The following is a 55,489-nucleotide window of genomic DNA, read 5'->3' on the forward strand; positions in this document are numbered from 1 at the left end:
GGGGCTTGCGGCGTCTGCGCGGTGGGCGCAGGCGCTGCACCGCCCGCAGCGGGCGTGCCCTCGCTGGCGGGCTTGCAGGCGGTCAGCAGCAACAGCGGCAACAGCAGCGCACAGGCGCCGCGCACGAGGCGCACGGTCATGAGGGGTCTCCGGGAAGGTGGGTGTAGAGGTCGCCGACCGGTTGCGCCAGCACGCTGCGCAAGGGTTGACGCAGTTGTTCCAGCGCAGCGGACGCGGCCTGGCCGTAGGCATCGTCGCGGCACGGCAGCGGGCGGTCTTCGATCGGCACGCGCAGCTGGCAGTTTTCGTAGAGTTCGGCCAGCGGCACCACGTCCAGATCGCGCGCCAGCAGCCATTGGCCGCGCTCGTCGCGGCGCAGCAGGCGGATGCGTTTGAGTTCGCACAGCAACTCCTGCATCAGCGTGTCGGTGAGCATCGGCTCCAGCGCCAGGATGCGGTCTTCGTCCAGCCCGTTGCCATGGATGCGTGCCTGGCGGAAACGACCAAGCAGGCGCAGCAGGCCATAGATCTCAAAGCCAGGCGGCAACCGCATCGCTTCGGGCTGGTAGCGAAACGCGGACATCGACGAGGCCAGCGAAGCGCCCAGCAGCACCGACACCCAGCTCAGATAGATCCACAGCAGCAGGATCGGCAGCGCCGACAGTGCGCCGTAGATGCGCTGATAGGTCTGGAAGTTGCCCAGATAGAAGCCGAAGCCCCATTTGACGATCTCCATCAGGATCACCGCCAGCAATGCGCCCGGCAGCGCGTGCCGCAGGCGCACCGCATGCTGCGGCACCACGCGGTAGATCAGCACGATGCAGACGAACTCCACCGCCATCGGCGCCAGCCGCCAGGCGAATTCGGCCAGCCACTGGCCTTCGGTGGTACGGAACAGCGGCAATGCGAACACGTAGGCGGCCATCGCCATCGAAGCCGCCGCCAGCATCGTGCCCAGGGTCAGCACCGTCCAGTAGATCAGGAAGCGGGTCACCTTCGGCCGTGCGGCGGCCACCCGCCAGATGCTGTTGAAGGTCTGCTCGATGCTGTGCAGGGTGATCAGCAGCGAGGCCACCAGCGCGACCATACCGGCCACGGTGAACTTGCCCAGATCTTCCAGCGAACGGTTGAGGTAGTTCTGCACCGAACGCGCCGCGCCGGGCACGAAGTTGTTGAAGATGAAGTCGGTCAGCGCGTCCTTCCATTCGTTGAAGGCCGGAAACGCCGACAACACGCCGAACACCACGATCGCCAGCGGCACCAGCGCGAACACCGTGGTGTAGGCGAGCGAGGCGGCCGCCTGGAACAGGCGGTCATCGAGAAAGCGGCGCCACAGGAAGCGCCCGAAGCTCACGGTCCGCGCGCGGTCGCGCAGCCGTTCCTTCCATTGGTGGAGTTTGTTCACGCGCGACATCGCGCAAGGGTACCCGATGCGCCGTCATCGCGGCCTTGCCGCAGCCGCAGCGTGCAGCGAGGTGGTGGCTTGGCCGATACTGCGGCAACTTACACAGGCGGTGGATGCGCGATGGCGGAGATTCTGGTGCTGTATTACAGCCGTGGCGGTTCGGTGGCGCGGCTGGCGCGGCAGATCGCGCGCGGCATCGGCGAAGTGCCCGGCATGAGCGCGCGGCTGCGCACGGTGCCGCCGGTGGCGGCAGTGACCCAGGCCAGCGCCCCGCCGGTGCCGGACGAGGGCGCGCCGTACGTGGACAAAGCCGATCTGGCCGAGTGCAGCGGGCTGCTGCTGGGCAGCCCGACCCGCTTCGGCAACATGGCCGCGCCGATGAAGCATTTCCTCGATAGCCTGGGCGCCGAATGGGCCAGCGGCACCCTGGCCGGCAAGCCGGCAGGCGTGTTCACCTCCACCGCCGCGATGCACGGCGGCCAGGAATCCACCTTGCTGTCGATGCACCTGCCGCTGCTGCACCACGGCTGCCTGATCGTCGGCATCCCGTTCACCGAGCCGGCGCTCAGCCACACCACCAGCGGCGGCACGCCCTATGGCGCCAGCCATGTCTCCGGCGCCGGCGGCGACCCGCAACCGAGCGAGGACGAAGCCGTGCTGGCGCGTGCGCTGGGCCGGCGGGTGGCCGACATCGCGCGGCGCCTGGCCAGCCCGTGAGCCTGCGCGCCACGCATGGGTTGCTGACCGCCGCGCTGATCGCGCTGACGGTGTTGTTCGTGACCTGGTTTCACGACGACCGCCACCGCGCCGCAGCGCTGCTGGTGTTTGCACTGCCGCCGGCGCTGATGGCCGCGCTGGCGCTGCGCAGCGCGCGCGCGCGTTTCTGGGCCGGCGTGTTCGCGCTGGGCTGGTTCAGTCACGGCGTGATGGCCGCCTGGAGCCAGCCGCAGGCGCGTGCACTGGCGTGGCTGGAAGTGCTGCTGGCCCTGCTTGTGGTGGCACTAGTGGGTGGCCCCGGGATGGCGGCGCGCTTCGGCCGCCCTCGCCCTCCGCGTTGACCCGGCTTGGGCAGCGCACGCGCCGGGGTCGTATCATGACGGCCCTCGCGCGGCCTGCACCGCGCCCGTTTGAAGGACCGGCAGCAATGGAAGACCTCCTGATCGTCACCACCGGTGGCACGATCGACAAGATCTACTTCGACGACAAATCGGACTACCAGATCGGCGACCCGCAGATCGGCCAGATCCTCAAGGAACTGGGCGTGACCTTCCGCTTCTCGGTGATCCCGATCATCCGCAAGGATTCGCTGCACATCACCGATGCCGACCGCGAACTGGTGCGCGCCACCATCGCCGCCCAGCCGACGCGCCACGTGCTGATCACCCACGGCACCGATTCGATGGTGGAAACCGGCAAGGTGCTGCAGTCGATCGCCGACAAGACCATCGTGATGACCGGCGCGCTCAATCCGGCGCGCTTCCGCGGCTCGGATGCCGAGTTCAATATCGGCTGCGCGGTCGGCGCGGTGCAGTCGCTGCCGGCCGGCGTGTACATCGCCATGAACGGGCGCATCTGGAATCCGGAAAAGGTGCGCAAGAACGTCGCCGCCAACCGCTTCGAGTCGCTCTGACGCCATGAGCAAGGCCACCCGCGCGACCAGGGCCCTGGATGCCGCTGGCGTGGCCTATGTGTTGCACCCCTACGTGTACCAGGCCGATGCGGACGCCAAGGGCGTGCAGGCGGCAACCGCCCTCGGGCTGGCGCCGCACACGGTGCTGAAGACACTGATGGCCTGGGTCGACGACCAGGCCGTATGCGTGGTGATCCCGTGCGATCGCCGGGTGTCGTTGAAGAAACTGGCCAGTGCCTGCCACGGCAAGTCGGCGCGCATGATGGAGGTGGCCGATGCCGAGCGTCGCACCGGCTACAAGGTCGGCGGCATCAGCCCGCTCGGGCAACAACGCCAGGCGCCGGTGCTGATCGAAGCCAGCGCACTGGATGCCCCGTCGCTGTGGATCAACGCCGGGCAACGCGGTTTGCTGCTGGAATTGCCGGGCGACGGCATCGTCGCCGCATTGCAGGCGCGGCCCTGCAGTGTCTGCGACTAGACGCGGCGATCCCCGTGCCGCGTGCATGTCGGCTGGCGCCGGCCAGCACCTGGGACATGCAAAAAGTGCCTCCTGCTTGCGGCAGCGATCACGCACGTGCCAGGAAACGTGAGTGGTGCGCCGGTGCCACGTGCCCGACGCGCGATCACGCGCATAGGCCGGGCGCAGCCCTGCACCCACCGGCGCAGGGCCGCGCGCACGTTCAGTACGTGGCCACCAGCGTGACCGCCGAAAATGCCAGCGTGGCCTTGAGCCGCACGTAATACACCCCTGCCGCAGGCGCGGTCAGCGTGCAGCTGTCGGCGTTGCCCACCACCGCGGTACGGCAGCCGTAGGCGGTATCGCTGGGCAATGCGCCGGCGCGCAGCGACAGATCGGCATTGCCGCTGCCTCCGCTGAGCGCCACCCGCAGGCTGCGCGTGCCCGCGGGCACATTGACCTGGTAATACAGCGAACCACCGGTCGCCGCGGCCAGGCCGCTGCGCGCTGCATTGCTGGTCAGGGTGGTCGAGGCGATCACCGCAGCCACCGCACCATCGGCATTGACCAGCCCTGCCCCGCACCCCTGCGGACATGCCACCGGCAATGCACGCGCAGTGCTCTTGAGCATGGCTTCGACGCTGGCCGCACTGAGCGGATTGAGCGCCACCGACTGCATCAACGCCACCACGCCGGCCACGTGCGGCGCCGCCATTGAGGTGCCGCTGTAGACCGCGTAACTGGGATTGCCCGCAGCGGTGGTGCCGCTGTTGAGCGTGGACAGAATCGCCTGGCCGGGAGCGGCGATATCCACGCCCTGGCCGAAGTTGGAAAAACTGGCCTTGGCCCCGGACGACGTGGTCGCGGCCACCGCGATCACGTTCGGGCAATTGGCCGGCACACTGTTGGAGACATCGACATTGCTGTTGCCGGCGGCCACCACCACGCTGGTGCCGCGTGACACCGCGCTGGCGATCGCATTGCTCAAGGTGGTCGAACAGGTGCCGATGCCACCCAGCGACAGGTTGATCACCTTGGCCGGGGTCGGATTGGCCGGCACACCGGACACCGTGCCGCCGGAGGCCCACACGATCGCATCGGCGATATCGGACAGATAGCCGCCGCAACGGCCCAGCACGCGCACCGGCAGCACCTTGGCATTGAATGCCACGCCTGCCGTGCCGGCGCCATTGTTGGCGGCGGCCGCGACGATGCCGGCCACATGGGTGCCATGCCAGCTGGAGCTGGACGCGCTGGCACCGCTGCCGCAGTCGTTGGCCGCGGCCCAGTCGCCCACATCGGCGGCGCTGGTGTCGCGTGCGTTGCCGTCGCGGGCGATGAAGGCGTCGCTGATGAAGTCGTAGCCAGCCAGCACATTGGCCGACAGCTCCGGATGCGTGGTGACGCCGGTATCGATCACGGCCACCACCGCGCCCTTGCCGGTCGCCTTGTCCCAGGCCGGCCGCACGTTGATGCCGGCGGTCGTGGTGCCCAGCGCCCATTGCTCGGACAGGCGGGTGTCATTCGGCACCAGCATCGGACGCATCAGCATGTCCACTTCCACGCGCTTGACCGACGGGTCGGCCGCCAGACGCCGCATCAGCGTTTCCGCATCCACCCGGTCCAGCGCACGGTCGGCCACCAGCAATTGCGGCCCGACGCCTAGCCAGCGCGACGACGACAGGCCGAGCGCGCGCCCGCGCCGCGCCGGCACTGCGCGGGCGATCTCGCGCAGCGAGCCGCTCAGACGCCCGCCACGGTTGCCGGCGCTGCTGTCCTTATAGCTGACGATGAAACGCTGATGGGCCGACGCCGACCCCAGCCCCTGCAGGCTGACATCGCCGGCGAACGCGGGCGCAGTGCCGCACAGTAGTGCACAGGCCAGCGCGACATGGCGTAACCCTTTGAACGATAGATGGTGCATGGATCGACCCCTCCCCAAGATGTCGTGGTGCAAACGCGGGCACAGGTGTGCCGCTTCGCATCGTGGTGAGGCGCGCCGACTGGCGTCGCTGCCCACCTGCCCACGCTATCGACCCGGTACGAGCGGACCTGAGCCGGGATCGCCGGCCAGACGTGGCGAACCATGGGGTCTGTTAAGGCGGCCGATTGAAGGGCAGATGCCGGCGGCGACCGGAACTGCGCCGACCTGCCCTCCCCGTACACCCCAAAAACGCCATTGCCCCGCGTTTTGGCGGGGCAATGGGGATACCAAGCGTGCTGCAGCCACGCTGCATCACGCAGACCGACGCGGTGCCAACGGTCCGGCCGCTGGCACCGCGCGTGGCTTACGGGGTCTGGCTGACGGCACCGGCCGCGTTGACGATGCCGGCACCGCAGCCACCCGAGCAGGCGCCCGGCAGCGGACGGGCGGTGTTCTTCAACAGGGTTTCCACCGCCGCCGGGGTCAGCGGACGGCTGGCCGCCGACTGCACCAGCGCCACCACGCCGGCCACGTGCGGGGCCGCCATCGAGGTCCCGTTGTAGGAAGCGTAGCTGGCGCTGCCCGGGGTGGTGGTGCCGCTGTTGAGCGTGGACAGGATCGCCGAGCCGGGGCCGGAGATGTCGATGGTGCTGCCGAAGTTGGAGAAGCTCGAACGCGCCCCGGCCGAGGTGATCGACGCCACCGAGATCACGTTGGCGCAGCTGGCCGGGGTGAAGTTGGCCACGTTGGCATTGCTGTTGCCGGCCGCCACCACCACCGTGGTGCCGCGCGACACCGCGCCGTTGATGGCGTTCTGGTAGGTGCTGGAGCAGGTGCCGTTGCCGCCCAGCGACATGTTGATCACCTCGGCCGGGTTGGCGTTGGCCGGCACCCCGGACACGGTACCGCCGGACGCCCAGACGATCGCATCGGCGATGTCGGAGGTGGTGCCGCCGCACAGGCCCAGCGCACGCACCGGCACGATGCGCGCATTGAACGCGGTGCCGGCCACGCCGGTGCTGTTGTTGGTGACCGCGGCGATGGTGCCGGCCACGTGGGTGCCATGCCAGCTGGAGTTGGCCGCTGCCACGCCGGAGCCGCATTGGTTGGCAGCGCGCCAGTCGCCCTGGTCGGCCGGATTGCTGTCGCGACCGTTGTTGTCGCGCGCACGTGCCGCGTCGCTGATGAAGTCGTAGCCCGGCAGCACGTTGGCATTGAGGTCCGGATGGCTGGTGATGCCGGTGTCGATCACCGCCACCACCACGCCGGTGCCGGTGGCCGTATCCCAGGCCGGACGCACGTTGATGCTCGAGGCGGTGGTACCGAAGCCCCACTGCTCGGACAGACGGGTGTCGTTGGGGGTCAGCGTCGGATACATGATCTGGTCGACTTCCACGTACTCCACGCTCGGGTCGGCGGCGATCCGGCGCATCAGCGTCTCGGCCTCGGCGCGGTCCAGGCCACGGTCGGTCTTGAGCACTTCCGAGCCCAGCGCGGTGCGACGCACGTGATTCAGGCCCAGCGCACGGCCGGCGCGTGCGGGCACGGCGGTGGCGACCGACTTGAGCGATGCACGCATCGAGGTCGGGCTCACCGCGGCGCTGGAACCGTCCCTGTACTTGACGATGAAGCGATCCAGGGTGGGCTGCGAATCCAGGCCGGAAAGATTGACCTGACCGGCAAACGCCGGCACCGCCAGCAGCGAGGTCAGCGCGGACACACCCAGGACCACCAGCGCGCGCGTGGGCGCACGACGTTGCGACACATTGGACATCGATCGTTCCTTATTTGAGAGGGTGCCGCAGGTGCGGCGAGATGGCCGAACCATCCCCGCGTGCTGCGGATCGGGTCGGGCAGTGCACGGGCGCGTGCGCCCGGCGAGACGACTGACCGATGTCCATTCCGGTCGAGCGGCAACACATCACCGGCGCCTGCCGATGCGGCAGACGTGGGCGATACGTCGCTGATGGGGTAAAGCCGCTCTGCGGCACCGGATCGGCACTGCCCGGCCATGGCCAGGCAGTGCCGACGTGCCTCAGTAGCTGGCGCGCAAGGTCACGCCGGAGAACGTGCTGTATGCCTTGACCCGCACGTAGTACGTGCCCGACGGCGCGCTGATGCTGCAGGTCTCGGCATTGCCGCTGCGGTACGGGCGGCAGGTGTAGGTGGTGTCGGTCGGCGCACTGCCGGCACGCACGTACAGGTCTGCGTCGCCGCTGCCGCCGCTGATCGCCACGGTCAGCGTGCCGCTACCGGCCGGCACCGCGATGGTGTAGTTCAGTTCCGCACCCGTGGCCGCACCCAGTCCGGTGACCGGCGTGCCGTTGGTCAGGGTGTTGCCGGTGCCGCCACCGCCGCCACCGTTGCTGCCACTGATGGCGGCGGTCACCGCCGCATCGGCATTGACGATGCCGGCACCGCAGCCGCCCGAGCAGGCGCCCGGCAGCGCACGCGCGGTGTTCTTCAACAGGGTTTCTACGGCGGCCGGCGTGAGTGCACTCGGCGCGACCGACTGCACCAGCGCGACCACGCCGGCCACGTGCGGCGCCGCCATCGAGGTGCCGTTGTAGGAGGCGTAGCTGGCGCTGCCCGGCGTGGTGGTGCCGCTGTTGAGCGTGGACAGGATCGCCGAGCCCGGCGCCGACACGTCGATCCCGGTGCCGAAGTTGGAATAGCTGGCCTTGGCGCCGGCCGAGGTGGTGGCTGCCACTGCGATCACGTTGGCGCAGTTGGCCGGCAGCGAACCGGACACGTTGACGGAATCGTTGCCCGCCGCCACCACCACCGTGGTGCCGCGCGAGACCGCACCGCTGATCGCGTTCTGCATGGTGGCCGAGCAGGTGCCGCCGCCGCCCAGCGACATGTTGATCACTTCGGCCGGGTTGGCATTGGCCGGCACGCCGCTGACGCTGCCGCCGGACGACCAGACGATGGCGTCGGCGATATCCGACAGCGAACCGCCGCACTTGCCGAGCACGCGCACCGGCACCACCTTGGCGTTGTAGGCAGTGCCCGCCACGCCGGTGGTGTTGTTGGTCACCGCGGCCACTGTGCCGGCCACATGGGTGCCATGCCAGCTGGAAGTGGCGGCGGGAATGCCGGTGCCGCACTCGTTGGCGGCGTACCAGTCGCCTTCGTCGGCGGGATTGCTGTCGCGTCCATTGCCGTCGCGCGCGGTGGTGGCATCGCTGATGAAGTCGTAGCCCGGCAGGATGTTGGCGTTGAGATCGGCATGGGTGGTGATGCCGGTATCGATCACGGCCACCACCACATTGGCGCCGGTGGCCTTGTCCCAGGCCGGGCGGATATTGAGGCCGGCGTTGGTGGTGCCGAAGGCCCACTGCTCGGACAGGCGGGTGTCGTTCGGGGTCAGCGTGGCGTGCAGGATCTGATCCACCTCCACGCTCTGCACGTTGGGGTCGGATGCCAGCTGGCGCATCAGGGTTTCGGCTTCGGCGCGGTCGAGTGCGCGGTCGGTCCTGACCAGCTCCGGTCCCAGCGCCAGGCGGCGCACCGAGTTCAGGCCCAGCGCCTTGCCGGCCTTGGCCGGAACAGCGCGCGCGGCGGTGCGCAGCGACGTGCTCAACGCGGTGGGACTGGCCAGCGCGGTGCTGCCGTCCTTGTAGGTCACGATGAATTTCTGGTGGGTCTGGGCGGTGGCCAGGCCATCCAGATAGACCTCACCGGCAAAGGCCGGGGTCGCCAGCAGCAATGAGGTCAGCGCAGCCGCGCTCAGGATGGTGAGTGCGCGGGGGCACTTGCGGAAAGACTCGTTCGACATCGAATTCCCTTCTAGATCAAAGAGCACCGCCGTGGCGGTGGTAGCCGGTGCCGCCTTCCATAGGTCAGCACCGAGGTCCCGGATCGACCCCCTGTTATCGATCCGTTCAGCGAACCTACCGCACTACAACCAGACTGGACAATAAGAAGTTAGCACTTTCTACAAATCAAATATCAGATTTGTGACACCGTACGGCACCGTTCAGTCAGTTGAAGACATGTTCGGACATGCATAGCCACGCCCCTGCTGCGCTGCGCCCAAAAAAAAGGCCCCTGCGCGACTGCGCAGAGGCCTTTTTTGACGCGATGCGTTGGCTCAGGACAGACGCACCAACCAACCGTGGCGATCCGGGACGCGCCCATATTGGATATCGGTCAGCTCCTGGCGCAGCGACATGGTCACCTCGCCAGCCGGGGCGGACAGATCGCCGACGGCAAAGCCATCGCCCTTCAGCTCGCCGATCGGGGTGACCACGGCGGCGGTGCCGCAGGCGAACACCTCGGTGATCTCGCCCGACGCCACGCCCTGCTTCCACTCGTCGATGGCGACCTTGCGCTCGATCACCTGCATGCCGCGGTCGCGGGCCAGTTGCAGGATGCTGTCGCGGGTGATGCCTTCCAGGATGCTGCCGGACAATTCCGGCGTCACCAGCGTGCCGTCCTTGTAGACCAGGAACACGTTCATGCCGCCCAGCTCTTCGATGTACCTGCCTTCGACCGGGTCCAGGAACAGCACCTGCGAGCAGCCCTGTGCATAGGCCTTCTGCTGCGGCAGCAGCGAGGCGGCGTAGTTGCCGCCGCACTTGGCCGCACCGGTGCCGCCCTTGGCCGCACGTGCGTATTCGGTGGACAACCAGATCGACACCGGCGCCACGCCCTTGGCGAAATACGGACCGGCGGGGCTTGCGATGACGTAGTAAGAGGCCTTGTGCGCGGCACGCACGCCCAGGAATGCCTCGTCGGCGATCATGAACGGGCGGAAATACAGGCTGGTTTCCGGGGCCGACGGGACCCAAACGGCATCCACCGCCACCAGCTGGCGCAGCGATTCGACAAACAGGTCGACCGGCAGTTCCGGCAACGCCAGCCGGCGCGCCGAGCGCTGCAGGCGCTCGCCATTGGCCTGCGGGCGGAAGGTCCAGATCGAACCGTCGGCATGCCGGTAGGCCTTGATGCCTTCGAAGATCTCCTGGCCGTAATGCAGCACCGAGGCGGCCGGATCCAGCTGCAGCGGGCCATAGGCGCGCACCTGCGCGTCATGCCAACCGAGCTCGTTGGTCCAGGAAATGGCGACCATATGGTCGGTGAAATGCAGCCCGAAGCCGGGCGCGGCCAGGATCACGGACAGCTCGTCGGCACTGCGCGGCGACGGGGAACGGGTGGAAGCGAAGGACACGGACACCGGAAGATTCCTGTATGGCGGGCGAAAGGACGCGGCGCCACCTCTTGGACATGGCGCCTGATGATCAGAGCATGCCGGTCTCGAGACGGGCTGCTTCGGACATCATATGCCGGCCCCACGGCGGGTCGAAGACCAGCTCGACGTCGGCTTCGGCAATGGTCGGGATCATCTCCACCTTGCTGCGCACGTCGTCGACCAGGATCTCGCCCATGCCGCAACCGGGGGCGGTGAGGGTCATCTTGACGTCCACCCGGCGCTGATCGTCTTCCTCGCGATGGCTGACCACCGCCTCGTAGACCAGGCCCAGATCGACGATGTTGAACGGGATCTCCGGGTCGAAGCAGGTGCGCAGCTGCTGCCACACCAGCGCCTCCACCTCTTCGTCGCTGGCATCGGCGGGCAGTTCCAGCCCCGGCGGGGCCTCCTTGCCGATCGCATCGCCATCCTTGCCGGCAATGCGGAACAGGTTGCCTTCGACAAAGACGGTATAGCTGCCACCCAGCGCCTGGGTGATATAGCCGTAACTGCCTGCGGGCAGGGTCACCGAATCGCCCTGCGGCACCATGACGGCATCGCAATCGCGTTCGAACTGGACGGGTTCGCTGCTACGGGAATACATGGGCTGGATATGGGGCCGCGGCGGGTGCGCGCAAGTCCGCCATTCTAGCCGACCACGGCAAGGCCGCTGCCGGTTGCCGGATGGAGCCAGCGACGACGCTGCATTCCATCGGCGCGCCCATCACCGCGCAAAGCACGTCGCGCGCCGTATCATGTGCGCACTGTCAGGAGCTCCAATGCCGCCCACCACCGCGTCCGCCAGAACCGCCCACTGGCTCTGGCCCCCGCTCCTGCTGCTGGGATGCGTCACCGCCCTGATCGCCTGGATGCTGATTGCGCTTGCCGCCGGCAACCAGGCCGGCTGGATGGCGGTACTGACGGCCCTGGAAATCGTCTGGATGCTGCGCCTGGGTACGCTGGGCGCCGGCCCGCTGCGCACCGGCGTTGCGGTCGCGGCGACCGCGCTGATCATCGTCGGTGCCAACTGGGGTATCGCTTCGGCGCACCTGGGTGGTGCACTGGGCCTGGATCCGTGGACCTCGGCGCAGAAGATGGGCACCGGGCTGGCCTGGACCCTGCTGCAGCTGGCCAACAACGGTTTCGACCTGCTTTGCTATGCCGCCGCACTGGTCCTGGCGTGGTGGACGGCGCGCTGAGCCAGGCGCGTTTTGTTGCAATCGCCGGCGCACAGATGCGTTGAAGCGGCGGCCGCGCAGCTTCGGGTAACGCTACTGCTACTGGGTGCTATGCGCTTTGTTGCGCTGACGCAGCGATGCCTGGAGAACTGTGCGACTTGGCTACAGGGCCCTTTACCTGGCTGCGGAGCTCTTTACCTGGCTGTGGGGCCCTTGCCCGCCCACCATCGCGGGACACGCCGCAAGTACGTCCCTGTAGGCTCCGGCGCGGCATCCATGCCGCTCAGGGTCCCGCGACGGTGAGCGGGCAAGGACCAGTCGAGATGGTCGGTGTGCATGGCAAGAGCGGTGCTGGATGCGTCCAGTTCGATCATGAAGCATCGGTTGCACGTCTGATGCACACCGCACTACAGACAGCTTTTCAAACAAGGGCCGGCCAACTGCCTGGTGCGGTGTGCTTGCCGGTTGCCGGACCGTATGACGGCATGGATGCCGCCACCGAGCCCCCCATGGATGTGTTCACGTCGTGTCCCGCGAGCGGTGAGGGCGCCGCGCCCTCACTAGCCAGGCTTTTGACTATCTGCAAAAACACCGCTGCGACTTGAGAGCCCGGTGTTTTTCTGAAAGTTCCGCGTCCTGCTCGGGACTGGCTGGACACGGCGAAGAGTTCGACTTGGCCCGGCTGTCCTGCAGCTCCGCTACACGGGCCCAGGTGCTGAGGACGGCGCCGCTTCCACGCATGACGTCACAGACGCATTCACCTGATCCGTCGCACGAGGCCTCAGTGCCCGCCCCCGTCCAGCGCCTTCAGCTCGCTGACCAGCGCACCGGCCGCTTCCGCGCCATCGCCGTACAGCATGCGGGTGTTGTCGGCGTAGAACAGCGCGTTTTCGATGCCGGCAAAGCCGGTGCCCTTGCCGCGCTTGATCACCACCGTGTTCCTCGAATTGACCACGTCCAGGATCGGCATGCCATAGATCGGACTGGCCGGGTCGGTCCTGGCCACCGGGTTGACCACGTCGTTGGCGCCGATCACCAGCGACACATCGGTGCTGGCGAACTCGGGGTTGATGTCGTCCATGTCGGCGATCAGGTCGTAGGGCACGCCGGCTTCGGCCAGCAGCACGTTCATGTGCCCGGGCATGCGCCCGGCGACCGGGTGGATCGCGAACTTCACCTTGACCCCGCGCGCGATCAACCGCTGCGCCAGCTCCCAGATCTTGTGCTGCGCCTGCGCCACCGCCATGCCGTAGCCGGGCACGATCACCACCCGCTCGGCGAACGCCATCATCGCCGCCACGTCGCCGGCCTCGATCGGCTTCTGAGCACCGCCGATCTCCTGCGCCTGGCCGCCGCCACCGAAGTTGGAAAACAGCACGCCGCTGATCGGCCGGTTCATCGCCTTGGCCATCAAGCGGGTCAGCAGGATACCGGCCGCGCCGACCATCATGCCGGCGATGATCAGCGCCTCGTTGCCCAGCACGTAGCCCTCGAACGCCACCGCCAGGCCGGTGAAGGCGTTGTACAGCGAGATCACCACCGGCATGTCGGCGCCGCCGATCGGCAGCGTCATCAGCACGCCCAGCGCCAGCGCCACCACGAAGAAGGCGACGATCGCCAGTGGCTGCAGACTGCTGGCCGCCCAGATGCCGAGCACCAGCACCGCCAGTGCCACCAGCAGATTGACCGCCTGCTGGCCCGCAAAGGTCACCCGGCGGTCGAGCCGGCCATCCAACTTGGCCCAGGCCACGATCGAGCCGGACAGCGACACCGCGCCGATCGCCGAGCCCACCACCGCCAGCACCACGGTGGTGGTATCCGGCCGCCGCGCCGCCAGGTCGGCGATGGCCTGTGCGCTCCAGTGGGTGGTGTCGCGGTTGGCGAAGAAGGCAAAGCGCAGCAACTCCACTGCCCCGATCGCCGCCGCCGAGCCGCCGCCCATGCCGTTGTACAAGGCCACCATCTGCGGCATGTCGGTGATGGCGACCTTCCTGGCCGACCACCACGCCACCCCGGTGCCGATCGCCAGCGCGGCCAGGATCAGCGGCACGTTATGCAGTTCGGGCAGGAAGAACGTCGCCACCGTGGCGATCAGCATGCCCAGCCCGGCCCAGCGGATGCCGCTGCGCGCGGTCAGCGGCGAGGCCATGCGTTGCAGCCCGAGCAGGAACAGGGTCGCCGCGACCAGATAGCTGGACTTCACCAGCCATGCCAGCAACGCGGCGGTGGAGACGTTCATGGCGCGTCCCCGCCCGGCGGCTTCCTGCTGGGCCTGAACATGTCCAGCATCCGCTCGGTCACCACGTAACCGCCGGCCGCATTGCCCGCACCCAGCATCACCGCGACAAATCCCAGCGCCTTTTCCAGCGTGGTGTCGGCATGCCCGAGCACCACCATCGCGCCGATCAGCACGATGCCATGGATGAAGTTGGAACCGGACATCAGCGGGGTATGCAGGATCACCGGCACCCGCGAGATGATCACGTGGCCGGCGATGGCCGCCAGCATGAAGATGTACAGCGCTACGAATCCGTCGCTCATCGTCGCTCGCTCCACTGGCCGGTGTGGCCCGCCGATCATACCCACGCCATGCCTGCCTGGGCGCGTGTCAACCGAATCGGCGCTCGCCCGTTGACGTCGTATCGTCTCCGCGGAAGCTACGCTGTGCTGGTGGGAACCCCTTTCGATCCGCAACCTGCCGCACCGGCCGCCACCGCGCCGGTTTCGCTGGACGCCTTCCTGGCCGGCATCGGCCCGCGTGCGTTCCGCTTTGCCGAGGCCGGCCTGCGTCACCGCGAGGATGCGCTGGACGCGGTGCAGGACGCCATGGTGAAGCTGCTCGGCTACCGCGAGCGCCCGGCCGCCGAATGGACGCCGCTGTTCTGGAGCATCCTGCGCACCCGCATCATCGACCTGCAGCGGCGGCGCAGCTTCCGCCTGAAGTTCTGGGCACCGGCCGAGCGCGCCGACGACGAAGGCACCATCGACTGGGCCGACCCCGGCACCGGGCCGGTGGACGAACACCAGCATCAACAGGCCTACCAACGGCTGGTCGAGGCCTTGCGCAGCCTGCCGGCGCGCCAGCGCGAAGCGTTCACGCTGCGGGTGCTGGAAGACCTGGACGTGGCCACCACCGCCAAGGCGATGGGCTGCTCGGAAGGCTCGGTCAAAACCCACCTGTCGCGTGCGCGCGACGCGTTGCAAACACAGTTCGAGGATTTCCTGTGAATCGCTCCCACGACCCGGCCCAGCTGGATGCGCAATTGCGCAAGCTGCATGCCACCGCCCTCACCAGGCTGCCGCCGCAGACCCTGGCGCGCCTGCGCCAAGCCCGTCATGCGGCCGCTCCCACGCGTGCCCGACGCGGTTACTGGTTGCTGGCGACCGCGTGTTCGGGGCTGCTGGCGGTCGGCATCGGCCTGCAACTGCGTCCGGGCGAGACCGCCTCGCCTGCCTCCACCCCGACCCAGGCAATGGCCGGCGCCACCACCGATACCGACGACATGCTGACCCAGAATCCGGACCTGTACGTCTGGCTGGGGTCCGACACCGCCCTGGCCATGGAATAAGCATGATGACCCGCACCACCCGCCTGTTGTTGACCCTGCTGCTGTGCGCGGCGCCCTGCGCCTCCTTGCTGGCCCAGGCCCATTCCCCCGGACCGCCGGGACCGCCACCGCCGGATGGCCCCGGCCCGCGAGGACCCGGACCGCGCGCGGCAGAGACGCCGATGCCCGAGTGGGACAAGCTCACCCCGCAACAGCGTCAGGTGCTGATCGATGCGCTGCGCGAGCGCTGGAACGATGTGCCGGAAGAACGTCCGCGCATGTATCGCCACGCGCGCCGCTGGCTGGACATGACCCCGGAGCAGCGCAAGCAGGCCAAGGCCGGCATGGACCGCTTCCGCAACATGAGCCCCGAGCAGCGTCGCGAGGCCAAGGCCTTGTTCGACCGCATGCGCACGCTCAACCAGCAACAACGCAACGAGCTGCAGCAACGCTGGCAGAAGATGAGCCCGGCCGAGCGCAGCACCTGGTTGCGCGAGCATCCGCCAACCGACGATTGACGGCAGCGTCGCCGCGGCGAGCGCAGCACGCCATCGCACGGGTGCATCCCGGTCCCAGGTGGACGTGCGTGCGGCCACTGTAGGAGCGCGTTGGCGCGCGATGGAGCTTCATCGGTAACGCTCCATCGCGCGCCAGCGCGCTCCTACCCGGAAACGCCAATGCGCAAGGCGCATGGACGCGGCGGAGCTATGCAGTCGCTGTCGCCGACCAGCGTGTCTTGGCCAGCAGTTCGTCGTCCCAATCGAACGACAGCGCGCCATCCTTGATCAGCAATGCGGCGAAGGCGTAGACGTTGCGCGCGAACATCTCGCTGGCGTGCACCGCGCCCTGGCTGGGCAGATCGAGCGGGCCGGCGATCACCACGCCGTCGAGCTCATACGTTTCGCCCGGCCGGGTGGCGGCGCAATTGCCACCGGTCTCCGCGGCCAGATCGACGATCACGCTACCGGCGCGCATGCCTTGCAGCATCTGCATGCTCAGGATCTTCGGCGCCGGCCGGCCGGGCACGGCGGCGGTGCAGACCACCACGTCCACGCCCTTGAGGTGTTCGGCCAGCCGGCGTTGCTGTTCGGCGCGTTCGTCGTCGGTGAGCTGGCGCGCATAACCGCCCTCGCCGGCCGCGCTCACGCCAAGGTCCAGGAAGCGCGCGCCCAGCGAGGCGATCTGTTCGCGCGTTTCCGGGCGCACATCGAAGCCTTCGACCTGCGCGCCCAGCCGTTTGGCAGTGGCGATCGCCTGCAGCCCGGCCACGCCCGCACCGATCACCAGCACCTTGCACGGGCGCATGGTGCCGGCGGCCGTGGTCAGCATCGGAAAGAAGCGTGGCGCCAGCTGTGCGGCGATCAGCATCGCCTTGTAGCCCGCCATGCCGGCCTGCGAACTCAAGACGTCCATCGATTGCGCACGCGTGGTGCGCGGCAGCCGCTCCAGCGGGAATGCGATCAATTCATGCCCGGAAAAGGCCTGCGCGCGGGCAGGGTCGGCATCGGGCGAAAGCATGCCGATCAGCACCGTGTGCGGCTTGCACTGCAGCAGGACATCGATCGGCGGTCCCTGCACGCACAGCACCACGTCGGCCTGTCCCAGTGTGTGTGCGCCGGCCAGTTGCGCGCCGGCCTGTTGGTAGGCCGCATCGTCCATGCTGCTGGCGCGTCCGGCGTCCGGCTCGATCCACACGCTGGCGCCAAGCGCGACCAGTTTCCTGATCGTTTCCGGCGTTGCCGCCACGCGGCGCTCGCCGGCCGCCCGTTCTTTCAGCACCAGCACCTGCACAGCCATGGGTTGCTCCGGTCTCGCGCTCCAGTGGCGGCGATGCTAGCAGAGCCACGCACCGCCGCCGGGCGTGCGGACCGGCAAGCGGCCAGCCAGACCATGCCCGAGCAGGTCCGGCCCGTGTTTCAGGGTTCGAGCACGGCGTGCAGCAACGGCGCAAACACCACCTCCGGTGCGAAGGCCAGCAAGGCCGTGTGCTTGCGGTCGATCGCAAGCGAGGCATAGCCATGCACCGCGCTCCAGGCCAGCAGCGTGCGTTGCTGCAGCACGTCCGTGGCCGGGGCATGGCCGTGACGGGCGATCCACTGCGTCCGCACTGTCTCGCGCAGGCTCGCCATCGCCGCATCGCTGGCCTGCACGAGCCGCGGCAGGCTGCGCGGGCTCACCTCCAGCCCCAGCATCAGCCGAAACTGCTGCGGGTAGTCCAGCGCAAACCGCACATACCCCAGGCCACAGCCGAGCAAGGGGTCTGCCAGTGCCTGCTGGGCGGCACAAATGCAGGCGAGCATGCGTTCGTAGCCGTCGGCCGCCAGCTCCGCGAGCAATCCGTCCAGCGAACCGAAGTGATGCGCCGGAGCCGCGTGCGAGACGCCGGCGCGCCGCGCGCATTCGCGCAAGCTCAACCCACGCACGCCGGATTCGCTCAGCAGCTCCCAGCCGGCGCGCCGCAGCGTGGCCGGCAGGTCGCCGTGATGATAGGCAGCAGACGCATCGGTGCGCGACATGGCGGCTTCGTTTTTCGGGATTCCAGTGGAGCAGATCATCTTGACGATGACAAGATCCAACTGCAAACTCGCCCATCTTGTCACCAGCAAGATACAGCGCCTCTTCCTCCACAAGGATCCTTCGCATGAGCGCGTCCATCGCCAAACTGCGTCTCCGGATGCTTCGCGGTGTGCTGGCCGGCGCCAGCCGCCTGGCCCCTGGCCCGACCGGGCGCTATCTGGCGCGCCGTTTCGTGACACCTGCGCGTGCAGGGCGGCAGCAGGCGGCCGCCCTCGCGGCAACCTTGACCGACGTGCAACGCCAGACGCTGCACATCGACGGGTTCGACATTACGGTGTACCAGTGGGGCGAGCTGAGCCAGCAGCCGTATGTGCTGCTGTCGCATGGCTGGTCCAGTTACGGGCTGCGTTTTGCTGCATGGGTGCCGCAGCTGCGCGCACTCGGCTACGCGGTGCTGGCGTTCGATCAGGCCGCGCATGGCCTGAGCGGCGGACAGATCAGCAACATGCCGCATTTCGTGCAGGTCCTGCGCCAGATCGGCAGCCGTTTCGGCCGCCCTGCCGCCTTCATCGGGCACTCGATCGGCGCGGCAGCGGCGGTGTTTGCCAACGACCCGGCATGGCGGCCCGAGCGCTACGTGCTGATCGCGCCACTGGTCGAACCCAGCGCCAGTGCGCACCGCCAGTTTCGTGCCTCGGGGATCGCACCCGCCGCGTTTGCGCCATTCGAAAACTGGCTGTGCCAGCTCACCGGCCTGCGTTTTGCCGATCTCGACGCGAGCCTGCACCTGCCACAGTTCGATCGCCCGGCGCTGGTCATCCATGACCGCCGCGACCGCGAGACGCCGTGGGAGGAAGGCGCGCGCTTTGCCGCATTGTGGCCGGGCGCGCAGCTGTTCAGTACCGAGGGCCTGGGCCATAACCGCCTGGTCGATCACGCTTCGGTAATGGCGCGGGCGCTGGAGTTCATCGGCCCGGCAGCGCGGTAACTACACGCGCGTTGTGCCGCAGGCGCGTGCTGCGGTGGTGCGAGGCCACCGGCACACATGCTGGACGAGGCCTCGCTTGCGCCGATTGCGGTGCGCTGCATCGCAATCGTACGGCCCTGTGCTGATCAACCACAACGACGCAGCAACGCGATGACTGCCGGTCAGTGCACCGTGCTGTTATGCAGCGGATCCAGCCGATCGATCACGCCCTGCATCGCGCTGTCGAACGCGCCATCGTTGATGTGTTCGCGCAGCCGGCCCAGGCGCACCATCACCGCCAGTTCCTCCGGCGAGGCGACGCAGAAGCGCACGCCGCGGCGATTGACGAACAGCAGCCGCTGCGAGATCGGACTCACCCACGACAGCTTGCCCGCCTGCACCTTGCCGTCCTTGTCGACGAAATCCAGCCAGGTGCCGATATCCATCGCGCGAAAACGCTCGGCATCGGCGCTGTCGATGCTCTGCGCCACCGCTTCGGCGCCGAGCACCACGCTGACGCTTTCGGCAGCCGGCGGCGGCAGATTGACCTGCGGCAGCTCCGGCAAGGCCTTTTCCAGCTCCGGACGCGCTTCGGCGATCGCCTGCAGGGTGTCGTGCAGCGCGCTGATCGCCACCACCACCGCATCACCGTGCAGGCCGATGCTGGCGAACACGCGATGCAGGGCCGGCTGCCAGACCTGCAGCCACGGCTTGCCGACGATGTGGCGACGTGCCTCGGCCAGTTCTTCGAGCACGCCGTCGGCCAGGGCGAGGGCCTCGAGGGTGCCGGGACCTTCGTCGCCGTCGCGCAGGATCGCCATGGTCAGGTGGTGCAGCCACGGCTGACGCAGGAAATCCTCCACCGCCCTGGGCAGTGGCGTGCCGGCCTGGGTGCGCTGTTCCAGTTCCGACAGCGCGCGGCTGCGCGCCAGCTCGAGCTTTTCCTGGCCACGCTGAGTTTCGGTGGCGCGGCGCTCGGCGATCTCCACCCGGCGCCGGTGCTGGGACAGGAAATCGCGGAATTCCTCTTCCAGGGTCATGAAGATCGCCAGGTTCTCGTTGAACTCGGCCACCAGGCGGTCGACGATTTCCTCGACCTTGCCCATCAGCACGCGCTCGGCGGCGCTGTCGCCGTTGTTGCCTTCGCAGGCCTCGGCCAGCGAGTTGAGCAGGCGCCGCGCGGGATGGGTCTTCTGCACGAACATCTTGCGGTCCAGCAGCGCGACCTTGACGAAGGGCACCACCAGGCGGCCGATCATTTCGCGCGAGCGGTTTTCCAGGTCGCGTTCGTCCAGCATCACGTCGAACAGCATGCCGACCAGATCGATCGCATCCTCGTCCATCGGGTCCAGGCGCGCGGTGGCTGGATCCACGCCCAGCCGGGTGGCGCTGGACAGCACTTCGTTCTTCAGCCGCTGGGCCAGCGATTCGGTGTCGTCGCCGATGGCCGCCTGCAGCGTCGCGCTCGGCGTGGCCTGCAGCAGCGACAGCACCGACATCATTTCGCGCTGGCTCAGCGGGCGTTGCTGGCCCACCGCCACCGAGGCGGCAGAGGCGGCGTTGTCGCGCACGCTGCGGGTCTGCTGCAGCAGTTCGTGCAGCGCTTCCAGCAGCATGCCCTGGCTCCCGCCGGGATGATCGGCCTCGCCACCGTCCATGCCGCCCGCACCGCCTCCGTCGGCCTGGCCACGCTGGGCGGCAGCCTGCATGCGGCCGCGGCTATGCGCCCAGCGGTCCAGAAAACGGTTGGCCCAGGCCGGTGCGTACTGGTCATTGAGATCGTCGCCGCCCATCTGCGCAGCAGCGCCCTGGGCCTCGGCCTGGACGCGCTCTTCGGGCGTCTCGCCCCGGGGCTGCGCGCGCGGCGGCGGACGCTTGGGCTGGGAGATCTCCGGCATGACGCCGGCCTTGGCCAGCGTCTCGTCCAGACGCGCATACAGCTTGCCGATCGACTCGGCCAGGTCGCGCTCGCACAGCTTGATCAGCACCAGGCGCACTTCCGGCGCCAGGTCGCACGTGGCGAAGGCTTCGTGGATCGCCACGCCCAGATGTTCCGGACCCAGCGGATTGGTATCGGCCACCAGCTCCAGGCCGCCGGCAATCCAGCCCAGGCGGCGGTCCACCCGCGCCAGCACCTGCTTGAAGTCGCGCAGCAGCACGGTGGCCAGATTGCGCACCGCCAGCCGCGACTCGAGCACGTGTTCGGGCACCAGGCTCAGCGGGCCGGTGCCGATGTCCCCTGCCAGGACCACCTCGGCCGACAAGGGCTCGCCCAGCAGCAACGCCTGCCAGCCGTCGTCCAGCTGCTGGCGGAACTGCGTGGTCACCTCGTCGCGCTTGCGGCGCAACTCGCGCATGCCATCGAGAAACAGCAGCTGCGATGCGCCGGCGGACTCGGCGCGATCGAACAGCACATCGTCGAAGTGTGCGACGGCAGCTGCGAACACCTGCGCGAGTGGGGGCACGAACACGGCGTGCGCCTGTTCGAGCAAGCGTTGGTCACGGCCCGGATGTCCCGACGGACTGGGCTGAAAAGTCATGCGCAAAGGCTCCCCGCCCCTGCAGGCGTGAAAATATTCAAACGAGAAACAGCAGACGCGGCCCCAAATTCCGCCACCGCATGGTAGGCGTTTCGCTCGTTTGTTAAGTGTGACACCGTTCGCACTTTACTCGTGACCGCCCAAGGTTTGCGTGTCAAGCCAACATCCTAGCTGCATCGTTGCGGTGGCGCTTGCCCACGCGCGTTCATCGCCTGCGGGGGTTAAGCCTCCAGCCTGTACGGCCGCTCCAGCGCATCCACCACGTCCTGCATCGCGCCGTAGAACGCATCGTCGTCGCGATGCAGGCGCAGCCGGTCCAACCGCGCCATCATCGCCAGCTCCTCCGGCCAGGACACGCACAACCGCCCGCCGCGCCGGTTGACGAACATCAGCCGCCTGGAAATCGGGCTGATCCACGACAGCTTGCCGGCCTGCGCACGGCCCTGCCGGTCGATGAAGTCCAGGCAGGTGCCGACTGGCATGGCACGGAAGAAATCGGCGGTGACGCGATCGAATGCCACCTGCGCGCTGGCGTCCAGCATCGGGGTCAGCGGCGCGTCGACCGGGTCGGCCGGAGCGGGGCTCGGGAGCAGCGCGGCCAGGGTTGGCGCGCGCAGGACCGGATCGGGCGGCCCGGTCACCGCGATCGGGGGCGTGGACACCAGCGCATGCTGCAACTCCTGCACGGCCCGCCCGGCCTCGCATGGCGCCAGCCCGGCCAGGGTGAAGGCCTGCACCAGCTGCGCGCGCTGCGCCTCCAGCGCCGTGTCGCCAGGGGCAGCCGTCAGTTGCGCCAGTACCGCATCGCCCAGGGCCACCGCGGCCTCCAGCGCCGGGCCGCCGCCGTCGCCGCGCAACGCCGCCTGTTGCACATACGGCTGCCAGACGCGGCCGAGAAAATGCGCCACCAGCGGCGGCAGCGGCCCACGCGCCAGGCGTTCGGCCAGCGCCTGCGCGGCGGTGCTGCGTGCGCGTTCGCGGCGCTCTTCGGCGTGCTGCAATTCGTTGGCACGGCGCTCGGCGATCTCCACCCGACGGCGGTAGTGCGCGTAACTGGCACCGAACTCGGCTTCCAGCGTCAGAAACACCCCCGGATGCTCGTCGAAATCGCGCACGAGCGTATCGACCACCGCCTGCACCTGGCCGAACAAGGCCTGTTCTGCCGCGGTTTCGCCGGCATTGCCGTCGCAGGCCTCCACCAACAGGTTGAGCAGGCGACGCGCCGGGTGGCCATCGCGCACGAACAGGAGGCCGTCCAGCATCGCCAGCTTGGCCATCGGCACCAGCAACTGGCCGAGCACACTGCGCTGCGCATCGGACAGATGGCTTTGCACCAGGATCGCGGTGAACAGCAGGGCCACCAGATCCAGCGCGTCGTCGTCGTCGGGGTTCAGGCAGGTGGTGGCCGGATCCACGCCAAGCGCGGCAGCGGCACGCCTGACCTGCTGCCGCAGGCCACGCGCCAGGCCCAGGCCGGCACCGTCGATGGCGTCGAAACCGGCCGCAGGCATGGTCTGCAGCAGCGACAGCGCCGAGACCACCTCGCGCGGCGACAGCAGACGCCGCGCGGCAAAGCCGGGCGTATCGATATCCGCATCGGGTTCGCGCTGGCGGCGTGCATGCTGCAGCAACTGGTGCAGGCCCGCCGGCAGCAGCGCGCGGCCGCTGCGCAGATGCACGTCGATCGCCCCGCCGCCGGCCAACGCGCCCTGCCCGCCCGACCAGCCGGCAAAGAAGCGCGCAATCCAGTCCGGCGTCTCGGCGGCCTGCGCGCCTGCGCCGTCGTCCTGGCGCGGAATGCCACGCCGCCGGCTGCGTGGCTGCGGCAGCTCGCGCAAGCGCGCCACTTGCACCAGCGCCTGTTCCAGCGCGCCATAGCGCTGGCCGATGCGCTCCATCAGGTGCTGCTCGCAGACCTTGATCACCGCCAAATGCGCCTTCGGCGCCAGCGGCACTCCCTGAAAGGCCTCGTACAGGGCCACGCCCAGATGCTCCGGCCCGAACGGATTGCTGTCGCCGTCGATACGCAGCCCGCCGGCAATGAAGCCGAGATAGCGATTGAGCCGCATCAGCTCCGGGCGCCACTGGTGCTGCAGCGCGCCGGCCAGATTGCGCACCGCCAGGCGCACCTCCAGATCCTGCTCGGGCAGCAGGGTCAGCCCGGCCGCACCGCGCCCCAGGCTGCGATCGGCCGACAACGGCCGCCCGGCTTCCAGCCCCTGCCAGGCCTTGGCCAGATGCCCGCGAAAACGCGCAGTGATCGGCTCGCGCTGCTGCCGCACCGCCTGGATGGCTTCTAGGAAGTCGTTCTGGGCCGTGCCGGCATCGGCCGCCAGCCGGAACAGTGCCTCGGCCAATGCATCCTGGAATTGGACAAAGGCATCGGCCAGCGGCACCAGCACGATCTCGCGTACCTGATCGAGCAGCTGCGGGTTGCGGCTGGGAAGCACGGGGGTGGACACGAACTGGGTCATCGGGCAGCGCACAGGACGAACACGGAAGGGATTCACGACCGGGCCGACCTCGGCCCGCCGCCCATGATGCGGCGGACGTTGGGAAGGGCCCGTCTATACTTGCCCGCATCCTCGCCTCGACCCGAAATTATGCACGCACCGTATTCGCTCCAGGCGCTGGACGCGCGCCGCTCGGTCCCATCCAAACAGCTGGGCGAACCCGGCCCGGATGACGATACCTTGCTGCGCATGCTCGCCTCGGCAGTGCGCGTGCCCGACCACGGCAAGCTGGTGCCGTTCCGCTTTCTGCGCATCAGCGGTGACGCACGCCAGGCACTGGGCGATTTCCTGGCCGAGCGCACCCAGGCCGCCGACCCGCTGGCGCCGCCCGCAGCAGTGGAAAAAGACCGCAACCGTTTCAATGATGCGCCGCTGGTGGTCGTGGTGATCGCCGCGCTGCGCCCCGGGCACAAGGTGCCCGAGCAGGAACAGCTGCTCACCGCCGGCTGCGTGTGTTTCGCGCTGCTGCAGGCCGCGCAGGCGCATGGCTTCGGCGCGCAGTGGCTGACCGCATGGATGGCCTACGACCCGGCGGTGACCGGCTACCTGGGCCTGGAGCAGAACGAGCGCATCGCCGGTTTCATCCATATCGGCACCCCGCGCATGCAGGTGCCCGAGCGCGAGCGCCCGGACCCGCGTGCGCTGCTGCGCGACTGGGCCCCGTGACCACGCACACCCCCACGCTTGCGGGCGCGCCCCTGGCGGTCACTCGCCCGCCCCCGCTGTATCTGGTCGATGCCAGCCTGTACGTGTTCCGCGCCTGGCATTCGATCCCGGATGAATTCCAGGATGCGCAGGGCTGGCCGACCAATGCCGTGCACGGCTTTGCCCGTTTCCTGCTCGACCTGCTCGAGCGCGAGGATCCCGCGCACATCACCATCGCCTTCGACGAGGCGCTGGACAGCTGTTTTCGGCATGCGATCTACCCGGCCTACAAGGGCAATCGCACCCCGGCACCGGATGCCTTGCGGCGCCAGTTCGCGCACTGCAAGGCGCTGTGCGCCGCGCTGGGCCTGAGCGTGCTGGCGCACCGCGATTACGAGGCCGACGATCTGATCGGCAGTGCCTTGCACAGCGTGCGTGCGCACGGCCTGCGCGGGGTGATCGTATCGGCCGACAAGGACCTGTCGCAGCTGCTGCTCGAGCACGACGAACAGTGGGATTACGCGCGCAACCTGCGCTGGGGCATGGATGGGGTCAAGGCGCGCCACGGCGTGCATGCGCACCAGATCGCCGACTACCTGGCGCTGTGCGGCGATGCGATCGACAACATTCCCGGCGTCACCGGCATCGGTGCCAAATCGGCGGCGGTCCTGCTGTCGCATTTCGGCAGCCTGGATGCGTTGCTGGAACGCATCGACGAGATTCCGTTCCTGCGCCTGCGCGGCGCGGCGCAGATGGCCGCGCGCCTGCGCGAGCAACGCGAACACGCATTGCTGTGGCGCCAGCTCACCACCATCGCCCTCGACGCGCCATTGGCGCTGACCGCTGCCGGTTTCACGCGCGCGCAAGCCGATACGGACATGCTGGGCGGATTGTGCGAGAGCCTGCGCTTTGGCCCGCTCACCCGGCGCCGGTTGCTGGCCGCGTGCAGTGGCGCGCCGGCACCGCGCACTCCCGTTTCCCTGGAACAAGGTCTGCATCCATGAACCGACACGATACCCCGCCCACCGTGGTCTACGAAGGCAAGTACCAGCGCATGGTCGTGCGCGGCACCTGGGAATATTCCGAGCGCGTGCATGCCGGCGGCCTGGCCGCGATCATCGTGGCGGTGACCCCGGACGATGCGATGTTGTTCGTCGAGCAGTTCCGCGTGCCGCTGCAGGCACGCACCATCGAAATGCCGGCCGGCCTGGTCGGCGACGTGCATGCCGACGAGTCGATCGAGCTGTCGGCCATTCGCGAGCTGGAAGAAGAAACCGGCTGGACCGCCGAGCACGCCGAAGTGCTGATGATCGGCCCCACCTCGGCCGGCGCCAGCAGCGAGAAGATCGCCTTCGTGCGCGCCACCGGCCTGCGCAAGGTCGGCGCGGGCGGCGGCGATGCCAGCGAGGACATCACCGTGCACGAGATCCCGCGCGCGCAGGTCGGCGCCTGGCTGGTGCAGAAGATGGCCGAGGGCTACCAGATGGATCCCAAGCTGTGGGCCGGGCTGTATCTGGTCGATCACGCACTGGACGGCACCCCGCGTGGCTGAAGCGACCGCTGACCGCCTGCTGGGCGCCGACGATCCGGCAGCCTTCAGCGTGCACAACCCGCAGGCCGCCTCGCCGTGGCTGTTGATCGCCGACCACGCCGGTCAACGCGTGCCGGCGCGGCTGGCCAATCTCGGCCTGCCGCAGCATGCGCTGGACCGCCATATCGGCTGGGATATCGGCATTGCCGGGGTCACCCGCCTGCTGGCCGATGCGCTGGATGCCATCGCCATCACGCAGACCTATTCGCGCCTGGTGATCGACTGCAATCGCCCGCACGGTTCGACCACGCTGATGCCCGAGGTCAGCGACGGCACCCCGATTCCCGGCAACCTGCAGCTGTCGGCCGACGCGCGGCAGCAACGCATCGACGAGATCTTTGCGCCGTACCATGCGCGCATCGCGGCGGAGCTGGATGCGCGTGCACAGCGCAGGCAACCGACCGTGCTGGTGTCGATGCACAGCTTCACACCGATCATGGCCGGCAATGCGCGGCCCTGGCATGCCGGCGTGCTGTACAACCGCGACACCCGGCTGGCACACCGCCTGCTGCAGGCCTTGCGCGAGGAGCCGGATCTGGTGGTCGGCGACAACCAGCCGTATGCGGTCAGCGACAGCAGCGACTACGCGATTCCGGTCTACGGCGAAGGCCGCAGACTGCTGCATGTGGAGCTGGAGATCCGCCAGGACCTGATCGCTGACGCGACCGGCCAGCAGGCCTGGGCACGGCGACTGGCACGCATCCTGCCGCCACTGGCACAGGCATTGCTGCCGCCCTGAAACCGGCAGTCACCGTAGGAGCGCTTGCGCGCGATGGGGCGTCATCGGTAACGCCTCATCGCGCGCAGGCGCGCTCCTACGGGGCATGCGGCGGCCGCGCTGATCCGCAGCCTCGGTGACGACGGTTGCCTCGTAGGAGCGCACCCGGGCGCGACAGGCCGTCCCGTTATCCTACGTCGCGCCCGGGTGGGCTCCTACCGCTGGCGCGCGAGCGCTGCTGCAGCTTCCCGTGCACGCTCCCGGTTGCGCCGGTTGCGCTCAGGCAAACCCATCGGTCGCGCGCACCAGCGCATCGACGTTTTCCGGCTCGAATGCCGAATGACCGGCGGCCGGGCTGACCTGCAGCTGCGCCTTCGGCCAGGCCTTGTGCAGATCCCAGGCGCTTTGCATCGGGCACACCACGTCGTAACGCCCCTGCACGATCACGCCGGGGATATCGGCGATGCGGTGCGCGTCGCGCAGCAGCTGGTCTTCGACCTCGAAGAACCCGCCGTTGACGAAGTAGTGGTTCTCGATGCGCGCGAACGCCAGTGCAAAGTGCGCGTCCTCATGCCCGGTGACGAAATCATCGTCCACATGCAGGAAGCTGGTGGCGCCTTCCCATACGCTCCACGCCTTGGCCGCGGCCAGACGCGTGGCTTCGTCGTCGCTGGTGAGGCGGCGATGGAAGGCAGAGATCAGATCGGCGCGCTCCACCAGCGGAATCGCGTTGATGTAGTGCTCCCAGGCATCCGGGAACAGCCGGCTGGCGCCTTGCTGGTAGAACCATTCCAGCTCGAAGCGGCGCAGCAGGAAGATGCCGCGCAACACCAGCTCGGTGACCTGCTGCGGATGAGTCTGCGCGTAGGCCAGCGCCAGCGTCGAGCCCCAGCTGCCGCCGAACACCTGCCAGCGCGCGATGCCCAGGTGCGTGCGCAAGCGTTCGATATCGGCGACCAGGTCCCAGGTGGTGTTGTTCACCAGATCGGCATGCGGGGTGGAGCGGCCTGCGCCACGCTGATCGAACAGCACGATGCGGTACTTGGCCGGGTCATGGAAGCGCCGCATCTTGTCGTTGCAACCGCCCCCGGGGCCGCCATGCAGCATCACCACCGGCTTGCCCTGCGGATTGCCGCACTGCTCGAAATACAGGGTGTGGCGGTCGTCGACCTGGAGGGTGCCGTGGTCGTACGGCGTGATCTCGGGATAGAGCGTGCGCATGCGTCGGTCCTGCGGGAAACCACTAGTGTATCGGCAGCTGGCACACCCACGCCGGGCGCACCCACGCGATCGACCAGGGCCAGGTGCACGGCGGGACACGAAGGCCTGGTGCAACTGATCCAAGACGCCCGCAGGCGCCGCCAGGCAGGCGCGGTCGCCGCCCGGAACGGACTGCCCCCTGCGCCTGGCCCGGGACAGAGCGCGCCGTCTGCACACACCTGACGACCGCTTTTCACCGTGGCTAGCCTAACTGTGGCTAGCCGCCCAGTCCGTCCGCAGCGCGCGACCAGCGCCCCGTCGTCACCCGATCGCGCTGTTCCAGGTCCTGGTGGGTCGCCACCGCATCGAAGCCGCGCGCCCGCAGCAGCTCGGCCACCGCCGCGCCCTGGTCCCAGCCGTGTTCGAGCAGCAACCAGCCGCCCGGCAGCAGGTGCGCGGGCGCATCGGCAACGATCAGGCGGATGTCGTCCAGGCCGTCGGGGCCGGAGGCCAGCGCACTGGCCGGCTCGTAGCGCAGATCGCCCTGGCGCAGATGCGGATCTTGCGCGGCGATATACGGCGGATTGCTGGCAACCAGATCGAAGCGCTCTCCGGCCAGCGGCGCGAACCAGCTGCCCTGCCGGCAGTCGACATTGCGCAACCGGTGGCTGTCGGCATTGCGCTGGGCAACTGCCAGCGCCGCCGCACTGGCGTCGGTGGCGATCACCTGTGCCTGCGGCCGCTCGCTGGCGATCGCCAGCGCGATCGCCCCGCTGCCGGTGCCCAGATCGGCAACGCGGCGGCCAGCCAGGCCGTCCAGGCGCTCGAGTGCCAGTTCGACCAGCAGCTCGGTGTCGGCGCGCGGGATCAGCGTAGCAGTGGAGACCGCCAGCTCCAGCGTCCAGAACCCACGGCTGCCGGTCAGATACGCCACCGGCTCGCCGCCCTGGCGCCGCTGCACCAGCGCTTCGAACGCCTGGGCCACAGACGGGTCGACCGGGTCGCGGCCATGCGCGAACAACCAGGCGCGGTCGCGGCCCAGCGCGTGCAGCAGCAGCGGCTCGGCGTCACTGCGGTCGATCCGCTCGACTGCCCGCCGCAACAACTGCTCGGCGGCAAGACCGGCTGGGTCCTCGCTCATACGATCATTCACTCATACGCAACATCGGCCGACCATTATCGGAGATGGAATCTGCCCCTGCAGCGGCAGACGCCGTCTGCGCACTCGATAGCCACAGCCTATCTATACAATTCCATCAATCGATTTGAGAAATCTATCGATCCTGCCTACCATGGCGACTGTTCCATCCCCCGTCCCCTTCACCGCACGAGGAAACTCAATGTCTCTCATCAACACCCAGGTCCAGCCGTTCAAGGCGAATGCGTACCACAACGGCAACTTCATCGAAGTCACCGAGGCCAGCCTGAAGGGCAAGTGGTCGGTGCTGATCTTCATGCCGGCCGCCTTCACCTTCAACTGCCCGACCGAAGTGGAAGACGCCGCCGACAACTATGCCGCGTTCCAGAAGGCAGGCGCCGAGGTCTACATCGTCACCACCGATACGCACTTCTCGCACAAGGTGTGGCACGAAACCTCGCCGGCCGTGGGCAAGGCGCAGTTCCCGCTGATCGGCGACCCGACCCACAAGCTGACCCGTGCCTTCGGTGTGCACATTGAAGAAGAAGGCCTGGCCCTGCGCGGCACCTTCATCATCAATCCGGAAGGCGTCATCAAGACCCTGGAAATCCACGACAACTCCATCGCCCGCGACGTCACCGAGACGCTGCGCAAGCTGACCGCTGCCCAGTTCGTCGCCAACAACCCTGGCCAGGTCTGCCCGGCCAAGTGGAAGGAAGGCGCCAAGACCCTGGCTCCGTCGCTGGACCTGGTCGGCAAGATCTAAATCGACCATCCCTTGCGGCCTGTCCTCAGGCCGCAAGGACATCTCCGGCCCAGCACTGGGCCGGGGGTGAACCGGAGCCGGTGCCGGGCTGCCCGCCAGCCATCGCCAGCACGCATTCCCGACATCGCGCCGGCTGCGGTTCATCCCCTCCTCCCCGGCGACCTGCCCCACCGCAGCGACGCCACGCCCTCCCCTTGCCCATTCCCAGGAGTTCTCCATGTTGGATGCCAACCTCAAGACCCAGCTGACCGCCTACCTGGAACGGGTCACGCGGCCGATCCAGATCAATGCCTCGATCGACGACAGCGCCGGCTCGCGCGAAATGCTCGACCTGCTCGAGGACCTGGTGCTGCTGTCGGACAAGATCAGCCTGGACATCCACCGCGACGACAACCAGCGCAAGCCTTCGTTCGCGCTGACCACGCCCGGCCAGGACATCTCGCTGCGCTTTGCCGGCCTGCCGATGGGCCACGAGTTCACCTCGCTGGTGCTGGCGCTGCTGCAGGTGGGCGGGCACCCGTCCAAGGCTGCCGCCGACGTGATCGAGCAGGTGCAGCATCTGGATGGCGACTACCAGTTCGAGACCTATTTCTCGCTGTCGTGCCAGAACTGCCCGGACGTGGTGCAGGCGCTGAACCTTGCCGCCGTGCTCAACCCGCGCATCAAGCACGTGGCCATCGATGGTGCGTGGTTCCAGGACGAGGTGGAAACCCGCCAGATCATGTCGGTGCCCACCGTCTACTTGAACGGCGAGCTGTTCGACCAGGGCCGCATGACGCTGGAGCAGATCGTCGCCAAGCTCGATACCAATGCGGCCAAGCGCGATGCCGCAAAAATCGCTGCGAAGGACGCGTTCGACGTATTGGTGGTCGGCGGTGGCCCGGCCGGCTCGGCAGCGGCCGTGTACGCCGCCCGCAAGGGCATCCGCACCGGCGTGGCCGCCGAGCGTTTCGGTGGCCAGGTGCTGGACACCATGTCGATCGAAAACTTCATCTCGGTGCCGGAAACCGAAGGCCCGAAGATGGCTGCCGCGCTCGAGCAGCATGTGCGCCAGTACGACGTGGACATCATGAACCTGCAGCGCGCCGAGCAGCTGATCCCGGCCGGTGCCGATGGCCTGATCGAGATCAAGCTGGCCAATGGCGCCTCGCTCAGGAGCAAGACCGTGATCCTGTCCACCGGCGCGCGCTGGAGGCAGATGAACGTGCCGGGCGAAGACCAGTACAAGAACAAGGGCGTGGCCTATTGCCCGCATTGCGATGGCCCGCTGTTCAAGGGCAAGCGCGTGGCGGTGATCGGCGGCGGCAATTCCGGTGTCGAGGCCGCGATCGATCTGGCCGGCATCGTGGCGCATGTCACGCTGGTGGAGTTCGACGACAAACTGCGCGCCGACGAAGTGCTGCAACGCAAGCTGCGCAGCCTGCACAACGTGCGCATCATCACCAGTGCGCAGACCACCGAAGTGCTGGGCGATGGGCAGAAGGTCACCGGCCTGGTCTACAAGGACCGCACCGGCGGCGACATCCAGCACGTCGATCTGGAAGGCGTGTTCGTGCAGATCGGCCTGCTGCCCAACACCGAATTCCTCAAGGGTTCGGTTGCATTGTCGCCACGCGGCGAGATCATCGTCGACGATCGCGGCCAGACCAATGTTCCGGGCGTGTTCGCGGCCGGCGACGCCACCACGGTGCCGTACAAGCAGATCGTGATCGCGATGGGCGAAGGTTCCAAGGCTGCGTTGAGCGCGTTCGACCACCTGATCCGCTCCAGCGCACCGGTCAGCGCCGACAACGTCGCCCAGGCTGCGTAAGCGCACTCGAGTCAGCGCCCGGCCCGCCCGGGCGCTACGCTCCGGGCGTCCCCCGTCACCGCAATGAGGGCTGCTGCACATGAATCTGCGTGACCTGAAATATCTGGTCGCCCTGGCCGACCACAAGCATTTTGGCCGTGCCGCGACGGCGTGCTTCGTCAGTCAACCGACGCTGTCCACACAGATCAAGAAACTCGAGGACGAGCTCGGCGTGCCGCTGGTGGAACGTGCACCGCGCAAGGTGATGCTGACCCCGGCCGGCCGCGAGGCGGCGATGCGCGCGCGCGGCATCGTGGCCGAAGTGGAACAGATGAAGGAAGCCGCGCGGCGCAGCCAGGATCCGGAAGCGGGCACGGTGCGGCTGGGCATCTTTCCTACCCTGGCGCCGTACCTGCTGCCGCATGTGGTGCCGCGGATCCGCGAGCGCTTCCCGCGCCTGGAACTGCTGCTGATCGAGGAAAAGAGCGATCAGCTGGTGCACCAGCTGCGCGAAGGCCGCCTGGATGCGGCGCTGCTCGCACTGCCGTTGCAGGATGAGCAGTTGCATGCCGAATTCCTGTTCGAGGAACCCTTCGTGCTGGCCGTGCCGGAAGGTCATCCGCTGTCGCGCCATGACAGCATGACGCTGGACGATCTGTCCGAGCAGCGGCTGTTGCTGCTGGAAGATGGCCACTGCCTGCGCGAGCAGGCGCTGGATGTCTGCCATCTTGCCGGTGCCCTGGAAAAATCCGAGTTCCAGGCCACCAGCCTGGAGACGCTGCGCCAGATGGTGGCCGCCAACGTCGGTGTGACCTTGCTGCCGCTGCTGGCGGTCAAGCCACCGGTCGCACGCTCGGAGAACATCCGCCTGATCCGCTTCCGCGAGGACAAGCAACCCAGCCGCCGCATCGCCATGGCCTGGCGCCGCAGCTCGGCCATGACTGCGTTCCTGGAGCAGCTGGCGCAGTTGTTCAAGGAGTTGCCGGAGAGCCTGTTCACGCTGGACCAGCCGGCGACGGGTCCCAAGGCGGTTGCGGCCTAGGAATCGGGAATCGGGAATCGGGAATCGTGTCACGGCTGCGGTTGCTTGGCGTGATGCGTTTTCACCTGCTAGTGGACAGAAGCGACGCGCAAGCGTCGTTTTTTGTTTGGCCGCTGGTGACGGTGCGATGCATCTGGACACGGCCGGCAGCTGCGGCGTCATTGACGCGCGACGGACTCCACCCCCGTCGCTGGGCGCTGATGCGCGCGGCGGTGTGCTGACGCATTGCCGCGCTTGCCGGATCCCTGGCCACGGGCCACGACGCTCGGTGCTGCGCCAGCCTCAACCGGTGGCATGCGCTGCCCCATCTCGCCATGCATTGCGATCGGGCAACGGCGCCCTCATCTGCTGAGTGACGCTCACCATGTCGGCGAGCGGTAGTCGTCAAGGAGATTGCCATGACTTCGCAGCACCACAGCGGCTTGCCGCCGTCCATCCTGGTTTCCAGCCATGACCTCGCCCGGCTTGAGGCCCTGCTCGATTCCCCCGCATTCAACAAGCACCCGGCCGCCACCGCGCTGAGTGACGAACTGGGCCGTGCACGCGTCGTGCCGCCCGACCAGATTCCCGGCGATGTTGTCACCATGCACTCCCGCATCGATTGCGAAGATGAGCTGCATGGCGAACGGCATACGCTCACCCTCGTGTATCCGCACGAGGCCGATGTGCAGCACGGCCGCATCTCGGTGCTCGCGCCGGTCGGCAGTGCGCTGCTCGGCCTGTCGGTCGGCCAGAGCATCGACTGGCGCACGCCCGACGGGCGCGACCTGCGTCTGCGCGTGAGTGCCGTGCACGATCAACATGCGCTGGCCGGCGCCTGACTTCCCACGCCAGGCGCGCTACCGTAGCGCGCTGCGTCCTATCCACGACCCGTTCCACGATTCGAGAGAACCCGCATGACTGCATCTCCCTCCAAGCTTGCCCAGCTGCGTGACCTGTCCGTCGTCGTTGCCGACACCGGTGACTACGACGCCATCAAGCGTCTGAAGCCGGTCGACTGCACCACCAATCCCACCCTGGTCAAGAAGGCTCTGGACCTGCCGGTCTATGCCGATCTGATCGAGCGCGAACTGGCCTGGGGCCGCGAACATGGCGGCGAAGACCGCACCGCCACCGTCAACGAAGTGGCCGACCGCCTCACCATCGGTGTCGGCGTCAAGCTGGCCGAACTGGTGCCGGGCCGTGTCTCCACCGAGGTCGATGCCGACCTGGCGCACGACACCGAGGCGACCATCGCCAAGGCGCGCAAGTTCATCGCGATGTATGCCGAGCGTGGCGTGTCCAAGGACAAGATCCTGATCAAGATCGCGGCCACCTGGGAAGGCATCGAAGCCGCCCGCCAGCTGCAGCGCGAGGGCATCGACTGCAATCTGACCCTGATCTTCAACCGCTCGCAGGCACTGGCCTGTGCCGAGGCCGGCGTGTTCCTGATCTCGCCGTTCGTGGGCCGGATCCTGGACTACTACGTCGCCCAGGGCCAGACCCCGGCCAGCATCGACGAAGACCCGGGCGTGGTGTTCGTGCGCACGGTCTACAACGAGTTCAAGCAGCGTGGCTCGTCCACCGTGGTGATGGGCGCCTCGTTCCGCTCCACCGCGCAGATCGAAGCGCTGGCCGGTTGCGATCGCCTGACCATCTCGCCGGAGCTGCTGGAAAAGCTCGATGCCGAATACGGCCAGCTGCCCCGCAAGCTCTCGCCTGCGCAGGCCGACAACGCGCAGATCACCCCGATCGACAGCGACCGCTTCGCCACCGATCTGGCGGCCGACCCGATGGCCACCGAAAAGCTGGCCAGCGGCATCGATGCCTTCGCCAAGGATCTGCAGGCACTGCGCAAGACCATCACCGACAAGCTCGCCGGCTGATTGCAGCGCCACGGGTCGCGGCAACGACGCCTGCAGCCTCCTGGCTGCGGGCGTTTTTGGTTTGCATCGTCTGGCTGCATGACATGCTGACGCCACGACGCGTGGCGATGCCGGCCGATCGATGGCTTTCTCGAAGGCGAATACCCGTTCCACCGCGGCCATTTTCGCCCAGCTCGGCGTGCGAGGCTGGCGCGGGAACTGCAGCCGGCCAAGGGTGGCCTTGCCGGGCATCGCTGAGCGTGCGGGCATGTTGACGCCTGCGCGGCCGCCGCCGGGCTGCCAAGCGTCTGTTTGGTCTGATCGAAGAGCACATCGACGTCGCTCTCCACACATCGCTTACACCCGCCCGACCCGCACTGCCTAGAATCCGGGTTCCTCAACTGGCGTAGCGGACAATGGCAAACATTGCAGTGGTGATGGTCGACGGCGTGGCCGATTGGGAAATTGGCATCGTCCTGCCGGCGGCGCGCGAATGGTTCGGCGACCAGGTCGCCATCGCCAGCATCGATGGTCAGCCGGTGCAGTCGATCGGCGGGCTGCGCATCACCCCGGACTTCGCCCTCTCCGATCTGGCGCCGCTGGATGCGGATCTGTGGATCCTGCCCGGCAGCGAGCGTTGGCAAGCCGGCGAAATCCCCGGACTGAGCGGCCTGCTGGTCGAGCGCGTGCAGCACCAGCGCCCGGTCGCCGCGATCTGCGGTGCCACCATCGCCCTGGCCTATGCCGGCCTGCTCGACGAACGCGCGCATACCAGCAACGCGCTGGCTTTCCTGCAGGAACACGTGGTGCCGTATGCCGGTGCTGCGCAATACCGGCACGAAAAGGTGGTGACCGCCGACGGCGTGATCACCGCGCCCGGCACCAGCCCGGTCGGCTTCGCGCTTGCCTGCATGCGGCTGCTGCATCCGGAACGCACCGACATGCTGGCCCAGCTGCGCGGCATGTTCGCCGGCGAGTTCGTCTGATCCAGCGGATTCAGTCGCACCCGGCGCATTGGCTGCGATGACTGGATGGAGCGGGTCGCCGCACCGATCCATTGCACCGATTGGCCGTCGGGATTGACCGCAATGATCCGCCGGGCCGGTTCGCCGCTCGGCCACCCGCAGCGGTGCCGGCGCGTCTTGCGTACGCCCCACACAAAAAGATGGCCACGTCGTCTCCGACGTAGCCATTCGAGTTGCCTGGCATGCACTCCCATGCGCTGCCTGATCGTGAGAACGCTGCCGGTCACTGTTGGCCATCGGCACGCCGCCACGATCACGTGGATGACAGCGCTTCAATCCGGCCCGCCTTTCCGTCAGGCATCCAGCCCGGTCGGGCAGCTCACTCCCGTTCCGCCAAGCCCGCAATAGCCGTTGGGATGCTTGGCGAGATACTGCTGGTGATCGTCTTCGGCGTAATAGAACGTGGGCGCCGGGAAACGGATCTCCGTGGTGATGGCGCCATACCCGGCGGCGTCCAGCTGCTGCTGGTACGCCTCGCGGCTGGCTAGCGCGGCGTCGTATTGCGACTGTGTCGTGCAATAGATCGCCGAGCGGTACTGCGTGCCCACATCGTTGCCCTGCTGCATGCCCTGGGTGGGGTCGTGGCTTTCCCAGAACGTGCGCAGCAGTTGCGCGAACGACACCTTCTCTGCGTCATAGACCACCAACACCGCCTCGGTGTGGCCGGTCTGCCCGGAACACACTTCGCCGTAGGTGGCGTTGGGTGTTTCGCCGCCGGCATAGCCCACTGCCGTGGTGTACACCCCTGGCAGGTTCCAGAACTTGCGTTCTGCACCCCAGAAGCAGCCAAGCCCGAATTGCACCTGGGCCAGGCCGGTGAATTCCCCGCGCAACGGATGGCCGTTGATCAGGTGGCTGTTGTGGAGCGGTAGTGCATGCTCGCGTCCGGGTAACGCCTCGCCCGGACGTGGCATACGTTGTTTGAAAGCGCCGATTCCCAGCATGGTGCAACTCCGCAATCGTGAGGATTGCCTGCTGGATGGCGCCGGCCGTAGCGGCTTTCAAGCCACTACGGCCGATGCGGCATCACTTCCTGGTCAACGAGGCGGTGGCGGTGTCCACTTCCGGCATCGCCGAGCTGTGGTGGTTGATGATCAGCCACTTGCCGTCGCGCTTTTCGTACACGAAGGTGTAACGCGCCTGCACCTTGCTCTTCTTGCCGTCCTTGTCGGTCAGCGTGAAGGTATAGACGCCGGCATCCACTGCGCTGTCGTCATCGAGCACGCGCACGGTGCGGTAGTTCACCACGCCCTGCGGCTTCTTGGTCAGGAACATCTCGAAGTACTTTTCGATCTGCGCGCGCGAGGCGCGCACCTCGTTGGACACGGTCGGCAGCAGCACGCCGTCCGGGGCATACAGATCGGCCACCTTGTCCGGATTGCCGGTGGCCAGCGCCGCGTTCCAGGTGTCGAACAGGGACGCGACTTCGCGTTCTTCGCCGCCTGCCGGCAACGTGGCCTTGTCGGTGTAGTGCATCACGCCGCCAGCCAGCGCCGGGGTGGCAGCCAGAGCCAGAACCAGAGAGAACAGAGTGCGACGCATGGGAAATCTCCGTGTGGTGGATGGGGGTGCCTCATCGGGCAAGCGCAGTATCGAAACCAAGCGGCCCCAACAATTCTGCCGGGTGGCATATACTCAAATATGCTGATCGGCCTAGAGCGAACCTATGGAAACCCCTACCAACGCTGGCGATTGGCGCCTGACGCTGCGACGCGAGGCATCCGACAGCGCACGCTGGCAGGCGCTGTGGGAGGCGGCGGTGGCGCTGCGCCAGGCACAGACGCCGGAGCAGGCCTGCGACGCGGTGCTGGGCCGGGTGCTGCTGTTGCTGGGCCTGGAACATGGCGCGGTGCTGGCACAGCGCGGGCCGCGTGCGCAGGTGCTGGCCAGCCGCGGCCGCGCATTGCCGCCCGGAGCCAGCGCGGCCGGCGACAGCCATGAGGCGGCGTGGCTGATGCCGCCGCGCCCGGCCGAAATCCGCGAGGCCAAGATGCCGATCCATGCGCTGGGCAGCACCCTCGGCATGCTGTGCGTGGCCTGGAACGACAACCGCCCCGCCCCCGGCAACGATGACGTCCAGGCGCTGCAGGCCTTCGCACTGCTGCTGCCGGCGATGGTGGCCGAACCGGCCAAACCGCTCGCCACGCGTCGGCGCAAGCCGGTGCAGGACGACCGCCTCGGCACGCTCAGCAAGCGCGAGAAACAGGTGCTGTCACTGCTGCCGCGCGGCCTCACCAATGCCACCCTGGCAGCTGAACTGGGGATTTCTCCCGGCACGGTCAAAGTGCATGTGGAGCGAATCCTGCAGAAACTTGAGGTAAAAGATCGCACCCAGGCCGCGGTGTACGCGGTCCAAGCCGGACTCGCGCTATGAATGCAGTGGCGGTGCGTTGGAACGATTGGCCGATCACCCGCAAGAGCCTGGCGGTGGTGACCCTGCCCTTGCTGCTGCTGGCGGTCGCGTTGATGGCGATCTACAGCGTGGAGCGGCAGAACATCGCTGCCGAAAACGATGTGCGGCAAACGCTGGAAGTGCTGAGCGATCTGTACGAAGCCCACGCGCTATTGGCCGAAACCGCAGCCGGCGTGCGCGGCTATCGGCTGGTGCGCCGCGATGAATTCCTCACCCCGTACCGCGATGCCGAGCCGCGCCTGCAACGGGTGGCCGAGCGGCTGTCGCAACGCATCACCGACCCGGGGCAGGCGCAGCGGTTCGCGCGCATCAAGCCCTTGTTTGCGGAAAAGATGCAGGGCTGGCGCCGTCTGCTGGCGCCGGATCTGAGCCGCGAGGAAGAGATCCGCCAGCTGTGGGACGGCAAGTACAAGCTCGACATCCTGCGTGCCGAACTGCGCGAACTGCGCAATTACGAAACCGCGCAATTGCAGGTACGTACCGCCAAGGCGCAAGGGCTGCGCCAGCGCAACCTGATCATCACCCTGAGTGCGGCAATGCTCGGCGGCCTGGGCGCGGTGTTTGCGGTGGCGTGGTTTGCCTCGGCGCTCTCCGGGCGCCTGCGCACGCTGGCCGCCAATGCCGACCGGCTGGGCGAAGGCCTGCCGCTGGCACCACAGCCGCGTGCCGGCGATGAGCTGGGCCAGGTCGGCCAGCGCCTGGCCCAGGCCAGCGAGCTGCTCGCCGCGCGTGCGGCCGAAGCGCAACTGGCGCGGCGCGAGGCGGAAACCGCCAACCGCGCAAAGACCGAATTCCTGTCGCGCAGCAGCCACGAATTGCGCACGCCGCTCAATGCGATCCTGGGCTATGCGCAGGTGCTGGAAATGGATCTGCCCGAACCCGGGCACCGCCGTCATCTGCAGCATATCCTCGGCGCCGGCCGGCACCTGCTGGGGCTGATCACCGAGCTGCTGGACATCGCGCGCATCGAGGCCGATCAACTGGACCTGAGCCCGGAGCCGATCTCGGTGCGTGCGGCCGTCCACGAGGCCCTGGGCCTGATCGCGCCGGACGCGGACAAGCACGGCATCGCGCTGCAACCGGCGGCCATCGACGGGCCGTGGACGGTGCGCGCCGATGCGCAGCGGCTGCGCCAGGTGCTGCTCAACCTGCTGTCGAATGCGGTCAAGTTCAACCGCACCGGTGGCCAGGTGCAGGTGAGCGCGCAGCCGGATGGCGAGCAGGTGCGCATCACGGTCGCAGACCAGGGCGCGGGCCTGACGCCGGCGCAGATCGAGCGGCTGTTCACGCCGTTCGAGCGGCTGGGTGCAGAGCGCTCGGCGGTGGAAGGCACCGGGTTGGGCCTGGCACTGAGCAAGCGGCTGATCGAGGCGATGGGTGGGCGCATCGGCGTGGACAGCAGCCGCGATGGCGCACGCTTCTGGATCGCGCTGCCGCAGGGCGAGCCGCAGCGCCGCGAGCCGGCGCGCGCCAGCGTGCCGCCGAGTAACACGGGCAGCGGCGTGTGCCGGCTGCTGAGCATCGAGGACAACCCGTCCAACCAGGCCCTGATCCGTACCCTCAGCGAACGTCGCCCGCAATGGCAGCTGCTGGAGGCGGCCAGCCTGGCGCAGGCGCGCGAACTGCTGCAGCACGGTGTCCCGGACCTGATCCTGCTGGACCTGCATCTGAGCGATGGCAGCGGCGAAGACCTGCTGCACGAGCTGCAGGCGCAGCCGGCCACGGCCGGCGTGCCGGTGGTGGTGATCAGTGCCGATGCCACCACCGCCACCCTGGCGCGCGTCGGTAACCAGGGCGTGCGTGCGTATCTGACCAAGCCGCTCGACGTGGCGGAGTTCTTCACTGTGATCGACGGACTACTGGCATGACACGCGACGAAATCCTCGGCTCGCGCATCCTCATCGTCGACGACGAGCCGGCCAATGTGCGGCTGCTCGAAGACCTGCTGCAGCGCGAAGGCTTCCAGCAGGTCATCGCCACCACCGACCCGCTGCGGGTGATGGGGCTGGTGTCGGCATTCGCGCCGGACCTGATCCTGCTGGACCTGAAGATGCCCGAGCTCGACGGCTACGCGCTGCTGGAACAACTGGCGCGGCTGTCCGATCCGGGCCACTTCCTGCCGGTGATCGTGCTCACCGCCGACCCCAGCCGCAGCGCGCGCCACCGCGCCCTGGGCCTGGGTGCCAAGGACTTTCTGACCAAGCCGCTGGACACCTTCGAGGTCGCGCTACGGGTCTGGAACGTGGCCGAAACCACCGTGCTGTTCAAACGCCTGCGGGCGCTGGCGGCGCCGGAGGCCGCGCCGCCCGGGTGGCGTCAGCCAGGATGATGGGTGCACGTCGTAGGAGCGCACCGGGGCGCGAAGAGGCTTTCCCGGTAACGCCCGTCGCGCCCCGGTGCGCTCCTACGACTGGTACTGCGCTACAGCGCGCGGGTGACCTCGCCGCACTGACCGAGGGCCGCCAACGGGTAGCATCAGCCGGGATGATGCGCGCCATCAATCCCAAGCGCCTACCAGCGTAGGAGCGCACCCGGGCGCGAAGAGGCTTTCCCGGTAACGCCCGTCGCGCCCCGGTGCGCTCCTACGACTGGTGCTGCGCTACAGCGCGCGGGTGACCTCGCCGCACAGGCCGATGTCTGCCAGCACCGCCTGCGCCTGGCTCAGGTGCAGGTCGGCCACGCAGACCTGCAGCACGCCGAAGGCGGGCAGCTCGCCGGCACCGCCCAATAGCGATTCGCCGAACACGAAGGCGGTGATGCCGGCATCTTCCAGCGCGTGCTTGGCCAGGTGCGCGTCGATGATGTGGTTGGCGCGATACGCGATCTGCATGTCAACCGCGCTCCAGGCGTTCGCGCTCGGCGCCCTGCGTCCACTCGCGCAGTGCCGGCAGCGCATCCAGCGCGGCCAGGTAATCCCCGGCAGTCTCGAACAGCGGTACGCCGTAGCTGGCAAAACGCAACGCGACCGGGGCGAACATGGCATCGACAATGCCGAAGTCGCCACACAGGAACTGCCCGGCATGGCCGTGCGCGGCGCGCAGGCTGGCCCATAGCGCCTGGATGCGGGTGATGTCGCGCTCGGCGGCCGCGTCCCAGTGGGCGGGGCCGGGCTGACGAGCAAGGTTCATTGGCAGCTGGGTGCGCAACGCGACGAAGCCCGAATGCATTTCAGCCGCAGCCGCCCGCGCCTGCGCCCGCACCGACAGCTCGGCCGGCCAACCGCAGCCGGCGAGCCAGCGCTCGTTGACGTACTCGCAGATCGCCAGCGAGTCCCAGACATGCAGGGCGTCGTCCCACAGCACCGGCACCTTGCGCGTCGGCGAATAACCGGCAATGCGCGCCTGGAACTCGGGCGTATCCAGCGGCAGGCGGACTTCTTCGAACGGTACCTGGAAGTGCCGCAGCAGCAGCCACGGGCGCAGCGACCAGGAAGACAGGGTCTTGTCGCCGATCACCAGGCGGGGCAAAGGCATGCGCTGCTCGCTGCAGAAGGTCGGCGCAGCGTACGCGTCGGGGCCGGCGACCGCCAGCCGTGGCCGATCGGGCGCTCCCGGCACGCCTTCACCCACCGGCGCGACCGTCTCGCCGACAGCCACATGTCGCAGCCAATAGCGGCCTTGAGCAGGCCCACGGCCCCACTGGGTGGCATTGGTGGCACTGGCCAACGGGCCTGCTGGCGCTTGACGCCACAGCGGAAAGCACCGGCCCACCACGCAACATCCCCGCCGCCTACCCCTAAACCGGTGCCACCGCCTAAACTTGCGGTTTACCTATTGCTGATGCGCGCATGTCCGAGACCCTAGCCACCGACGCCACCGCCCCGGCGGAGAAGAAAGACTTCATCCGCCAGATCGTCCGCGAGGATCTGGCCAGCGGCAAGCACACGGTCATCCGCACCCGCTTCCCGCCCGAGCCCAACGGCTATCTGCATATCGGCCACGCCAAGGCGATCTGCCTGGATTTCGGCCTGGCGGCCGAATTCGGCGGGCTGTGCAACCTGCGCCTGGACGACACCAACCCGGCCAAGGAAGACCCCGAGTTCGTAGTCGCCATCCAGGACGACGTGCGCTGGCTGGGGTTCGAATGGGCGCAGCTGCGCCATGCCTCGGACTACTTCGAGGTGTACTACCTGGCTGCGGAAAAACTGATCCGCGACGGCCATGCCTTCGTCTGCGACCTGTCCGCCGAACAGGTACGCGAGTACCGCGGCACGCTGACCGAGCCCGGCCGCAATTCGCCGTTTCGCGAGCGCAGCGTCGAGGAAAACCTGGACCTGTTCCGGCGCATGCGGGCCGGCGAATTCCCCGATGGCGCGCGCACCCTGCGCGCCAGGATCGACATGGCCAGCGGCAACATCAACCTGCGCGACCCGGCGCTGTACCGCATCAAGCATGTCGAGCACCAGAACACCGGCAACGCCTGGCCGATCTACCCGATGTACGACTTCGCGCATTCGCTGGGCGATGCGGTGGAAGGCATCACCCATTCGCTGTGCACGCTGGAATTCGAAGACCACCGCCCGCTCTACGACTGGTGCGTGGACAAGGTGGACCTGGCCGGCCATCCCGAGCTGCTGCAGCCGCTGCTGGACAAGGGTCTGCCGCGCGAGGCCGCCAAGCCGCGCCAGATCGAGTTCTCGCGCCTGAACATCAACTACACCGTGATGAGCAAGCGCAAGCTCACCGCGCTGGTGGAAGAACAGCTGGTGGATGGCTGGGACGACCCGCGCATGTACACGCTGCAGGGCCTGCGCCGGCGCGGCTATACACCGGCGGCGATGCGCCTGTTCGTGGATCGTGTGGGGATCAGCAAGCAGAACTCGCTGATCGATTTCTCGGTGCTGGAAGGCTGCCTGCGCGAGGATCTGGATGCGGCCGCGGCGCGCCGCATGGCGGTGGTCGACCCGCTCAAGCTGGTGCTGACCAACCTGCCCGAGGGCCACGCCGAGACGCTGCAGTTTTCCAACCATCCCAAGGACGACAGCTTCGGCACGCGCGAGGTGCCGTTCGCACGCGAGCTGTGGATCGAGCGCGAGGATTTTGCCGAAGTCCCGCCCAAGGGCTGGAAGCGCCTGGTGCCCGGTGGCGAGATTCGCCTGCGCGGCGCCGGCATTGCGCGCGTGGACGAAGTGCTCAAGAACGCTGCGGGCGAGATCGTCGAGCTGCGCGGCTGGCTGGACCCGGAATCGCGTCCGGGCATGATCGGTTCCAACCGCAAGGTCAAGGGCACCATCCATTGGGTCAGCGCCGCACATGCGGTGGAAGCGGAAATCCGCCTGTACGACCGTCTGTTCTCGGTGGAAAAGCCCGATGACGAGTCCGAAGGCAAGACCTACCGCGACTATCTCAACCCGGAGTCCAAGCGCAGCGTGCGCGGCTATGTGGAGCCGAGCGCGGCGCAGGCGGCGCCCGAGCAGTCGTTCCAGTTCGAGCGCACCGGCTACTTCGTGGCCGATCGCCGCGACCACAGCGCTGCCACGCCGGTGTTCAACCGCAGCGTGACCCTGCGCGACACCTGGGCCAAGTGAGTCGGAACCGCGCCGGGGGCCAGCCGTCCGGCGCGGATATGGCGGCAGGCAGCCAAGCCGGCGTGGCTGGCGCGATCGGCCGCTGATGGCTGTCACCGCAGATCAGGCAAGCAGCGCGAAGCCACCGCAGCGCGTTGTCTTTTGAAGTAATGAACAAGCGCAATGGAGACTGCGTGCCGCACTTCATTGCATGGCGCATGGCATGAAGGAGCAGCACGATGCGTGAGCGCTTGATGGTCGGTGTTGCCTGCGGCATCGGTGCAGGCGCGCTATGGGGACTGGTGTTTCTGGCGCCGCAGTTGCTGGCGGCATTTACGCCGTTGCAACTGGCCGTTGCCCGTTATCTGTCCTATGGCGCGGTCGCCGCCCTGGTACTGGCACCGCGCGCGCGGCAGACCGCTGCACGGCTGGGGCGGGCCGAATGGTGGGCGCTGGTGCGTCTGAGCCTGCTGGGCAACCTGATCTATTACGTGCTGCTCGGCAGCGCGGTGCAGTGGGCCGGCAGCGCGGCGACCGCGCTGATCATCGGCCTGTTGCCGGTGGTGGTCACCGTGATCGGCACGCGTGCCGCAGGCGCGGTGCAGCTGCGACGCCTGGCTGCGCCATGCGTGTTGTGCGTCATCGGCGTGGCGCTGGTCGCCCTGGACACCTTGCAGCACGATGCCGGTCACCACGCCAGCGATCGCGCCACCCGCATCGCCGGCCTGCTTTGTGCATTCGGTGCGCTGGCGTCGTGGTCGGCCTATTCCATCGGCAATGCGCGCTGGCTACGACGGCGGCCGGACCTGTCCGGGGGCGATTGGTCGCTGCTGACTGGCGTGGTCACCGGCGCATTGGCACTCCTGCTGGCGCCGGCTGCCCTGCTCGGCAGCGCGCCACATGCGCCGATCGACTGGGCGGGTTTCTGGGGCATTTCGCTGTTGCTGGGCATCCTGGCCTCGGTGATCGGCAACGCCTTGTGGAACCGGGCCAGCCGCGTGCTGCCGCTGACCCTGGTGGGCCAGATGATCGTGTTCGAAACGGTCTTTGCGCTGCTGTACGGCTTTGCCTGGGAAATGCGCCTGCCCACGCCGCTGGAGCTGGCCGCCATCGCCTGCCTGCTGGTCGGCGTGCTGTGGTGCGCAGCACTGCATGCGGAAGCGAAATGACGCCGGCGACTGATGCGCGCAGCGGCCTAGATTGCAGGCTGTGTCCGTCAGGAACGCCGCCATGTGCCTCCCCCAACCATGTTCACGCCCGCCTGCAAACACGCTGCGCAGCGCGATGTTTTCGCTGTCGATCGGCCTGGCGGCCTGCTCGCCGCAGCCACCCGCCTCGACCGCGGTGACCCCGGCCGAGGTGTTCTGCAGGCTGCTTCCGGGCCGGTCGGATGACGATCTGCCCAACGATCGCCGCGACGAAAGCATGCAGCAACTGGACCTTGCGACCCGCTGCAGCCGGGCCCTGCGCAGACAGCGCTGACTGCACCGACGCTGCAGGCGTGTTCCGGCCACGCGCCAGCCACAGCCGGCGCCATCGGGCGCAACGCGCGCAGGCCCCGGCGCCCCGGATGTGTGCCGGTGCCCAGGTCCAGCCGCACTCCACGCAGCAGGGGCTTACCATGGCCGCTCACCTGTCCTGATCGGAGCGGCCGCATGTCCCGTCTTTTATCCCGGTGTCTGAGCTCGATGCTGTTGCTGGCCTGTCTGGTGTCGGTCGGCTGCGCCGCACCGCCGGCCGATACGGCCACGCCGCCTCCAGCGACCGGCTCGGCAACCAGTCCGGCAAGTGGCAAGCCGATCACCGTCACCACCACCTGTCGCACCGACGCCGACTGCACGGTGAAGAACGTCGGCAACTGCTGCGGCGCATTTCCGGCCTGCGTCAACGTCAACAGTGCCACCGACCCCAAGGGCGTGCAGGCGCAATGCCAGGCCAGCGGCATGATGAGCGTGTGCGGCTTCCGCGAGATCAGCGCCTGCCAGTGCGTGGCCGGGCAATGTGCCGCAAAGGACGCCCAGGCCGATACACTGCGCCCCGCTCCCCCCTCTACAGAAATGGTCCACTGATGCTTTACGCGCAAGTCCACCTCACGCTGCCCGACTGGATTCACGCGCATGTCGACGACAGCCGCGCCTATCCCAGCGACGAGGACAAGGTGGCGCTGGCAATCGACCTGTCGCGGATGAACGTGCACGAGCGCAGCGGCGGCCCGTTCGGGGCGGTCGTGTTCGGCCCGGACCACCGCATCATCGCCGCGGCGGTGAACCGCGTGGTGCCGCAGACCACCTCGCTGGCGCACGCCGAAAACATGGCCTACATGCTTGCCCAGCAACGCCTGCAGACGCCGCGCCTGAACGATGTGCTGTCGCCGGTGACGCTGGCCACCTCGGCACAGCCGTGCTGCCAGTGCTACGGCGCCACGGTGTGGGCCGGCATCGACCGCCTGCTGATCGGCGCACGCGCCGAAGACGTGATGGCGCTGACCGAATTCGACGAAGGCCCCTTGCCGGCCGATTGGGTGGGCGAGCTCACCCGTCGCGGCATCGAGGTGGTGCGCGACGTGCATCGCGACCAGGCCTGCGCGGTGCTGCGCACCTATGGCGAGGGCGGCGGTGACCATTATTGACCTGCCCCGCAGCGATCGCGCACGCCAGGCCCTGCGATGAGCGGCCTGCTTTGTTATTGCCGCCAGGGCTTCGAGCCGGAGCTGGCCGCCGAGTTGAGCGCGCGCGCCGCCTTCGTCGGCATCGCCGGCTATGCGCGGACCCAGCGCAACGACGGCTATGTGCTGTTCGTCTGCGATGAGGCCGCGCAACTGGCCACCAGGCTGCACTGGCGCGAGCTGATCTTCGCGCGGCAGAAGCTGGTGGTGGTCGCCGAACTCAAGGGCATCGACCCCAAGGACCGCATCACGCCGATCCTGGCCGCCCTGGAAGGCCAGCCGCGTTTCGGCGACCTGTGGGTGGAACACCCGGATTCGGACGCGGGCAAGCCGCTGGCCGGGCTGGCACGCAGTTTCGGCAATGCCTTGCGTCCGGCCTTGCGCAAGGCCGGCCTGCTGACCGACAAACCGCAGCCGCGCCTGGCGCGGCTGCATGTCTGTTTTCTCGATGGCGACCATGCCTTGCTGGCGGTGGCCGACAGTGCCGACAGCGCGCCGTGGCCGTTGGGCATTCCGCGCCTGAAGCTGTTGCCGGAGGCGCCATCGCGCTCGGCGCTCAAGCTCGACGAAGCCCTGCTCACCCTGCTCACACCGGAAGAACGCGAGACGCTGGTCAAGCCCGGCATGCGCGCCGCCGATCTGGGCGCGGCGCCCGGCGGCTGGACCTGGGTGCTCACCCGCCAGCACCTGCATGTCACCAGCGTCGACAACGGCCCGCTCCGCGAGCATGTGCTGGAAACCGGCCTGGTCGAACATCTGCGTGCCGACGGCTTTCACTGGAAGCCTGCGCAGGCGCTGGACTGGATGGTCTGCGACATGGTCGAGCAACCGCGCCGCGTGGCCGAACGCATGGCCACCTGGATCCGCGAAGGCTGGTGCCGCAACACCATCTTCAACCTCAAGCTGCCGATGAAAAAGCGCTGGGACGAAACCCGGCTATGCCTGGACCTGTTCGAACAGCAGGCCGAAAAATCGCTGATCGTGCGTGCCAAGCAGCTGTATCACGATCGTGAGGAGATCACGGTGCTGGCGATGCGGGGCTGAGGGCCGGGAATCGGGAATCGGGATTGGGGAATCGTAGGAGCGGGGATTCGGGATTCGGGAATCGTAAAGGCGGGTGATTGGCGGCGGAATTGCTGTGGGTCCTGGCCAGTGGCAGCGTGCCGATGTGCATGACACCACTCCAGGGGGCACATGCAGAGCACCTGAGTAGGCGTGCGGCTCGCAGCAGGCGCTGATCCCGCACGATGGCACGGCATGTGCTTCAGCGTCGGATTGAAAGGCCTCCTCGTACGCGAAGGCCTTTTTAGCTCTTGGTGGCGGCAAGCTGGCTTGAGCCAGTCTGCTCTCTCAAATCAGGGCCAGCCCGCTCCGTCGCTCGACGGAGCGGGCCGCGATTACAGCACGATCCGCTTGCTGCCCTCGCGGGCCGAGCGGTAGATCGCATCGACGATGCGGATGTCGCGCAGGCCTTCTTCACCGGGTGCGCGCAGCGGAGTGCCGTTGATGATCGCCAGCGCGTCCTCGTCCATCTGCAGTGCCTGCTGGTGCGGCACCTTGGCGTCGAACACGCGCCCGTCGCTGGCCTTGCCGGTCACGCCCTGGTAGCTCTGGAACGGCGACAACTCATACCAGCCGCGCTCGCACTCGGCGCGTAGCACATTCATGTTCTTGCCGAAGCTGGTCTTGCACTCGGCACGCACCGCATTCGGAAATTCCAGCGTGAAGTCCATATGCTCGTCGACTTCGTCGAACAGCTCCGGGCGATCGGTCCAGCGCTTGGCGGTCACGGCCAACGGCTCGCTGCCCGCCGTGTAGCGCGCGGCGTTGAGCGGATACACGCCCATGTCGTACATCGCCCCGCCGCCGAACTGGGAACGCAAGCGCCACGGACGATCGGCCTTGGTCGCATCGTGGTAGCCGTTGTACCCAGCCTCGGCACGCACGCGTTGCATCGCGCCGAACGGCTTCTCGCTGGCCATCGCGATCAGGCGGCGCGTATTGGGTTCGTGCTGCATGCGGTAACCGATCGCCAGCGCCACCTTGTTGCGCCTGCACGCCGCGATCATGGCCTCGCATTCGCCGGCATGCATCGCCATCGGCTTTTCGCACCAGACATGCTTGCCGGCCGCCGCCGCGCGCAGGGTCAGCGGCGCATGCAGGTGGGTGGGCGTGACGATGTACACCACGTCGATGTCGTCGTTGTCGGCGATCCGGTCGAAGTTCTCGTAGCTGTAGACGTTGCGATCGGCGATGCCGTACTTGGCCTGCCACTGCGGAATCTTCGAGGGCGTGCCGGTGACGATGCCCGCCAGCTTGCAATGCTTGGTCAGTGCCAGGCCCGGCGCGAGTTGCTCGCTGGCATAACTGCCCAGGCCGGCCAGCGCCACATTCAGCGGTTTGCCCGGCTTTTTCTTCGGCAATGCCCAGCCGGGCGCAGCCAGCAGGATGCCTGCACCGCCGAACGCGGCAAGCAGACGGCGACGTGTGATCGATTCCACGGACATGCAAACCTCCTTCGCAAGATTGAGAGCGGCTGACACCATCGCATGCGGTCATCAGTCGATGACGACGCACGCGCACCGGAGTGTCAGTGGATACATGCCGCACCACGTCCCAATCGCACTGCCCGCAGATGGGCGCAGTGGTGCTGTTGGTCGCTGGTCGGCCAATACTGCCCGGGCACCTTACTTGATCGCGCGTGATCACCGCCATGGCCGCTGCGCACGTTCTGGCACACTGGCAACGATCCCATCTGGAGCATGCCGCATGACCGCTGTCGCCCGCCGTCGTTTCCTGCCCCTGGCGTTGCTGTTGTCCAGTTCGCTGGCAATCGCTGACGATGCGCCGTTCGTTGCGCGCGACCTGATCGGCGATGGCGCCTTCACCCACAATGCCGAAGGCCCTGCGGCAGGGCCGGATGGCGCGCTGTATGCAGTGAATCTGGGCAAGGACGGCACCATCGCGCGCATTGCGCTGCACGCCGATGGAAGCGCGAAGGCGGAGGTCTTCGTGACCTTGCCCGACGGCAGCACCGGCAATGGCATCCGCTTCCGCGACAGGACGATGTACGTGGCCGATTTCACCGGCCACAAGATCCTGCAGGTGAACCTGCGCACACGTGCGGTCAGCACCTTCGCCTCGCTGCCCGACGCCGATGGTCCCAATGACCTGGCGCTTGCGCCCGATGGCAGCTTCTATGCAAGCGACCCGAACTGGAAGGACAACAGCGGCCGCCTGTGGCACATCAGCCGCGAGGGCGTGGTCCAGTTGATGGAGTCGGGCATGACCACGCCCAACGGGCTGGACGTCAGCCCCGACGGCAAGCATCTCTACGTCAACGAAAGCATATCGCGCAAGGTCTGGGTGTACGACCGCGTCGATGGCGGCCTGCGCAACAAACGCCTGCTGATCAGCTTCCCGGACTTCGGCATGGATGGCATGCGTTGCGATGCCGACGGCAATCTCTACATCGCCCGCTACGATGCCGGGCAGATCGCGGTGGTCTCGCCGCAGGGCACGTTGCTGCGCACGGTCGCGTTGAAGGGCCGCAAGGCCAGCAACGTGGCGTTCGGCGGCAGCGATGGCAAACAGGTGTTCGTCACCCTGCAGGATCGTGGCGCAGTTGAAACGTTCAGGTCCGATCGCCCGGGGCGCGAAACCGGACACTGAAACTGCTGCGCGCGTCGCAACGGTTCTCAGGTCGCGCAACAGCGCGCTGGCATCCTGCAGGTCACCCGTGGAGGACTCCCCATGCAACCGATCGAACTCAAGGACGCGGCCGCCTTCGGCAACGAATTCCTGCGCCTGACCCTGCTGCAGGGATTCCAGTCGCTGACCAAGCGCGACCTGGAATTGCTGATCTTCGTGCTGCTCGAACGCGATGGCGCCATCTCGCGCAACAGCTCCAACGCGATGGTCGCGCTGCAGCTGCGGGTGACCTCGGCCAAGGTCAAGGCATTGCGTCGCGACGGCTATGCGCGTTGGCGCTCGCTGGTGCCCGAGGAAGGCGACGCGGCGATGCAGCGCATCGTCGCCAACGTGCTCACCGAAGACAACCTGCGCTCCGGTGCCAAGCACGTCAGCGAACGTAGCCGCAAGGAAGGGTTTCTGGCGGTGCGCATCGAACACCCCGATGACGCGCAGCAATTCGAGCAGGCCATCCTGGATGTCGGTGCCTTGCCGGTGTACGAGCGCAATCGCGAAGTGGTCGCGGTGCGCTTCGACACGCTGCTGAAAGTCGCCGAACGCTGGGGCTATCTGCAGCCGGATCCGCAGGCCACCGTGCGCGAACTGCAAAAGCTCACGCCCACGGCAGAGGAAGTGGCGGATCTGCTGAAGAAGGACATCGCGCAACTGCGTTGGGAAGATGTCCGGCGCGCGCTCAACAGCCTCGGCGCCAAGGCGGTGGCCAGCACTGCCGAGGGTGGCCTGAAGGGCTTGTTGAAGATCGTGTTTCCGTTCATCCCGGGCTGAGCGGCGGAGCCGGGTGCACTGTCCGAAGCTGCGGTGCGGCGGTGAGTTCCGGCTCCGGTCCCGGTTGGCCGATGCCGCATCTCGTGCCGCACCGACGGTCGCCCTGGCGCACGCAGACGCTGTCTGCCGTACGCCGGGCGCAGCGTGCACGCACCTCAACACGCCCGCCAGCCTCTATGCTTGCAGGCTGTTCCACATCAGGGGGATCTGATGACCACCGTTCGTATTGCCTCGTTTTCCGTACTGCTGCTGTTCGGCGGCCACGCGCTCGCGCAACAGACGCCGACGCCGGCCAGCAGCGCGCCGCTGATCGAGGTTCCCAATGTGATTCGCACCCAGCCGCTGTCCAGCGGCGAGGTCACCCATCAGGCCCAGCTGGAGCGTCCACGCGGCGAGGCCAGCGTGATCGTGCGCTCGATCCAGCCCAATAGCGTGGTCGGCAGCTACCGCATCGACTTCCAGGCGCTGGATACCGATGGCGACGGCCGCATCAGTCGCGCCGAGGCCCAGGCCAACCCGGCACTGGCAGAGGAATTCGACGCGCTCGACACGCGTCACAGCGGCCACCTGAGCCGCGAGCAGCTGGCCGGCTGGCTGATTCAGTAAGGTATTGGTCAGCAGTGTGCGCGGCTGCGCTACGCAGGCGCGCACGCTGCTTCGTTTGTGACCGCGGCAACCTCTTGCAGTGCCCGCTTCGGTCGGCTAGATTGTATTTAACGGATACAATTTGGACGGATCGATGACTGCTCGCCTGGCCCTTGCCGCAGACCTTGGCTATCAATTGCAACTGGCGACCCTGGCCTCCAGCCACGCCGCGCGCCAGGAACTGGCCGAACTGCATCTGACCCCGGCGCGCGTCACCGCCTTGATCCATATCCGCGACCAGCCCGGCTGCGACCAGACCGAACTGGGCAACCGCCTGCTGGTCAATCGCGCCGCCGGCATGAAGATCGCCAACGCGCTGGCCGAGCAGGGCCTGATCGAACGCCTGGCCGGGCGCGACCGACGCAGCAAGGGCCTGTATCTCACCTCGCTTGGCGAGCGCACGCTCGCCACTGCCCAGGGCTGCCTGGCACGGGCGGTTGCGCGTACCTGCACCGGCCTGCAAGCCAGCGAGCAGCAGACCCTGCTGCGCCTGCTCTGCAAGTTGAACGCCAGCGCCACGCTGGAACGGGCAAACGTGGCGGACACCGCGCTCGCCGAAGACCTGTGATTCCCACCTTGTACCGACTCGAAGGAGACGCCGCTTGAACGAGCATGACGTGGTATCGGTCCGCATCGAAAACCGCATTGCCTGGGTGAAGTTCGCACGCCCCGACAAACGCAACGCGATGAGCCCGGCGCTCAACCGCCGCATGATGGACGTGCTGGACGAGCTGGAATTCGACGACAACGTCGGCGTGCTGGTGCTCGGCGGCGAAGGCACGGCCTGGTCGGCCGGCATGGATCTGAAGGAATACTTCCGCGAGACCGAGGCACAGGGCCTGCGTGGCGTGCGTCGCTCGCAGCGCGAGTCCTACGGATGGTTCCGCCGCCTGCGCTGGTACCAGAAACCCACCATCGCAATGGTCAATGGCTGGTGTTTCGGCGGCGGCTTCGGGCCCTTGTTCGCCTGCGACCTGGCGATCGCCGCCGACGAGGCGCAGTTCGGCCTGTCGGAGATCAACTGGGGCATCCTGCCCGGCGGCGGCGTCACCAAGGTCGCGGTGGAGCTGCTGTCCATGCGCGATGCGATGTGGATGACGCTGACCGGCGAAATGGTCGACGGCAAGAAGGCCGCCGAATGGCGCCTGGTCAACGAAAGCGTGCCGCTGGAACGGCTGGAAGCACGGACCCGCGAAGTGGCCCAGTTGCTGCTCAAGAAGAACCCTGTCGCACTGAAGTATGCAAAGGATGCCGTGCGTCGCGTCGGCACCATGACCTACGACGAAGCCGAAGATTATCTGGTGCGCATGCAGGAAGCGGCCAATTCGTTCGACAACAACGCCCGCAAGGAAGGCATCCGTCAGTTCATCGACGAGAAGAGCTACAAGCCCGGCCTGGGCGAATACGACCTGACCAAAAACAGCGCCTGAGCAGTTCCCAGGGCGCCTGAAGCGATGCGTGCACCCCACGCATCGCTGGCGCTGCCAGTGGTTTTCTGCACCGAGGAGGGAGTATGGAAGCCTTGTCCGCAACCCTGCGCGGGATCGCTGCGCGTGGGCCATTGGGCCTGTTCATCGACGGCCAGTGGCGCGCAAGCAGCGGCGATCGCGACGTCGATGTGATTGCACCGCACACCGAACAACGCCTGCTGCGCTACACCGAGCCCGCGCCTGCCGACACCGAGGCGGCCATCGCCGCCGCGCGCGCCGCGTTCGACACCGGCCCCTGGCCGCAGCTATCGCCACAAGAGCGTGGCGTCGTGCTCAAGCGCGTGGCCGCGCAGTTGCGTGCGCGCATGCCGGAACTGGCCGAGGCCTGGACCGGACAGGTCGGCGCCACCATCGGCTTCAGTCGCCGCGCCTCGCAGCAGGCGCCCGGCCTGTTCGACTATTACGGCGACCTGATCGCGACCCATCCGTTCGTGGAGCCCCGTGCACGCGCCAACGGCGGCCGCGTGCACATCGTGCAGGAGCCGGTGGGCGTGGTCGCCACGATCACCCCCTGGAACGCCCCGCTGGTGCTGCTCTGCTACAAGGTCGCTGCCGCCCTGGCGGCCGGTTGCACGGTGGTGGCCAAGCCCTCGCCGGAAACGCCGATCGATGCCTACATCCTGGCCGAGTGCATCAGCGCGGCCGGCGTGCCCGATGGCGTGTTCAATCTGCTGCCGGGCGGTCGCGAGGTCGGCGAACACCTGATCCGCCATCCGCAGGTGGACAAAGTGAGTTTTACCGGGTCCACCCAGGCCGGGCGGCTGATCGGGATGGCCTGCGCCGAGCGTCTGGCGCGGGTCGGGCTGGAGCTGGGCGGCAAGTCCGCCGCGATCGTGCTGGACGATGCAGACATCGCCAAGGTGCTGCCCAGCCTGGTGCCCTACTCGATGCCGATCACCGGCCAGGTGTGCTTCGCGCTCACCCGCGTGCTGGTGCCGGCGCAGCGACGCGACGACATCCTGCAGGCGTATTGCGCGGCCATCGGCTCGCTCAAGCTCGGCGATCCGTTCGCTGCCGAGACCGGTATGGGTCCGTTGGCGCTTGGCCGCCAGCTCGAACGCGTGCAGTCCTACATCGCACAAGGCCGCGCCGAGGGTGCGCGCCTGGTCATGGGTGGCGGCCGCCCCACGCATCTGCCGCGCGGCTTCTTCCTCGAACCGACGGTGTTTGCCGGGGTGACCCCGGACATGACCATCGCCCGCGAGGAGATCTTCGGCCCGGTGGTGAGCTTTATCGATTATCACGACGAGGCCGACCTGATCGCCAAGGTCAATGCCAGCGACTTCGGCCTGCACGGCACGGTCTACAGCGAGGATCCCGATCGCGCCTACCGCATCGCCCGCCGCGTGCGCAGCGGCAGTCATGCGATCAATGGCATGTGGGTGGACTTCGACATGCCGTTCGGCGGGGTCAAGCACTCCGGGATCGGCCGCGAAGGCGGCATCGAAGGACTGCATGCCTTCCTCGAGACCAAGACCATCTATCTCAGTTAGGCCCTTCAGCCCAGCGACCGCACAGATACCAGAGCAAGTGCGGTCGCAACGCGGTGGCAGGCACCGCCTCGTCCATCGCCTCCTGCGGCGCACCCGCACTCTCTGGTGAACGTTCGCCAGGTGGATCGGGGGCACGTATCAACCTTCAGCCGTAGCCGTCTCACTCACGCCAGTCACTCCCCATCTGCATTCGGAAGACAGCGCCATGACCATGCCGACCGACTCGATCTCCTTCCACGCCCGCCTCACCCCGCACCGGCTTGCCGCCCGCGACCTGCTGCTGGACCAGCAATGGACGTACGCAGAGCTGGACGCCTTGATCGGCCGTCTGGCCGCGTTGCTGCAGAGGCGCGGCTGCATCGATGGCGAACGGCTCGCCGTGCTGGCACGCAACTCGGTCTGGCAGGTGGCGCTGCATTTCGCCTGCGCACGCGTCGGCGCGATTTACGTACCGCTCAACTGGCGGCTGAGTGCAACCGAACTGGATGCATTGCTGCAACGCGCAGAGCCGCGCCTGCTGCTGGGTGACGACGTTGCTGCGGGACGCGCCGATGTCGAAGCGCTGGCCGATTTCGTCGACGCGGCGAAGACGCTGGAGCCGGCAGACACGGCATCCATTCCCCCCGACCGCGTCAGCCTGATCCTGTTCACCTCAGGCACCTCCGGCCAGCCCAAAGGCGTGATGCTGAGCGAGCAGAACCTGCAGCAGGTGGCACACAACTTCGGCGTCACCACGCGCGTGGAGGCCGGCAGCAGTTTCCTGTGCGAAGCGCCGATGTTCCACATCATCGGCCTGGCCACCAACGTGCGCCCGGTGCTGGCGGTGGGCGGCTCGATCCAGGTCTCCAACGGCTTCGAACCCAGGCGCACGCTGGGCTGGCTGAGCGACCAGTCGCTGGGCATCACCCATTACGTCGGCGTGCCGCAGATGATGCAGGCCTTCCGCAGCCAGCCCGGTTTCGATGCAGCCGCGCTGCGGCATCTCACTGCGCTGGTCAGCGGCGGCGCGCCGCATGCCAGCGATGACCTGCTCGGCTGGCTGGACGATGGCATCCCGATGGTCAGCGGCTTCGGCATGAGCGAGGCCGGCACGGTGTTCGGCATGTCGGTGGACTGCGCGGTGATCCGCGACAAGCTGGGCGCGGTCGGCATTTCGGCGCCGTCGGT

The 55,489-nt window shown here is 67.7% G+C and carries 53 protein-coding genes and 2 pseudogenes (1 of these 55 cut by a window edge); 35 read left to right on the top strand and 20 right to left on the bottom strand.

Annotation, left to right across the window (positions count from 1 at the left end):
* Both EO139_RS20610 and EO139_RS20615 read right to left on the bottom strand, forming a co-directional pair.
* A pseudogene (locus tag EO139_RS20610) lies at positions 1–140 on the bottom strand (TlpA family protein disulfide reductase); the annotation flags it as partial.
* Positions 137–1,414 carry a YihY family inner membrane protein gene (locus EO139_RS20615; protein ID WP_104582248.1) on the bottom strand — a complete coding sequence of 426 codons (1,278 nt, stop codon included), beginning with the start codon at positions 1,412–1,414 and terminating at the stop codon, positions 137–139. The gene EO139_RS20615 and the pseudogene EO139_RS20610, both read right to left, overlap by 4 nt.
* Positions 1,415–1,525: 111 nt before the next feature.
* Between EO139_RS20615 and wrbA the strand changes: the two genes are divergently transcribed.
* From wrbA to ybaK, 4 genes are all read left to right on the top strand, one after another.
* The gene (gene wrbA, locus EO139_RS20620; RefSeq protein WP_115676235.1) at positions 1,526–2,122 is read left to right on the top strand and encodes an NAD(P)H:quinone oxidoreductase; all 597 of its coding nucleotides are present in this window, start codon (positions 1,526–1,528) and stop codon (positions 2,120–2,122) included.
* Positions 2,119–2,463: a DUF2069 domain-containing protein gene (locus tag EO139_RS20625; RefSeq protein ID WP_126972291.1), complete on the top strand. Its 345-nt coding sequence runs from the start codon at positions 2,119–2,121 to the stop codon at positions 2,461–2,463. Before wrbA ends, EO139_RS20625 begins: the two co-directional genes overlap by 4 nt.
* Before the next feature lie 86 nt (positions 2,464–2,549).
* Positions 2,550–3,035 (top strand): asparaginase domain-containing protein, encoded by a 486-nt coding sequence (locus EO139_RS20630; RefSeq protein ID WP_016900703.1) that lies wholly within the window; start codon positions 2,550–2,552, stop codon positions 3,033–3,035.
* A gap of 4 nt (positions 3,036–3,039) precedes the next feature.
* Positions 3,040–3,513, top strand: a complete 474-nt coding sequence (gene ybaK / locus EO139_RS20635) for a Cys-tRNA(Pro) deacylase (protein ID WP_126972293.1) — start codon at positions 3,040–3,042, stop codon at positions 3,511–3,513.
* A 202-nt stretch (positions 3,514–3,715) separates the two neighbouring features.
* Here ybaK and EO139_RS20640 read toward each other — a convergent pair whose 3' ends face one another.
* The 5 genes from EO139_RS20640 to sufT all read right to left on the bottom strand — a co-directional run bounded on the left by EO139_RS20640 (position 3,716) and on the right by sufT (position 11,217).
* Entirely contained in the window at positions 3,716–5,416 is a 1,701-nt protein-coding gene (locus tag EO139_RS20640) for a S8 family peptidase (protein WP_104582244.1), read from the bottom strand.
* Between the two features lie 364 nt (positions 5,417–5,780).
* Positions 5,781–7,190, bottom strand: a complete 1,410-nt coding sequence (locus EO139_RS20645) for a S8 family peptidase (protein WP_164739959.1) — start codon at positions 7,188–7,190, stop codon at positions 5,781–5,783.
* A 261-nt stretch (positions 7,191–7,451) separates the two neighbouring features.
* The gene (locus EO139_RS20650) at positions 7,452–9,197 is read right to left on the bottom strand and encodes a S8 family peptidase (protein WP_104582242.1); all 1,746 of its coding nucleotides are present in this window, start codon (positions 9,195–9,197) and stop codon (positions 7,452–7,454) included.
* Positions 9,198–9,512: 315 nt separating this feature from the next.
* Entirely contained in the window at positions 9,513–10,598 is a 1,086-nt protein-coding gene (locus EO139_RS20655; protein ID WP_126972295.1) for a branched-chain amino acid aminotransferase, read from the bottom strand.
* 64 nt (positions 10,599–10,662) lie between these two features.
* Positions 10,663–11,217, bottom strand: a complete 555-nt coding sequence (gene sufT / locus EO139_RS20660; RefSeq protein ID WP_016900709.1) for a putative Fe-S cluster assembly protein SufT — start codon at positions 11,215–11,217, stop codon at positions 10,663–10,665.
* A gap of 175 nt (positions 11,218–11,392) precedes the next feature.
* Between sufT and EO139_RS20665 the strand changes: the two genes are divergently transcribed.
* On the top strand, positions 11,393–11,812 hold the full coding sequence (locus EO139_RS20665) for a hypothetical protein (protein WP_126942338.1): 420 nt from the start codon (positions 11,393–11,395) through the stop codon (positions 11,810–11,812).
* A 760-nt stretch (positions 11,813–12,572) separates the two neighbouring features.
* On the opposite strand, the gene EO139_RS20675 is transcribed toward EO139_RS20665, so the two are convergent.
* Together EO139_RS20675 and EO139_RS20680 are read right to left on the bottom strand one after the other, a co-directional pair.
* Positions 12,573–14,030 (bottom strand): NAD(P)(+) transhydrogenase (Re/Si-specific) subunit beta, encoded by a 1,458-nt coding sequence (locus EO139_RS20675; protein ID WP_126972299.1) that lies wholly within the window; start codon positions 14,028–14,030, stop codon positions 12,573–12,575.
* On the bottom strand, positions 14,027–14,332 hold the full coding sequence (locus EO139_RS20680; RefSeq protein WP_115676228.1) for an NAD(P) transhydrogenase subunit alpha: 306 nt from the start codon (positions 14,330–14,332) through the stop codon (positions 14,027–14,029). Before EO139_RS20680 ends, EO139_RS20675 begins: the two co-directional genes overlap by 4 nt.
* A gap of 123 nt (positions 14,333–14,455) precedes the next feature.
* Here EO139_RS20680 and EO139_RS20685 point away from each other — a divergent pair, with 123 nt between their 5' ends.
* The 3 genes from EO139_RS20685 to EO139_RS20695 are packed head-to-tail and all read left to right on the top strand — an operon-like array spanning position 14,456 to position 15,857.
* Positions 14,456–15,019 carry an RNA polymerase sigma factor gene (locus EO139_RS20685; RefSeq protein ID WP_104649485.1) on the top strand — a complete coding sequence of 188 codons (564 nt, stop codon included), beginning with the start codon at positions 14,456–14,458 and terminating at the stop codon, positions 15,017–15,019.
* Positions 15,016–15,360: a hypothetical protein gene (locus tag EO139_RS20690; protein WP_126972301.1), complete on the top strand. Its 345-nt coding sequence runs from the start codon at positions 15,016–15,018 to the stop codon at positions 15,358–15,360. Before EO139_RS20685 ends, EO139_RS20690 begins: the two co-directional genes overlap by 4 nt.
* Before the next feature lie 5 nt (positions 15,361–15,365).
* The gene (locus EO139_RS20695; RefSeq protein WP_104649483.1) at positions 15,366–15,857 is read left to right on the top strand and encodes a DUF3106 domain-containing protein; all 492 of its coding nucleotides are present in this window, start codon (positions 15,366–15,368) and stop codon (positions 15,855–15,857) included.
* A 187-nt stretch (positions 15,858–16,044) separates the two neighbouring features.
* On the opposite strand, the gene EO139_RS20700 is transcribed toward EO139_RS20695, so the two are convergent.
* Together EO139_RS20700 and EO139_RS20705 are read right to left on the bottom strand one after the other, a co-directional pair.
* Positions 16,045–17,136, bottom strand: a complete 1,092-nt coding sequence (locus EO139_RS20700) for an NAD(P) transhydrogenase subunit alpha (protein ID WP_126972303.1) — start codon at positions 17,134–17,136, stop codon at positions 16,045–16,047.
* Between the two features lie 119 nt (positions 17,137–17,255).
* Positions 17,256–17,855 (bottom strand): TetR/AcrR family transcriptional regulator, encoded by a 600-nt coding sequence (locus tag EO139_RS20705; protein ID WP_126972305.1) that lies wholly within the window; start codon positions 17,853–17,855, stop codon positions 17,256–17,258.
* Between the two features lie 125 nt (positions 17,856–17,980).
* Here EO139_RS20705 and EO139_RS20710 point away from each other — a divergent pair, with 125 nt between their 5' ends.
* Entirely contained in the window at positions 17,981–18,844 is an 864-nt protein-coding gene (locus EO139_RS20710; RefSeq protein WP_126972307.1) for an alpha/beta hydrolase, read from the top strand.
* A 161-nt stretch (positions 18,845–19,005) separates the two neighbouring features.
* Here EO139_RS20710 and EO139_RS20715 read toward each other — a convergent pair whose 3' ends face one another.
* On the bottom strand, positions 19,006–21,363 hold the full coding sequence (locus EO139_RS20715) for a DUF1631 domain-containing protein (protein WP_126972309.1): 2,358 nt from the start codon (positions 21,361–21,363) through the stop codon (positions 19,006–19,008).
* Between the two features lie 221 nt (positions 21,364–21,584).
* Positions 21,585–23,837 (bottom strand): DUF1631 domain-containing protein, encoded by a 2,253-nt coding sequence (locus EO139_RS20720; protein WP_126972311.1) that lies wholly within the window; start codon positions 23,835–23,837, stop codon positions 21,585–21,587.
* 129 nt (positions 23,838–23,966) lie between these two features.
* Between EO139_RS20720 and EO139_RS20725 the strand changes: the two genes are divergently transcribed.
* Genes EO139_RS20725 through EO139_RS20740 form a run of 4 tightly spaced genes read left to right on the top strand, consistent with a single transcriptional unit; the run spans position 23,967 to position 26,851 of the window.
* Positions 23,967–24,542, top strand: a complete 576-nt coding sequence (locus EO139_RS20725; RefSeq protein ID WP_115676215.1) for a nitroreductase — start codon at positions 23,967–23,969, stop codon at positions 24,540–24,542.
* On the top strand, positions 24,539–25,525 hold the full coding sequence (locus tag EO139_RS20730; RefSeq protein ID WP_126972313.1) for a 5'-3' exonuclease H3TH domain-containing protein: 987 nt from the start codon (positions 24,539–24,541) through the stop codon (positions 25,523–25,525). Before EO139_RS20725 ends, EO139_RS20730 begins: the two co-directional genes overlap by 4 nt.
* Positions 25,522–26,073 (top strand): NUDIX hydrolase, encoded by a 552-nt coding sequence (locus EO139_RS20735; RefSeq protein ID WP_005988855.1) that lies wholly within the window; start codon positions 25,522–25,524, stop codon positions 26,071–26,073. The genes EO139_RS20730 and EO139_RS20735 overlap by 4 nt, the downstream gene beginning before the upstream one ends.
* Positions 26,066–26,851 (top strand): N-formylglutamate amidohydrolase, encoded by a 786-nt coding sequence (locus EO139_RS20740; protein ID WP_126972315.1) that lies wholly within the window; start codon positions 26,066–26,068, stop codon positions 26,849–26,851. The genes EO139_RS20735 and EO139_RS20740 overlap by 8 nt, the downstream gene beginning before the upstream one ends.
* Before the next feature lie 258 nt (positions 26,852–27,109).
* Here the strand turns inward: EO139_RS20740 and pip are convergent, their stop codons facing one another.
* The gene (gene pip / locus EO139_RS20745; protein WP_104585053.1) at positions 27,110–28,051 is read right to left on the bottom strand and encodes a prolyl aminopeptidase; all 942 of its coding nucleotides are present in this window, start codon (positions 28,049–28,051) and stop codon (positions 27,110–27,112) included.
* 256 nt (positions 28,052–28,307) lie between these two features.
* Positions 28,308–29,171, bottom strand: a complete 864-nt coding sequence (gene prmC, locus EO139_RS20750; RefSeq protein ID WP_126972317.1) for a peptide chain release factor N(5)-glutamine methyltransferase — start codon at positions 29,169–29,171, stop codon at positions 28,308–28,310.
* Between the two features lie 199 nt (positions 29,172–29,370).
* Between prmC and ahpC the strand changes: the two genes are divergently transcribed.
* The 6 genes and pseudogenes from ahpC to EO139_RS20780 all read left to right on the top strand — a co-directional run bounded on the left by ahpC (position 29,371) and on the right by EO139_RS20780 (position 35,595).
* Complete coding sequence (gene ahpC, locus EO139_RS20755) at positions 29,371–29,934, top strand: alkyl hydroperoxide reductase subunit C (RefSeq protein WP_003488826.1); 564 nt, start codon at positions 29,371–29,373, stop codon at positions 29,932–29,934.
* A 217-nt stretch (positions 29,935–30,151) separates the two neighbouring features.
* Entirely contained in the window at positions 30,152–31,744 is a 1,593-nt protein-coding gene (gene ahpF, locus EO139_RS20760) for an alkyl hydroperoxide reductase subunit F (RefSeq protein WP_104585049.1), read from the top strand.
* A 79-nt stretch (positions 31,745–31,823) separates the two neighbouring features.
* On the top strand, positions 31,824–32,765 hold the full coding sequence (locus tag EO139_RS20765; protein ID WP_024940621.1) for a LysR substrate-binding domain-containing protein: 942 nt from the start codon (positions 31,824–31,826) through the stop codon (positions 32,763–32,765).
* A gap of 398 nt (positions 32,766–33,163) precedes the next feature.
* Positions 33,164–33,605, top strand: a pseudogene (rnk, locus tag EO139_RS20770) (nucleoside diphosphate kinase regulator); the annotation flags it as partial.
* A gap of 56 nt (positions 33,606–33,661) precedes the next feature.
* A complete protein-coding gene (gene tal / locus EO139_RS20775) occupies positions 33,662–34,630 on the top strand; it encodes a transaldolase (RefSeq protein WP_126972319.1) in 969 nt (322 codons plus the stop codon).
* A gap of 395 nt (positions 34,631–35,025) precedes the next feature.
* The gene (locus EO139_RS20780) at positions 35,026–35,595 is read left to right on the top strand and encodes a type 1 glutamine amidotransferase family protein (RefSeq protein WP_104585045.1); all 570 of its coding nucleotides are present in this window, start codon (positions 35,026–35,028) and stop codon (positions 35,593–35,595) included.
* Positions 35,596–35,927: 332 nt separating this feature from the next.
* Here the strand turns inward: EO139_RS20780 and msrA are convergent, their stop codons facing one another.
* A complete protein-coding gene (gene msrA / locus EO139_RS20785; protein WP_126972321.1) occupies positions 35,928–36,578 on the bottom strand; it encodes a peptide-methionine (S)-S-oxide reductase MsrA in 651 nt (216 codons plus the stop codon).
* Positions 36,579–36,660: 82 nt separating this feature from the next.
* A complete protein-coding gene (locus EO139_RS20790) occupies positions 36,661–37,176 on the bottom strand; it encodes an SgcJ/EcaC family oxidoreductase (RefSeq protein WP_126942295.1) in 516 nt (171 codons plus the stop codon).
* 124 nt (positions 37,177–37,300) lie between these two features.
* Between EO139_RS20790 and EO139_RS20795 the strand changes: the two genes are divergently transcribed.
* Genes EO139_RS20795 through EO139_RS20805 form a run of 3 tightly spaced genes read left to right on the top strand, consistent with a single transcriptional unit; the run spans position 37,301 to position 40,376 of the window.
* A complete protein-coding gene (locus tag EO139_RS20795; protein ID WP_126972323.1) occupies positions 37,301–38,008 on the top strand; it encodes a response regulator transcription factor in 708 nt (235 codons plus the stop codon).
* Positions 38,005–39,915 carry an ATP-binding protein gene (locus EO139_RS20800; protein WP_115676200.1) on the top strand — a complete coding sequence of 637 codons (1,911 nt, stop codon included), beginning with the start codon at positions 38,005–38,007 and terminating at the stop codon, positions 39,913–39,915. Before EO139_RS20795 ends, EO139_RS20800 begins: the two co-directional genes overlap by 4 nt.
* Positions 39,912–40,376, top strand: coding sequence for a response regulator (locus EO139_RS20805; protein ID WP_104585035.1), 465 nt, complete (start codon positions 39,912–39,914; stop codon positions 40,374–40,376). Before EO139_RS20800 ends, EO139_RS20805 begins: the two co-directional genes overlap by 4 nt.
* Positions 40,377–40,646: 270 nt before the next feature.
* Here EO139_RS20805 and EO139_RS20810 read toward each other — a convergent pair whose 3' ends face one another.
* Together EO139_RS20810 and EO139_RS20815 are read right to left on the bottom strand one after the other, a co-directional pair.
* A complete protein-coding gene (locus EO139_RS20810) occupies positions 40,647–40,877 on the bottom strand; it encodes a DUF2007 domain-containing protein (protein WP_126972325.1) in 231 nt (76 codons plus the stop codon).
* A gap of 1 nt (position 40,878) precedes the next feature.
* The gene (locus tag EO139_RS20815; RefSeq protein ID WP_126972327.1) at positions 40,879–41,520 is read right to left on the bottom strand and encodes a glutathione S-transferase family protein; all 642 of its coding nucleotides are present in this window, start codon (positions 41,518–41,520) and stop codon (positions 40,879–40,881) included.
* A 314-nt stretch (positions 41,521–41,834) separates the two neighbouring features.
* Here EO139_RS20815 and EO139_RS20820 point away from each other — a divergent pair, with 314 nt between their 5' ends.
* The 6 genes from EO139_RS20820 (at position 41,835) to rlmM (ending at position 47,262) form a co-directional block, all read left to right on the top strand.
* Entirely contained in the window at positions 41,835–43,574 is a 1,740-nt protein-coding gene (locus tag EO139_RS20820) for a glutamine--tRNA ligase/YqeY domain fusion protein (RefSeq protein WP_126972329.1), read from the top strand.
* Positions 43,575–43,792: 218 nt separating this feature from the next.
* Positions 43,793–44,722 (top strand): DMT family transporter, encoded by a 930-nt coding sequence (locus EO139_RS20825; protein ID WP_104649468.1) that lies wholly within the window; start codon positions 43,793–43,795, stop codon positions 44,720–44,722.
* Between the two features lie 115 nt (positions 44,723–44,837).
* Positions 44,838–45,035, top strand: coding sequence for a hypothetical protein (locus EO139_RS21500; protein WP_164739958.1), 198 nt, complete (start codon positions 44,838–44,840; stop codon positions 45,033–45,035).
* A 173-nt stretch (positions 45,036–45,208) separates the two neighbouring features.
* Complete coding sequence (locus EO139_RS20835) at positions 45,209–45,622, top strand: hypothetical protein (protein ID WP_104585027.1); 414 nt, start codon at positions 45,209–45,211, stop codon at positions 45,620–45,622.
* Entirely contained in the window at positions 45,622–46,182 is a 561-nt protein-coding gene (locus tag EO139_RS20840; protein WP_104585025.1) for a nucleoside deaminase, read from the top strand. The genes EO139_RS20835 and EO139_RS20840 overlap by 1 nt, the downstream gene beginning before the upstream one ends.
* A 36-nt stretch (positions 46,183–46,218) precedes the next feature.
* Positions 46,219–47,262: a 23S rRNA (cytidine(2498)-2'-O)-methyltransferase RlmM gene (gene rlmM, locus EO139_RS20845; protein ID WP_104585023.1), complete on the top strand. Its 1,044-nt coding sequence runs from the start codon at positions 46,219–46,221 to the stop codon at positions 47,260–47,262.
* Between the two features lie 353 nt (positions 47,263–47,615).
* On the opposite strand, the gene EO139_RS20850 is transcribed toward rlmM, so the two are convergent.
* On the bottom strand, positions 47,616–48,725 hold the full coding sequence (locus EO139_RS20850; protein WP_115676190.1) for a Gfo/Idh/MocA family oxidoreductase: 1,110 nt from the start codon (positions 48,723–48,725) through the stop codon (positions 47,616–47,618).
* A gap of 262 nt (positions 48,726–48,987) precedes the next feature.
* Between EO139_RS20850 and EO139_RS20855 the strand changes: the two genes are divergently transcribed.
* The 7 genes from EO139_RS20855 to EO139_RS20885 all read left to right on the top strand — a co-directional run.
* Positions 48,988–49,890, top strand: coding sequence for an SMP-30/gluconolactonase/LRE family protein (locus EO139_RS20855; protein ID WP_104585019.1), 903 nt, complete (start codon positions 48,988–48,990; stop codon positions 49,888–49,890).
* Positions 49,891–49,971: 81 nt separating this feature from the next.
* Positions 49,972–50,694, top strand: coding sequence for a hypothetical protein (locus EO139_RS20860; RefSeq protein WP_104560559.1), 723 nt, complete (start codon positions 49,972–49,974; stop codon positions 50,692–50,694).
* 210 nt (positions 50,695–50,904) lie between these two features.
* A complete protein-coding gene (locus EO139_RS20865; RefSeq protein ID WP_104585017.1) occupies positions 50,905–51,300 on the top strand; it encodes a hypothetical protein in 396 nt (131 codons plus the stop codon).
* Positions 51,301–51,433: 133 nt separating this feature from the next.
* Positions 51,434–51,907: a MarR family winged helix-turn-helix transcriptional regulator gene (locus EO139_RS20870; protein WP_104585082.1), complete on the top strand. Its 474-nt coding sequence runs from the start codon at positions 51,434–51,436 to the stop codon at positions 51,905–51,907.
* Between the two features lie 34 nt (positions 51,908–51,941).
* On the top strand, positions 51,942–52,769 hold the full coding sequence (locus tag EO139_RS20875; RefSeq protein ID WP_016900748.1) for a p-hydroxycinnamoyl CoA hydratase/lyase: 828 nt from the start codon (positions 51,942–51,944) through the stop codon (positions 52,767–52,769).
* Between the two features lie 83 nt (positions 52,770–52,852).
* On the top strand, positions 52,853–54,322 hold the full coding sequence (locus tag EO139_RS20880) for an aldehyde dehydrogenase (protein ID WP_126972333.1): 1,470 nt from the start codon (positions 52,853–52,855) through the stop codon (positions 54,320–54,322).
* 205 nt (positions 54,323–54,527) lie between these two features.
* Positions 54,528–55,489, top strand: the 5' portion of a protein-coding gene (locus tag EO139_RS20885) for an AMP-binding protein (RefSeq protein ID WP_104585013.1). The gene runs 517 nt beyond the window's last position; only the first 962 of its 1,479 coding nucleotides appear in the window; the start codon lies at positions 54,528–54,530; its stop codon lies off the right edge, out of view.

Source organism: Xanthomonas sp. BRIP62411 (assembly GCF_003993525.1).
Taxonomy (GTDB): domain Bacteria; phylum Pseudomonadota; class Gammaproteobacteria; order Xanthomonadales; family Xanthomonadaceae; genus Xanthomonas; species Xanthomonas euroxanthea.

Bases quoted from the DNA above. Each gene is read 5' to 3' on its own strand.
- EO139_RS20615 (WP_104582248.1), bottom strand. From the start codon at position 1,414: ATGTCGCGCGTGAACAAACTCCACCAATGGAAGGAACGGCTGCGCGAC.
- wrbA (WP_115676235.1), top strand. From the start codon at position 1,526: ATGGCGGAGATTCTGGTGCTGTATTACAGCCGTGGCGGTTCGGTGGCG.
- EO139_RS20630 (WP_016900703.1), top strand. From the start codon at position 2,550: ATGGAAGACCTCCTGATCGTCACCACCGGTGGCACGATCGACAAGATC.
- ybaK (WP_126972293.1), top strand. From the start codon at position 3,040: ATGAGCAAGGCCACCCGCGCGACCAGGGCCCTGGATGCCGCTGGCGTG.
- EO139_RS20640 (WP_104582244.1), bottom strand. From the start codon at position 5,416: ATGCACCATCTATCGTTCAAAGGGTTACGCCATGTCGCGCTGGCCTGT.
- EO139_RS20645 (WP_164739959.1), bottom strand. From the start codon at position 7,190: ATGTCCAATGTGTCGCAACGTCGTGCGCCCACGCGCGCGCTGGTGGTC.
- EO139_RS20650 (WP_104582242.1), bottom strand. From the start codon at position 9,197: ATGTCGAACGAGTCTTTCCGCAAGTGCCCCCGCGCACTCACCATCCTG.
- sufT (WP_016900709.1), bottom strand. From the start codon at position 11,217: ATGTATTCCCGTAGCAGCGAACCCGTCCAGTTCGAACGCGATTGCGAT.
- EO139_RS20665 (WP_126942338.1), top strand. From the start codon at position 11,393: ATGCCGCCCACCACCGCGTCCGCCAGAACCGCCCACTGGCTCTGGCCC.
- EO139_RS20675 (WP_126972299.1), bottom strand. From the start codon at position 14,030: ATGAACGTCTCCACCGCCGCGTTGCTGGCATGGCTGGTGAAGTCCAGC.
- EO139_RS20680 (WP_115676228.1), bottom strand. From the start codon at position 14,332: ATGAGCGACGGATTCGTAGCGCTGTACATCTTCATGCTGGCGGCCATC.
- EO139_RS20695 (WP_104649483.1), top strand. From the start codon at position 15,366: ATGACCCGCACCACCCGCCTGTTGTTGACCCTGCTGCTGTGCGCGGCG.
- EO139_RS20700 (WP_126972303.1), bottom strand. From the start codon at position 17,136: ATGGCTGTGCAGGTGCTGGTGCTGAAAGAACGGGCGGCCGGCGAGCGC.
- EO139_RS20705 (WP_126972305.1), bottom strand. From the start codon at position 17,855: ATGTCGCGCACCGATGCGTCTGCTGCCTATCATCACGGCGACCTGCCG.
- EO139_RS20710 (WP_126972307.1), top strand. From the start codon at position 17,981: ATGAGCGCGTCCATCGCCAAACTGCGTCTCCGGATGCTTCGCGGTGTG.
- EO139_RS20715 (WP_126972309.1), bottom strand. From the start codon at position 21,363: ATGACTTTTCAGCCCAGTCCGTCGGGACATCCGGGCCGTGACCAACGC.
- EO139_RS20720 (WP_126972311.1), bottom strand. From the start codon at position 23,837: ATGACCCAGTTCGTGTCCACCCCCGTGCTTCCCAGCCGCAACCCGCAG.
- EO139_RS20725 (WP_115676215.1), top strand. From the start codon at position 23,967: ATGCACGCACCGTATTCGCTCCAGGCGCTGGACGCGCGCCGCTCGGTC.
- EO139_RS20735 (WP_005988855.1), top strand. From the start codon at position 25,522: ATGAACCGACACGATACCCCGCCCACCGTGGTCTACGAAGGCAAGTAC.
- pip (WP_104585053.1), bottom strand. From the start codon at position 28,051: ATGCGCACGCTCTATCCCGAGATCACGCCGTACGACCACGGCACCCTC.
- prmC (WP_126972317.1), bottom strand. From the start codon at position 29,171: ATGAGCGAGGACCCAGCCGGTCTTGCCGCCGAGCAGTTGTTGCGGCGG.
- ahpC (WP_003488826.1), top strand. From the start codon at position 29,371: ATGTCTCTCATCAACACCCAGGTCCAGCCGTTCAAGGCGAATGCGTAC.
- ahpF (WP_104585049.1), top strand. From the start codon at position 30,152: ATGTTGGATGCCAACCTCAAGACCCAGCTGACCGCCTACCTGGAACGG.
- EO139_RS20765 (WP_024940621.1), top strand. From the start codon at position 31,824: ATGAATCTGCGTGACCTGAAATATCTGGTCGCCCTGGCCGACCACAAG.
- tal (WP_126972319.1), top strand. From the start codon at position 33,662: ATGACTGCATCTCCCTCCAAGCTTGCCCAGCTGCGTGACCTGTCCGTC.
- EO139_RS20780 (WP_104585045.1), top strand. From the start codon at position 35,026: ATGGCAAACATTGCAGTGGTGATGGTCGACGGCGTGGCCGATTGGGAA.
- msrA (WP_126972321.1), bottom strand. From the start codon at position 36,578: ATGCTGGGAATCGGCGCTTTCAAACAACGTATGCCACGTCCGGGCGAG.
- EO139_RS20790 (WP_126942295.1), bottom strand. From the start codon at position 37,176: ATGCGTCGCACTCTGTTCTCTCTGGTTCTGGCTCTGGCTGCCACCCCG.
- EO139_RS20795 (WP_126972323.1), top strand. From the start codon at position 37,301: ATGGAAACCCCTACCAACGCTGGCGATTGGCGCCTGACGCTGCGACGC.
- EO139_RS20800 (WP_115676200.1), top strand. From the start codon at position 38,005: ATGAATGCAGTGGCGGTGCGTTGGAACGATTGGCCGATCACCCGCAAG.
- EO139_RS20805 (WP_104585035.1), top strand. From the start codon at position 39,912: ATGACACGCGACGAAATCCTCGGCTCGCGCATCCTCATCGTCGACGAC.
- EO139_RS20810 (WP_126972325.1), bottom strand. From the start codon at position 40,877: ATGCAGATCGCGTATCGCGCCAACCACATCATCGACGCGCACCTGGCC.
- EO139_RS20815 (WP_126972327.1), bottom strand. From the start codon at position 41,520: ATGCCTTTGCCCCGCCTGGTGATCGGCGACAAGACCCTGTCTTCCTGG.
- EO139_RS20820 (WP_126972329.1), top strand. From the start codon at position 41,835: ATGTCCGAGACCCTAGCCACCGACGCCACCGCCCCGGCGGAGAAGAAA.
- EO139_RS20825 (WP_104649468.1), top strand. From the start codon at position 43,793: ATGCGTGAGCGCTTGATGGTCGGTGTTGCCTGCGGCATCGGTGCAGGC.
- EO139_RS21500 (WP_164739958.1), top strand. From the start codon at position 44,838: ATGTTTTCGCTGTCGATCGGCCTGGCGGCCTGCTCGCCGCAGCCACCC.
- EO139_RS20835 (WP_104585027.1), top strand. From the start codon at position 45,209: ATGTCCCGTCTTTTATCCCGGTGTCTGAGCTCGATGCTGTTGCTGGCC.
- EO139_RS20840 (WP_104585025.1), top strand. From the start codon at position 45,622: ATGCTTTACGCGCAAGTCCACCTCACGCTGCCCGACTGGATTCACGCG.
- rlmM (WP_104585023.1), top strand. From the start codon at position 46,219: ATGAGCGGCCTGCTTTGTTATTGCCGCCAGGGCTTCGAGCCGGAGCTG.
- EO139_RS20850 (WP_115676190.1), bottom strand. From the start codon at position 48,725: ATGTCCGTGGAATCGATCACACGTCGCCGTCTGCTTGCCGCGTTCGGC.
- EO139_RS20855 (WP_104585019.1), top strand. From the start codon at position 48,988: ATGACCGCTGTCGCCCGCCGTCGTTTCCTGCCCCTGGCGTTGCTGTTG.
- EO139_RS20860 (WP_104560559.1), top strand. From the start codon at position 49,972: ATGCAACCGATCGAACTCAAGGACGCGGCCGCCTTCGGCAACGAATTC.
- EO139_RS20865 (WP_104585017.1), top strand. From the start codon at position 50,905: ATGACCACCGTTCGTATTGCCTCGTTTTCCGTACTGCTGCTGTTCGGC.
- EO139_RS20870 (WP_104585082.1), top strand. From the start codon at position 51,434: ATGACTGCTCGCCTGGCCCTTGCCGCAGACCTTGGCTATCAATTGCAA.
- EO139_RS20880 (WP_126972333.1), top strand. From the start codon at position 52,853: ATGGAAGCCTTGTCCGCAACCCTGCGCGGGATCGCTGCGCGTGGGCCA.